The organism is Halorubrum sp. CGM4_25_10-8A (assembly GCF_005435025.1).
Taxonomy (GTDB): Archaea; Halobacteriota; Halobacteria; order Halobacteriales; family Haloferacaceae; genus Halorubrum; species Halorubrum ezzemoulense.
The window spans coordinates 79,450-136,283 of sequence record NZ_SGTX01000002.1; the positions used below are offsets into that span (position 1 = coordinate 79,450).

The 56,834-nt window shown below is 69.1% G+C and carries 52 protein-coding genes (2 of these 52 only partly in view); 27 read left to right on the forward strand and 25 right to left on the reverse strand.

Features of this window, described 5'->3' with window-relative positions:
- The 9 genes from pdhA to polC form a co-directional block, all read left to right on the forward strand.
- On the forward strand, positions 1-602 hold the 3' portion of the coding sequence (gene pdhA, locus EXE52_RS02785; protein ID WP_049932323.1) for a pyruvate dehydrogenase (acetyl-transferring) E1 component subunit alpha. The gene continues 502 nt to the left of window position 1, outside the view; 602 of the gene's 1,104 nt are visible here — the last part of the coding sequence; its start codon lies beyond the left edge, outside the window; its stop codon occupies positions 600-602.
- Positions 603-1,589: an alpha-ketoacid dehydrogenase subunit beta gene (locus tag EXE52_RS02790; protein ID WP_007345778.1), complete on the forward strand. Its 987-nt coding sequence runs from the start codon at positions 603-605 to the stop codon at positions 1,587-1,589.
- A gap of 87 nt (positions 1,590-1,676) precedes the next feature.
- Positions 1,677-3,332 (forward strand): dihydrolipoamide acetyltransferase family protein, encoded by a 1,656-nt coding sequence (locus EXE52_RS02795; protein ID WP_137703423.1) that lies wholly within the window; start codon positions 1,677-1,679, stop codon positions 3,330-3,332.
- The gene (lpdA, locus tag EXE52_RS02800; RefSeq protein ID WP_049932253.1) at positions 3,332-4,759 is read left to right on the forward strand and encodes a dihydrolipoyl dehydrogenase; all 1,428 of its coding nucleotides are present in this window, start codon (positions 3,332-3,334) and stop codon (positions 4,757-4,759) included. The genes EXE52_RS02795 and lpdA overlap by 1 nt, the downstream gene beginning before the upstream one ends.
- 333 nt (positions 4,760-5,092) lie before the next feature.
- Positions 5,093-7,228: a catalase/peroxidase HPI gene (gene katG / locus EXE52_RS02805; protein WP_137703424.1), complete on the forward strand. Its 2,136-nt coding sequence runs from the start codon at positions 5,093-5,095 to the stop codon at positions 7,226-7,228.
- A 293-nt stretch (positions 7,229-7,521) separates the two neighbouring features.
- Positions 7,522-7,851: a DUF5783 family protein gene (locus tag EXE52_RS02810; protein WP_094583397.1), complete on the forward strand. Its 330-nt coding sequence runs from the start codon at positions 7,522-7,524 to the stop codon at positions 7,849-7,851.
- 77 nt (positions 7,852-7,928) lie between these two features.
- Entirely contained in the window at positions 7,929-8,309 is a 381-nt protein-coding gene (locus EXE52_RS02815) for an iron-sulfur cluster biogenesis protein NfuA (RefSeq protein ID WP_049932256.1), read from the forward strand.
- A 246-nt stretch (positions 8,310-8,555) separates the two neighbouring features.
- Positions 8,556-8,975 (forward strand): PPC domain-containing DNA-binding protein, encoded by a 420-nt coding sequence (locus EXE52_RS02820; protein ID WP_049932257.1) that lies wholly within the window; start codon positions 8,556-8,558, stop codon positions 8,973-8,975.
- A 34-nt stretch (positions 8,976-9,009) separates the two neighbouring features.
- Positions 9,010-14,055 carry a DNA polymerase II large subunit gene (gene polC / locus EXE52_RS02825; protein WP_137703425.1) on the forward strand — a complete coding sequence of 1,682 codons (5,046 nt, stop codon included), beginning with the start codon at positions 9,010-9,012 and terminating at the stop codon, positions 14,053-14,055.
- A 55-nt stretch (positions 14,056-14,110) separates the two neighbouring features.
- On the opposite strand, the gene EXE52_RS02830 is transcribed toward polC, so the two are convergent.
- On the reverse strand, positions 14,111-14,752 hold the full coding sequence (locus EXE52_RS02830; protein ID WP_049932261.1) for a bifunctional 4-hydroxy-2-oxoglutarate aldolase/2-dehydro-3-deoxy-phosphogluconate aldolase: 642 nt from the start codon (positions 14,750-14,752) through the stop codon (positions 14,111-14,113).
- 194 nt (positions 14,753-14,946) lie between these two features.
- On the opposite strand from EXE52_RS02830, the gene EXE52_RS02835 reads away from it, so the two are divergent.
- From EXE52_RS02835 to rpsJ, 6 genes are all read left to right on the forward strand, one after another.
- Complete coding sequence (locus tag EXE52_RS02835) at positions 14,947-17,136, forward strand: elongation factor EF-2 (protein WP_049932262.1); 2,190 nt, start codon at positions 14,947-14,949, stop codon at positions 17,134-17,136.
- A gap of 182 nt (positions 17,137-17,318) precedes the next feature.
- Positions 17,319-17,474 (forward strand): hypothetical protein, encoded by a 156-nt coding sequence (locus EXE52_RS18200; protein WP_158228674.1) that lies wholly within the window; start codon positions 17,319-17,321, stop codon positions 17,472-17,474.
- A complete protein-coding gene (locus EXE52_RS02840) occupies positions 17,471-18,088 on the forward strand; it encodes an amino acid-binding protein (protein ID WP_049932264.1) in 618 nt (205 codons plus the stop codon). Before EXE52_RS18200 ends, EXE52_RS02840 begins: the two co-directional genes overlap by 4 nt.
- Positions 18,085-19,080: a homoserine dehydrogenase gene (locus EXE52_RS02845; protein ID WP_137703426.1), complete on the forward strand. Its 996-nt coding sequence runs from the start codon at positions 18,085-18,087 to the stop codon at positions 19,078-19,080. The genes EXE52_RS02840 and EXE52_RS02845 overlap by 4 nt, the downstream gene beginning before the upstream one ends.
- A 166-nt stretch (positions 19,081-19,246) precedes the next feature.
- Positions 19,247-20,512: a translation elongation factor EF-1 subunit alpha gene (gene tuf, locus EXE52_RS02850; protein WP_137703427.1), complete on the forward strand. Its 1,266-nt coding sequence runs from the start codon at positions 19,247-19,249 to the stop codon at positions 20,510-20,512.
- A gap of 3 nt (positions 20,513-20,515) precedes the next feature.
- Positions 20,516-20,824: a 30S ribosomal protein S10 gene (rpsJ, locus tag EXE52_RS02855; RefSeq protein WP_004048854.1), complete on the forward strand. Its 309-nt coding sequence runs from the start codon at positions 20,516-20,518 to the stop codon at positions 20,822-20,824.
- 98 nt (positions 20,825-20,922) lie between these two features.
- Here rpsJ and EXE52_RS02860 read toward each other — a convergent pair whose 3' ends face one another.
- Together EXE52_RS02860 and EXE52_RS02865 are read right to left on the reverse strand one after the other, a co-directional pair.
- Positions 20,923-21,483 (reverse strand): rhomboid family intramembrane serine protease, encoded by a 561-nt coding sequence (locus EXE52_RS02860; RefSeq protein ID WP_049932268.1) that lies wholly within the window; start codon positions 21,481-21,483, stop codon positions 20,923-20,925.
- Positions 21,484-21,555: 72 nt separating this feature from the next.
- A complete protein-coding gene (locus tag EXE52_RS02865) occupies positions 21,556-21,858 on the reverse strand; it encodes a hypothetical protein (protein WP_137703428.1) in 303 nt (100 codons plus the stop codon).
- Positions 21,859-21,977: 119 nt separating this feature from the next.
- Here EXE52_RS02865 and EXE52_RS02870 point away from each other — a divergent pair, with 119 nt between their 5' ends.
- The 4 genes from EXE52_RS02870 to EXE52_RS02885 all read left to right on the forward strand — a co-directional run bounded on the left by EXE52_RS02870 (position 21,978) and on the right by EXE52_RS02885 (position 27,879).
- Positions 21,978-23,111 (forward strand): lysylphosphatidylglycerol synthase transmembrane domain-containing protein, encoded by a 1,134-nt coding sequence (locus tag EXE52_RS02870; RefSeq protein WP_137703429.1) that lies wholly within the window; start codon positions 21,978-21,980, stop codon positions 23,109-23,111.
- Positions 23,112-23,141: 30 nt separating this feature from the next.
- Positions 23,142-24,323, forward strand: a complete 1,182-nt coding sequence (locus EXE52_RS02875; RefSeq protein WP_094593422.1) for an alpha-1 4-glucan-protein synthase — start codon at positions 23,142-23,144, stop codon at positions 24,321-24,323.
- A 39-nt stretch (positions 24,324-24,362) separates the two neighbouring features.
- Complete coding sequence (locus tag EXE52_RS02880) at positions 24,363-25,511, forward strand: extracellular solute-binding protein (protein ID WP_049932273.1); 1,149 nt, start codon at positions 24,363-24,365, stop codon at positions 25,509-25,511.
- A 64-nt stretch (positions 25,512-25,575) separates the two neighbouring features.
- Positions 25,576-27,879 (forward strand): glycosyltransferase family 39 protein, encoded by a 2,304-nt coding sequence (locus EXE52_RS02885; protein WP_137703430.1) that lies wholly within the window; start codon positions 25,576-25,578, stop codon positions 27,877-27,879.
- A 418-nt stretch (positions 27,880-28,297) separates the two neighbouring features.
- On the opposite strand, the gene EXE52_RS02890 is transcribed toward EXE52_RS02885, so the two are convergent.
- The 3 genes from EXE52_RS02890 to EXE52_RS02900 form a co-directional block, all read right to left on the reverse strand.
- On the reverse strand, positions 28,298-28,951 hold the full coding sequence (locus EXE52_RS02890; RefSeq protein WP_233125185.1) for a dolichyl-phosphate hexose transferase: 654 nt from the start codon (positions 28,949-28,951) through the stop codon (positions 28,298-28,300).
- A gap of 248 nt (positions 28,952-29,199) precedes the next feature.
- Positions 29,200-30,870, reverse strand: a complete 1,671-nt coding sequence (locus EXE52_RS02895; protein WP_094495588.1) for a GMC family oxidoreductase — start codon at positions 30,868-30,870, stop codon at positions 29,200-29,202.
- Positions 30,867-31,430, reverse strand: coding sequence for a gluconate 2-dehydrogenase subunit 3 family protein (locus EXE52_RS02900; protein WP_137703431.1), 564 nt, complete (start codon positions 31,428-31,430; stop codon positions 30,867-30,869). Before EXE52_RS02900 ends, EXE52_RS02895 begins: the two co-directional genes overlap by 4 nt.
- 113 nt (positions 31,431-31,543) lie before the next feature.
- Between EXE52_RS02900 and EXE52_RS02905 the strand changes: the two genes are divergently transcribed.
- Positions 31,544-33,154: an iron ABC transporter permease gene (locus EXE52_RS02905; RefSeq protein WP_137703432.1), complete on the forward strand. Its 1,611-nt coding sequence runs from the start codon at positions 31,544-31,546 to the stop codon at positions 33,152-33,154.
- A gap of 158 nt (positions 33,155-33,312) precedes the next feature.
- On the opposite strand, the gene EXE52_RS02910 is transcribed toward EXE52_RS02905, so the two are convergent.
- Together EXE52_RS02910 and EXE52_RS18405 are read right to left on the reverse strand one after the other, a co-directional pair.
- On the reverse strand, positions 33,313-34,371 hold the full coding sequence (locus EXE52_RS02910) for a sulfite exporter TauE/SafE family protein (RefSeq protein ID WP_394334817.1): 1,059 nt from the start codon (positions 34,369-34,371) through the stop codon (positions 33,313-33,315).
- Positions 34,361-34,525, reverse strand: coding sequence for a hypothetical protein (locus tag EXE52_RS18405; RefSeq protein ID WP_167373091.1), 165 nt, complete (start codon positions 34,523-34,525; stop codon positions 34,361-34,363). Before EXE52_RS18405 ends, EXE52_RS02910 begins: the two co-directional genes overlap by 11 nt.
- Before the next feature lie 259 nt (positions 34,526-34,784).
- Here EXE52_RS18405 and EXE52_RS02915 point away from each other — a divergent pair, with 259 nt between their 5' ends.
- A complete protein-coding gene (locus tag EXE52_RS02915) occupies positions 34,785-35,630 on the forward strand; it encodes a universal stress protein (protein WP_049932286.1) in 846 nt (281 codons plus the stop codon).
- A 28-nt stretch (positions 35,631-35,658) separates the two neighbouring features.
- Here EXE52_RS02915 and EXE52_RS02920 read toward each other — a convergent pair whose 3' ends face one another.
- The 4 genes from EXE52_RS02920 to EXE52_RS02935 are packed head-to-tail and all read right to left on the reverse strand — an operon-like array spanning position 35,659 to position 39,065.
- Complete coding sequence (locus tag EXE52_RS02920) at positions 35,659-36,834, reverse strand: inorganic phosphate transporter (protein ID WP_049932287.1); 1,176 nt, start codon at positions 36,832-36,834, stop codon at positions 35,659-35,661.
- A gap of 12 nt (positions 36,835-36,846) precedes the next feature.
- Positions 36,847-37,305: a YeeE/YedE family protein gene (locus EXE52_RS02925; RefSeq protein ID WP_049932289.1), complete on the reverse strand. Its 459-nt coding sequence runs from the start codon at positions 37,303-37,305 to the stop codon at positions 36,847-36,849.
- Positions 37,306-37,863 (reverse strand): YeeE/YedE family protein, encoded by a 558-nt coding sequence (locus EXE52_RS02930; RefSeq protein ID WP_049932290.1) that lies wholly within the window; start codon positions 37,861-37,863, stop codon positions 37,306-37,308.
- 8 nt (positions 37,864-37,871) lie between these two features.
- On the reverse strand, positions 37,872-39,065 hold the full coding sequence (locus tag EXE52_RS02935; protein WP_049932291.1) for an MBL fold metallo-hydrolase: 1,194 nt from the start codon (positions 39,063-39,065) through the stop codon (positions 37,872-37,874).
- Positions 39,066-39,311: 246 nt separating this feature from the next.
- On the opposite strand from EXE52_RS02935, the gene EXE52_RS02940 reads away from it, so the two are divergent.
- The gene (locus EXE52_RS02940; protein ID WP_049932293.1) at positions 39,312-39,557 is read left to right on the forward strand and encodes a sulfurtransferase TusA family protein; all 246 of its coding nucleotides are present in this window, start codon (positions 39,312-39,314) and stop codon (positions 39,555-39,557) included.
- A 2-nt stretch (positions 39,558-39,559) separates the two neighbouring features.
- Entirely contained in the window at positions 39,560-40,147 is a 588-nt protein-coding gene (locus EXE52_RS02945) for a DsrE/DsrF/DrsH-like family protein (RefSeq protein ID WP_086220080.1), read from the forward strand.
- A gap of 144 nt (positions 40,148-40,291) precedes the next feature.
- On the opposite strand, the gene EXE52_RS02950 is transcribed toward EXE52_RS02945, so the two are convergent.
- The 7 genes from EXE52_RS02950 to EXE52_RS02975 form a co-directional block, all read right to left on the reverse strand.
- Entirely contained in the window at positions 40,292-40,930 is a 639-nt protein-coding gene (locus EXE52_RS02950) for a DUF1641 domain-containing protein (RefSeq protein ID WP_049932297.1), read from the reverse strand.
- Between the two features lie 2 nt (positions 40,931-40,932).
- Complete coding sequence (locus EXE52_RS02955; RefSeq protein WP_086216165.1) at positions 40,933-42,078, reverse strand: NAD(P)/FAD-dependent oxidoreductase; 1,146 nt, start codon at positions 42,076-42,078, stop codon at positions 40,933-40,935.
- A complete protein-coding gene (locus EXE52_RS02960) occupies positions 42,075-42,311 on the reverse strand; it encodes a sulfurtransferase TusA family protein (protein ID WP_086216166.1) in 237 nt (78 codons plus the stop codon). The genes EXE52_RS02955 and EXE52_RS02960 overlap by 4 nt, the downstream gene beginning before the upstream one ends.
- 143 nt (positions 42,312-42,454) lie before the next feature.
- On the reverse strand, positions 42,455-43,048 hold the full coding sequence (locus EXE52_RS02965) for a class I SAM-dependent methyltransferase (protein WP_094583387.1): 594 nt from the start codon (positions 43,046-43,048) through the stop codon (positions 42,455-42,457).
- A gap of 2 nt (positions 43,049-43,050) precedes the next feature.
- On the reverse strand, positions 43,051-43,200 hold the full coding sequence (locus EXE52_RS18205) for a hypothetical protein (protein ID WP_158093825.1): 150 nt from the start codon (positions 43,198-43,200) through the stop codon (positions 43,051-43,053).
- 87 nt (positions 43,201-43,287) lie between these two features.
- Positions 43,288-44,571 carry a M20 family metallopeptidase gene (locus tag EXE52_RS02970; RefSeq protein WP_137703433.1) on the reverse strand — a complete coding sequence of 428 codons (1,284 nt, stop codon included), beginning with the start codon at positions 44,569-44,571 and terminating at the stop codon, positions 43,288-43,290.
- A gap of 84 nt (positions 44,572-44,655) precedes the next feature.
- Complete coding sequence (locus tag EXE52_RS02975; RefSeq protein WP_199239131.1) at positions 44,656-45,072, reverse strand: helix-turn-helix domain-containing protein; 417 nt, start codon at positions 45,070-45,072, stop codon at positions 44,656-44,658.
- A gap of 162 nt (positions 45,073-45,234) precedes the next feature.
- Here EXE52_RS02975 and EXE52_RS02980 point away from each other — a divergent pair, with 162 nt between their 5' ends.
- The 4 genes from EXE52_RS02980 to prf1 all read left to right on the forward strand — a co-directional run bounded on the left by EXE52_RS02980 (position 45,235) and on the right by prf1 (position 50,308).
- Entirely contained in the window at positions 45,235-45,675 is a 441-nt protein-coding gene (locus EXE52_RS02980; RefSeq protein ID WP_049932310.1) for a DUF302 domain-containing protein, read from the forward strand.
- A 217-nt stretch (positions 45,676-45,892) separates the two neighbouring features.
- Complete coding sequence (locus EXE52_RS02985; protein ID WP_086220086.1) at positions 45,893-46,828, forward strand: NAD-dependent epimerase/dehydratase family protein; 936 nt, start codon at positions 45,893-45,895, stop codon at positions 46,826-46,828.
- A gap of 285 nt (positions 46,829-47,113) precedes the next feature.
- A complete protein-coding gene (gene argS, locus EXE52_RS02990) occupies positions 47,114-48,922 on the forward strand; it encodes an arginine--tRNA ligase (RefSeq protein ID WP_089308650.1) in 1,809 nt (602 codons plus the stop codon).
- A 135-nt stretch (positions 48,923-49,057) separates the two neighbouring features.
- On the forward strand, positions 49,058-50,308 hold the full coding sequence (gene prf1, locus EXE52_RS02995; protein ID WP_137703434.1) for a peptide chain release factor aRF-1: 1,251 nt from the start codon (positions 49,058-49,060) through the stop codon (positions 50,306-50,308).
- A gap of 29 nt (positions 50,309-50,337) precedes the next feature.
- Here the strand turns inward: prf1 and EXE52_RS03000 are convergent, their stop codons facing one another.
- The 6 genes from EXE52_RS03000 to EXE52_RS03025 all read right to left on the reverse strand — a co-directional run.
- Positions 50,338-50,781: a metal-dependent transcriptional regulator gene (locus EXE52_RS03000; protein WP_049932320.1), complete on the reverse strand. Its 444-nt coding sequence runs from the start codon at positions 50,779-50,781 to the stop codon at positions 50,338-50,340.
- A gap of 43 nt (positions 50,782-50,824) precedes the next feature.
- Complete coding sequence (locus EXE52_RS03005) at positions 50,825-51,310, reverse strand: rubrerythrin (RefSeq protein ID WP_049932324.1); 486 nt, start codon at positions 51,308-51,310, stop codon at positions 50,825-50,827.
- Positions 51,311-51,449: 139 nt separating this feature from the next.
- The gene (gene sufD / locus EXE52_RS03010; protein ID WP_049932321.1) at positions 51,450-52,664 is read right to left on the reverse strand and encodes a Fe-S cluster assembly protein SufD; all 1,215 of its coding nucleotides are present in this window, start codon (positions 52,662-52,664) and stop codon (positions 51,450-51,452) included.
- A 1-nt stretch (position 52,665) separates the two neighbouring features.
- Positions 52,666-54,096 (reverse strand): Fe-S cluster assembly protein SufB, encoded by a 1,431-nt coding sequence (gene sufB, locus EXE52_RS03015; protein WP_129452286.1) that lies wholly within the window; start codon positions 54,094-54,096, stop codon positions 52,666-52,668.
- 52 nt (positions 54,097-54,148) lie between these two features.
- Complete coding sequence (locus EXE52_RS03020) at positions 54,149-55,075, reverse strand: ABC transporter ATP-binding protein (RefSeq protein WP_049931712.1); 927 nt, start codon at positions 55,073-55,075, stop codon at positions 54,149-54,151.
- 146 nt (positions 55,076-55,221) lie between these two features.
- A protein-coding gene (locus EXE52_RS03025) for a DNA-directed DNA polymerase (RefSeq protein WP_137703435.1) crosses the window boundary here: on the reverse strand, positions 55,222-56,834 show its 3' portion. Its footprint extends 1,186 nt past the window's final position; the window shows 1,613 of its 2,799 coding nt (coding positions 1,187-2,799); its start codon lies beyond the right edge, outside the window — the gene reads right to left on this strand; it ends in the stop codon at positions 55,222-55,224.

Sequence of the window (56,834 nt, forward strand, 5' to 3'; positions counted from 1 at the left end):
TCCACGAGGGAATCAACTTCGCCGGCGTGTTCGACACGCCGACCGTCTTCTTCTGTAACAACAACCAGTGGGCGATCTCCGTTCCGCGAGAGCGCCAGACCCGGAGCGCGACCCTGGCGCAGAAGGCGGAGGCGTACGGGATCGACGGCGTTCAGGTCGACGGCATGGACCCGCTGGCGGTGTACAGCGTCACGGAAGCGGCCTTAGAGAAGGCGCGCGACCCCGAGACCGACCGGCCGCGGCCGACGCTGATCGAGGCGGTCCAGTACCGGTTCGGCGCGCACACGACCGCCGACGACCCGACCGTCTACCGCGACGACGACGAGGTCGAGCGCTGGAAGCGGAAGGACCCCATCGACCGGCTGGAGTCGTACCTCCGGGACGAAGGGGTCCTCGACGACGAGCGCGTCGCGGAGATCGAGTCGACGGTCGAGGCCCGGGTCGCGGACGCGATAGACGAGGCTGAATCGATGGCGCGCCCCGACCCGCGCGAGCTGTTCGAACACGCGTACGCGGAGCTTCCGCCCGAGCTGGAGCGGCAGTACGAGGAGTTCGCCGCCCTGCGCGACGAGCGCGGCGACGCGGCGTTCCTGGAGGAGTAAATGACCGAGACACAGAACCTCACGCTGGTACAGGCGATACGAGACGGACTACACACCGAACTGCGCGAGGACGACGACGTCGTCGTGATGGGGCAAGACGTCGGGAAGAACGGCGGCGTCTTCCGCGCGACCGAGGGCCTGTTCGACGAGTTCGGCGGCGACCGGGTGATCGACACGCCGCTGGCCGAGTCGGGCATCGTCGGCACCGCGGTCGGGATGGCCGCCATGGGGATGCGACCGGTCCCGGAGATCCAGTTCTCCGGGTTCATGTACCCCGGCTTCGACCAGATCGTCTCGCACATGGCGCGGTTCCGGACCCGCAGCCGCGGGCGGTTCACGCTCCCCATGACGCTACGTGCCCCCTACGGCGGCGGGATCCGCGCGCCCGAACACCACTCCGAGTCGAAGGAGGCGTTCTACGCCCACGAGGCCGGGCTGAAGGTCGTCATCCCCTCCACGCCGTACGAGGCGAAGGGGCTGCTCGCGGCGTCGATCCGCGACCCCGACCCGGTGATATTCCTCGAACCGAAGCTGATCTACCGGGCGTTCCGCGAGGAGGTCCCCGAGGAGCCGTACACGGTCCCCATCGGCGAGGCGGCCACGCGCCGCGAGGGCGACGACGTGGCCGTCTTCACCTACGGCGCGATGACTCGCCCCACGCTGGAGGCCGCCGAGACGCTCGGGGAGGAGGGGATCGAGTGCGAGGTCGTCGACCTCCGCACGATTTCCCCGCTCGACCGCGAGGCGGTCGTCGAGGCGTTCGAGAAGACCGGTCGCGCGGTCGTCGTTCACGAGGCCCCCAAGACCGGCGGGCTCGCGGGCGAGATCACGGCGATCCTTCAGGAGGAGGCGCTGCTGTACCAGGAGGCGCCGATCGGCCGCGTCACCGGCTTCGACGTGCCGTACCCGCTGTACGCGCTGGAGGACTACTACCTCCCGTCTGCCGCCCGCATTGAGGACGGAATCTTGGAGGCGGTCGAATTTTAAGATGTCCGGCAGAGGTACACCCATGAACGCCGAGGACCGGCGCACGACGGCAGAGGGGAGACGCCCGACCGCCGAGGGGGGCGACGAATGACGGTCGAGGAGTTCAAACTGCCCGACGTCGGCGAGGGCGTCGCGGAGGGCGAACTCGTCAGCTGGCTGGTCGCGCCCGGCGACCGCGTCGAGGAGGACCAGCCCGTCGCCGAGGTCGAGACCGACAAGGCGCTCGTCGAGGTGCCGTCGAGCTACGACGGCGTCGTCGAGGAGCTGTTCGCCGAGGAGGGGGAGATGGTCCCCGTCGGCGACGTGATCATCTCGTTCCGCGTCGACGAGGACGGCGAGGCGGCCGCCGGCGACGACGCGGAGGCCGAACCGGAGCCGGAGCCCGACTCGCCCGACGAGTCGGCGTCGGAGCCGACCACCGAGGCGGCCGACGCCGAGCCCGACACGCCCGCCGGACGCACCTTCGCGCCGCCGTCGGCCCGCCGGCTCGCCCGCGAGCTCGGCGTCGACGTCGCGGCCGTCGACGGGAGCGGCCCCGGCGGCCGCGTCACCGAGGCCGACGTGCGCGCCCACGCCGAGGGCGACGCCGGGGCCGCCGACGCGGGCGCCCCGGACGACGGCCCCGAACCCCGTCCCGCGCCGACGCCGACCGATCCCGGCTCCGACGGGCGGAAGTCCGCGGTCAGCAAGCGCGGCGCCGACGACGGCTCCGCCGACGCCCCGGCGACGCCCGCCGGCGGGCCCGACCCCGCGGGCCGGGAGACGACGCTCGCGACGCCCGCCACGCGGAAGGCCGCGCGCGACCGCGACGTGGACATCGACGACGTGCCGACCGACCAGACCCGGGACGGCGAGGCGTTCGTCACGGCCGAGGCCGTGAACGCGTACGCTGACGCGCTGGAGTCGCCCGCGTCGACGCCCGAGCCGGAACCGGTCGAGACGGGCCCGGGCACGGAGCCCGCCGTGACCGCCGGCGACGCGTCCGAGACGAGCGCTCCCGCGTCGGGCGACGAGACCGTCCCGTACCGCGGCGTCAGGCGCACCATCGGCAAGCAGATGGAGCGCTCGAAGTTCACGGCGCCGCACGTCACCCACCACGACACCGCCGAGGTCGACGCGCTCGTGGAGGCCCGCGAGGAGCTGAAGCCGAAGGCCGAGGCCGAGGGGGTGAAGCTCACCTACATGCCGTTCGTGATGAAGGCCATCGTCGCCGGGCTGAAGGAGTACCCGTACCTCAACAGCGAGCTCCGGGAGGACGACGAGGAGATCGTGTTGAAAAGCGAGTACAACCTCGGCATCGCGGTCGCGACCGACGCGGGTCTCATGGTTCCCGTCGTCGAGAACGTCGACGAGAAGGGGCTCTTCGAGCTGGCCGACGCGGTGAACGACCTCGCCTCGCGCGCCCGAGAGCGGAAGCTCAAGCCCGCGGAGATGCAGGGCGGGACCTTCTCTATCACCAACTTCGGCGCGATCGGCGGCGAGTACGCCACGCCGATCATCAACTACCCCGAGACGGCGATCCTCGGGCTCGGGGCCATCGAGGAGCGCCCTGTCGTCCGCGACCACGCGGACGTCGAGTCCGAGTTCCTCGACGACTCGGACGACTCGACGGTCGTCCCGGCGCCGACGCTCCCGTTGTCCTTATCGATCGACCACCGCGTCGTCGACGGCGCGGTCGCGGCCGAGTTCGCGAACACCGTCATGGAACACTTGGAAAACCCCCTGCTGTTACTCAACGAATAATGGTCGTCGGAGATGTCACCACGGGAACGGAGGTACTGGTCATCGGCGCGGGGCCGGGCGGCTACGTCGCCGCCATCCGCGCCGCACAGGAGGGGCTCGACACGACCCTCGTCGAGAAGGACGCCTACGGCGGCGCCTGTCTCAACCGCGGCTGTATCCCCTCGAAGGCGCTGATCACGGGGAGCGGGCTCGCCCACGAGGCCGGCAACGCGGAGTTCATGGGCGTCCACGCGGACCCCGCCGTCGACATGGGGAAGATGATCGAGTGGAAAGACGGCGTCGTCGACCGGCTCACCGGCGGCGTCGAGAAGCTCTGTAAGGCGAACGGCGTGAACCTGATCGAGGGGACCGCCTCGTTCGTCGGCGAGGACACCGTCCGCGTCGCGCACGGCGGCGACGGGCAGGGCTCTGAGACGCTCTCGTTCGAACACGCGGTCGTCGCGACCGGCTCGCGTCCGATCCAGATCCCCGGCTTCGAGTTCGCCGAGGACCACGTTTGGAGCTCCGCCGACGCGCTCGACGCCGACACCGTCCCGGACCGGCTCGGGATCGTCGGCGGCGGCTACATCGGGATGGAGTTGGCGACGACGTACGCCAAGCTCGGGGCCGACGTGACGGTCGTCGAGATGCTCGACGACATCCTCGACCCCTACGAGGACGACGTGAAGCGGATCGTCCGGGAGCGCGCCGCGGAGCTCGGCGTCGAGTTCAACTTCGGCGAGGGCGCGAGCGAGTGGTCGGAGGCGCCCGACGGCGGGTACCTCCTCCACACCGAGACGGAGGACAGCGAGGAGTCGACGTACGGCGTCGACAAGATCCTCGTCGCGGTCGGCCGTCAGCCAGTCACCGACGGCCTCGACGTAGCGAACGCCGGTATCGAGACGGACGACCGCGGCTTCATCGAGACGGACGATCGCACGCGCACGGCGGTCGAGCACATCCACGCCGTCGGCGACGTCGCGGGCGACCCGATGCTCGCGCACGCGGCCTCGAACGAGGGGATCGTCGCCGCCGAGGTGATCGCCGGTGAACCCGCCGCGCTCGACCGACAGGCCGTCCCCGCCGCGGTGTTCACCGACCCCGAGATCGGGACGGTCGGGATGACCGAGGCCGAGGCCGAGGACGCCGGCTTCGATCCCGTCGTCGGCGAGATGCCGTTCAACGCCTCCGGCCGGGCGATGACGACCGGCCACACCGAGGGGTTCGCCCGGATCGTCGCCGACGAGGAGACCGGATTCGTCCTCGGCGGGCAGATCGTCGGACCCGAGGCGTCGGAGCTGATCGCGGAGGTCGCGCTCGCGGTCGAGATGGGCGCGACCCTCGAAGACGTGGCCGCCACCGTCCACACCCACCCGACGCTCGCGGAGGCGGTGATGGAGGCCGCGGAGAACGCTCGCGGGCAGGCGATCCACACGCTGAACCGCTGAGCGGCCCGTCTTCGAGACCCCGGGTCGGCGCCGTCGGCGACTCGACGCTCCCGCGCGGAGTCAGAAGTGGCCGCGAGGCGAACGGACGCGCCCGCCTCCCTCGGGTGGAACTCTCACACATGATTATCGAACTGTCGACTTCTCGATCCGTAGCGGGGTCGCCACTCGCTTCCCGGCGGAGCACGCCACGCGGAGCGCCGCTGCGGCCCACGACGCCGACTTCGCAGATCGGAAAACAGAACTTCAGTTTCTCGATAGAAACTCTCGGTTATATCGATTATTGTCTCCTCGTATTAGACAATATTATCCGTAAAGAAGGGCGACTATTTTTTGATGGCTAGTAACACCCAAGAGTGGTGGCCGGACCAGTTGGACCTGGAGTTGCTCGATCAGAACTCCGCCGACATCGGTCCCTACGGCGAGGAGTTCGACTACGCCGAGGCGTTCGAGGAGCTCGACCTCGAGGCGGTCAAGTCCGACCTCGAAGACGTGATGACCGACTCGAAGGAGTGGTGGCCCGCCGACTACGGCCACTACGGGCCGCTGTTCATCCGGATGGCGTGGCACAGCGCCGGCACGTACCGCTCGCTCGACGGCCGCGGCGGCGCCGCCGGCGGCCACCAGCGCCTCCCCCCGATCAGCAGCTGGCCGGACAACGTGAACCTCGACAAGGCCCGGCGGCTGCTGGAGCCAGTGAAGACGAAGTACGGCGAGAAGCTCTCGTGGGCGGACCTCATCGTCCTCGCCGGCAACGTCGCGCTCGAGTCGATGGGCTTCGAGACGTTCGGCTTCGCGGGCGGCCGCGAGGACGACTTCCGTGGCGACGACGCGGTCGACTGGGGCCCCGAGAGCGAGTTCGAGACGACCTCCGAGGAGCGCTTCGACGAGGAGGGCGACCTCAAGGCGCCGCTCGGCAACACCGTGATGGGCCTCATTTACGTGAACCCCGAGGGGCCGAACGGCGAGCCCGACCTCGAAGGGTCCGCGAAGAACATCCGCCAGTCGTTCAGCCGCATGGCGATGAACGACAAGGAGACCGTCGCCCTCATCGCCGGCGGCCACACCTTCGGCAAGGTCCACGGCGCCGACGACGGCGACAACCTCGGTCCGGAGCCCGAGGACGCCCCCATCGACCTCCAGGGACTCGGCTGGGACAACGAGTTCGGCGAGGGGATGGGCCCCGACGCGATCACCAGCGGCATCGAGGGGCCGTGGAACGCCACCCCGACCGTCTGGGACATGAGCTACGTCAACAACCTGCTCACCTACGACTGGGAGCCGGAGAAGGGTCCCGGCGGCGCGTGGCAGTGGACAACGGAGAACGACGAGCTCGACGACGCCGCGCCCGGCGTCGCGGACCCCGACGACAAGGAGGACGTGATGATGCTCACGACGGACGTCGCCCTGAAGCACGACGACGACTTCCGGGCCGTCTTAGAGGAGTTCCGCGACGACCCCGAAGAGTTCCAGGAGACGTTCGCGAAGGCGTGGTACAAGCTCATCCACCGCGACATGGGCCCGCCGGAGCGGTTCCTCGGCCCCGAGGTCCCGGAGGAGACGATGGTCTGGCAGGACCCCCTGCCCGAGGCCGACTACGAGGCCATCGGCGACGCGGAGGTCGCCGAGCTCACGGACGCGCTCCTCGAGTCCGGCCTGTCGACCGGCGAACTCGTCAAGACCGCGTGGGCGGCGGCGTCCACCTACCGCGACAGCGACAAGCGCGGCGGCGCCAACGGCGCCCGCATCCGCCTCGAACCGCAGCGAAGTTGGGAGGCCAACGAGCCCGAGGCGCTCGCTGACGTCCTCTCGACGCTCGAGGAGATCCAGACCGAGTTCAACGAGTCGCGCGACGACGACGTCCGCGTCTCGCTCGCCGACCTCATCGTGCTCGGTGGGACGGCGGCCGTCGAGCGGGCCGCGGCCGACGCGGGCTACGACGTCGAGGTGCCGTTCGAGCCCGGCCGCGTCGACGCGACGGCGGAGCAGACCGACGTCGACTCCTTCGAGGCGCTCGAGCCGGAGGCCGACGGCTTCCGTAACTACCTCGGCGACGCCGACGAGCCGGTCGAGGACCTCATGGTCGACAAGGCGGACCTGCTGAACCTGACCGCCAGCGAGATGACCGTTCTGGCCGGCGGTCTGCGCGCGCTCGGCGCGACGTACGGCGATTCCGACCGCGGGGTCTTCACCGACGAGCCCGGCGCGCTCACCAACGACTTCTTCGCGAATCTGCTCGACATGGAGTACGAGTGGGACGCGGTCACCGAAGACGAGGACGTCTACGAGATCCGCGACCGCGACACCGGTGAGGTCGCGTGGGAGGCGACGCGCGCCGACCTCATCTTCGGCTCGAACGCGCGACTCCGGACCATCGCGGACGTGTACGCCAGCGACGAGGAGAAGTTCGTCGAGGACTTCGCCGCGACGTGGAGCGAGATCATGAAGCTCGACCGCTTCGATCTCGAGTAACCCGATCGCCGCGCTCCCGGTTTTCTCTCTGACTCTGCCCCCGCCGAACGCGGGCCGGCGGTGCGTCGCTCCGCCGTCGCCCGCCGTTCGAGCCTCTCGCTGTCGGCCGCCGAGTCGTGACTCTCGCTTCGGACCCGGTGACCGGCGCCGATCAAATTCTATATCGCGACATATAATTTATCTTGTCGGCCACGTTCGAATCTCTCCCCGAGCCGCGAGTTCGAGGGGGCCCCCGTTTCGGCGTCTCGGGGGCGATCGACCGGCTTTTTTCCCGTCGAGCCCTCGCTGGCGACATGGCCGACGAGTTCGACCCGGAGAAGTTCGAGGACAAGTACGCGCACTACTTCAACGAGCTCCAGCGGGCGTACAAGAACGCGTTCAACCAGATGAACGACCGGTACGACTCGGAGCTGATCCACGGCATCGACCAGACCGTGCTCAACGAGTCGGAGCCGTTCTACGAGGACGGTGAGTTCCGCGTCGAGCTCCCGGAGAGCCCGCGCGAGCGCATCCGCGGCGCCGTCGCGGTCGACGACGAGACGTTCGAGGAGACGCTCGAGGAGTACGTCGAGCGGATCGAGTCCGAACTGTACCGGACCCTTGGGGTCGACCGACCGGAGTAGGGGTCCGACGCGGCCCGCGACGGGAGCGGATCCGGCCGAACCAAAGGCATAAGCCCGGTGCCCGCCAACTCGCGGGCATGAGCACGGACACGGCTGACGCGGACAACGAACTCCGCGAGCGGATCACGAACTTCCTGCGGCGCAACTTCCCGCAGATCCAGATGCACGGCGGCAGCGCCGCCATCGCCCACCTCGACCGCGAGAAGGGCGAGGTGACGGTCCAGCTCGGCGGGGCCTGTTCCGGCTGCGGTATCTCCCCGATGACGATCCAGGCGATCAAGTCCCGGATGGTCAAAGAGATCCCCGAGATCGAGACGGTCCACGCCGACACCGGCGCGTCGGCCGGCGCCGACGGCGACCTCGGCGGCACCAGCAGCGGCGGCGGGATGTCTCCCTCCTTCCCCGGGGAGACGACCGACGACGACGGCGACGACGAAGGCCCCCAGGCGCCGTTCTGAACCCCGCCGACCACGCCTTTCCTCTCTTTCCGCTCCGCGAGTCGCAACGCCGTCAGCTACTGAACCGCCTATCTCTGTAGATCCACCGTTTCTACGGTGTAGACGCGTTCTCTCGGCCTTATTGTCGTCTCTCTGACTCTCGCTGTCGTCGCTAGATGTATCACATAACGCTATATTGAATTGAGTTCGCCGTCCTCCTCGGTCCGACTGAAGCCTTTTTCTCCCCGGCCGCCGTGGGGAGTTGCTATGTACCACCGCGAGGTCGAACCAACGGCGGAGTACGTCGCGCGGTTCGAAACGGGGGCCGACTGGCGCGAGGAGATCGAGTCGCTCGCCCGCGAGGAAGACGTCGAGGCCGGCTGGTTCACGGCGCTCGGTGCGGTCCAGGACGCGGACGTCTGGTTCTACGACCAAGACGAGACCGAGTATCGCTCGGTGACGTTCGACGAACCGCTCGAGGTGGCCGCCTGCGTGGGCAACGTCTCGCTGTTGGAGGGCGACGTGTTCGCACACACCCACGCCGTCCTCTCGCGGCCGAGCGGACAGGCGCTCGCGGGGCACCTCGACTCGGCGACGGTCTGGGCCGGCGAGTGTCACCTGCGCGCGTTCGCCGAGCCGCTGGAGCGCTCGCACGACGAGGCGACGGACCTCGACCTGTGGCTGTGACCCGTCGACCGCGCCACCGGACCCCAGAGGCCCGATGAGACCGGACGACGAGCGCTACTTCGCGCGGATCGAAGAGCGGCTCGACGAGGCGTGGGATGTCGCGGAGACGGCCAAAGAGCAGGGCCGGGACCCGGAGCCGGAGATCGAGATCCCGATCGCCCGCGACATGGCCGACCGCGTCGAGAACATCCTCGGCATCGACGGCGTCGCCGAGCGCGTCCGCGAGCTGGAGGGCGAGATGTCTCGCGAGGAGGCGGCTCTGGAGCTGGTCACTGACTTCGTCGACGGCAACGTCGGTGACTACGACTCCCGCGAGGGGAAGATCGAGGGGGCGGTCCGGACCGCGGTCGCGCTGCTCACCGAGGGGGTCGTCGCCGCGCCGATCGAGGGGATCGACCGCGTCGAGCTGTTGGAGAACGACGACGGCACGGAGTTCGTCAACGTCTACTACGCCGGTCCGATCCGCTCGGCGGGCGGGACGGCGCAGGCGCTGTCCGTGCTCGTCGCCGACTACGCCCGGTCGCTGCTCGACGTCGACGAGTACAAGCCCCGCGACGTGGAGGTCGAGCGCTACGCCGAGGAGATCGCCCTCTACGACAAGGACACCGGGCTCCAGTACACGCCGAAGGACAAGGAGTCGAAGTTCATCGCCAAGCACATCCCCGTCATGCTCGACGGGGAGGCGACGAGCGACGAGGAGGTCTCGGGGTTCCGCGACCTCGAACGCGTCGACACCAACTCCGCGCGCGGCGGGATGTGCCTCGTCGCCGCCGAGGGGATCGCGCTGAAGGCCCCGAAGATCCAGCGGTACACCCGTGACCTCGAGGAGGTCGACTGGCCGTGGCTCCAGGACCTGATCGACGGGACGATCGGGAAAGACGGGGCGGGCGACGGGGGCGCCGCGGCCGACGAGGACACCGAGAGCGGCACGGGAGACGGTGACGGCGACGCCGAAGCCGACGACGTAGCGGACACCGAGGGAGACGAGAGCGCGGCCGACGACGCGGCCGGACCGCCGCGGGCCGACCCCTCACAGAAGTTCCTCCGCGACCTCATCGCGGGGCGGCCCGTGTTCACCCACCCGAGCGAGGCTGGCGGCTTCCGACTCCGGTACGGCCGGGCGCGCAACCACGGCTTCGCGACCGGCGGCGTCCACCCCGCCACGATGCACATCGTCGACGACTTCCTCGCGGCCGGCACGCAGATCAAGACCGAGCGGCCGGGGAAGGCGCACGGCGTCGTCCCGGTCGACTCCATCGAGGGCCCCACGGTCCGGCTCGCGAACGGCGAGGTCCGCCGGATCGACGACCCCGAGGAGGCGAAGGAGCTCCGCAACGGCGTCGAGAAGGTCCTCGACCTGGGCGAGTACCTCGTCAACTACGGGGAGTTCGTCGAGAACAACCACCCGCTCGCGCCCGCCTCGTACGCCCCCGAGTGGTGGGTCCAGGAGTTCGAGGCGGCCGGCGCCGACGTCCGCGCGCTCCGCGACGACCCGCACGTCGACCTCGAACACCCCGATGTCGACCGGGCGCTCTCGTGGGCGCGCGAGCACGACTGCCCGCTCCACCCCGAGTACACCTACCTCTGGCACGACGTGTCGGTCGACGCGTTCGCGGCGCTCGCCGACGCGATCGCGGCTGGCGAGGTCGTCGAGGGCGTCCTCGCGATCGAGCGCACGGATCAGGTCCAAGACACGCTGGAGTCGCTGCTGATCGAACACGCGGCGACCCCGGACGCCCTCCGGATCCCGACGTGGCGGCCGCTCGCGCGGTCGCTCGGGATCGACGACGGCCTCCGGAAGGAGTGGGACCCCGCGGACCTTTCCCCCGCGGCCCGGGAGTACGCCGACGGCGAGAACGCGATCCGCGCGGTCAACGAGGTCGCCCCTTTCGAAGTGCGCGAGCGGGCCCCCACCCGCATCGGTAACCGGATGGGACGCCCCGAGAAGTCGGAGAGCCGCGACCTCTCGCCGGCGGTCCACACCCTCTTCCCGATCAACGAGGCGGGCGGCCCCCAGCGCGACGTCGCCGAGGCCGCGAACGTGATGGACGACACCGGCCGGCGGGGGCGACACGAACTGGAGGTCTCCGACCGCGTCTGCCCGGACTGCGGCGAGCACACCTACGCCGCGCTGTGCCCCGACTGCGAGACGCACACCGAACCGCACTACGAGTGTAACGACTGCGGCACCGTCTGCGAGCCCGACGAGGCCGGCCGCGTCGAGTGCCCGAACTGCGAGTGGGAGGTGACGGCCGCGGGGTATCAGGTGGTCGACGTCAACGACGCGTACCGCACCGCCTTGGAGACGGTCGGCGAGCGCGAGTCCGCCTTCGAGATCCTGAAGGGGGTTCAGGGGCTCACCTCGCGGAACAAGACGCCGGAGCCGATCGAGAAGGGCGTCCTCCGCGCGAAGAACGGCGTCACGTCGTTCAAGGACGGAACGGTCCGGTACGACATGACCGACCTCCCGGTCACCGCGGTCCGGCCCGAGGAGCTCGACGTCACCGCCGACCACTTCCGCGAGCTCGGCTACGAGACCGATATTGACGGCGAGCCGCTGCGCCACGACGACCAGGTGGTCGAACTGCGCGTCCAGGACATCGTCCTCTCGGACGGCGCGGCCGAGCACATGCTCAAGACCGCCGACTTCGTCGACGACCTCCTCGAACAGTTCTACGGGCTCGACCGCTTCTACGAGGTGAACGAGCGCGACGACCTCGTCGGCGAGCTCGTCTTCGGGATGGCGCCCCACACGAGCGCCGCGACTGTTGGGAGAGTGGTAGGTTTCACGTCGGCCGCGGTCGGATACGCTCATCCGTACTTTCACGCCGCGAAACGGCGGAACTGCTTCCACCCGGAGACGAAAATCTGGTACGAGGACGAAGCCGGAAAGTGGCACTACGACCCCATCGAGACACTCGTTGAGGACCGACTTGACGCCGAAACGGCTGAAGAGGACGACTTCGGGACGCTTGTCCAGAAACTCGATGACGATGTGTATGTACCGTCCGTAACTGAGGATGGCGAGAAAACGCTCCAACGGGCTGAAGCACTCTCGAAGCATCCTTCGCCTGACCACCTCGTCCGCGTCGAAACAAAGAGTGGACAGGAGCTGACGGTGACGCCCGACCACTCGATGCGTCGGTGGACCGGCGATGGAATCGAGCGCGTGTCGGCCCGAGAGTTAACCACGGAAGATGCGCTCCCTGCGCCGAAACAGATCTCGGTTGACGGGGAAACAGCGACGTTCGACCTGCTCGCGGAATTCCTCGACGCGGACGCCGTTTCGAACGACGACCTGATGATCCGAGGGCTCGGCGAATCTAATCTCAAACAACTCCTCGATGATGCGACAGACGCCGAGAACTACCTGAAGCCTGTTGCGGAACTCCTCGACGTTAGTCAGTCGACGGTGTACAACTGGGTGTCTCGCGACAGCATCTCGGCCGGCGTTCTGATCGAACTGTACGACTGCGACACTGTCGTCGAACGCGTTCCCACCGACGTGACACTTGGAATCCGTCGAGACAGCGCTTCGATTTCGCGTCAGTTCGATGTCGACGAGACGGTCGGCACGATGCTCGGATACTACGCTGCAGAAGGGTTCACCCGGCAGGAGGCTGGGTCATTTTACCAGACGACAATCTGTACGCCGGACGACGTGCCACGCGACGAGATCATTGACGTCTTTGACGACGTATTTGACGTTGAGGCGTTCGAGGAGAACGAATGGAAGATTACTGTTTCCAGTCGCCTCGTCACGACGCTGTTCTCGGATGTTCTTGACGCCGGGAGTCGTGCGGAGACGAAACTAATCCCGGACTGCGTGCTCTCCGCACCGGACTCGATTCTCCGAACGTTCCTCGCGGCGTACTTCTCTGGCGACGGAAGCACGTCTAGCGAACGCGTCGAGGTTCGCGCACATACGGTGAGCGACGACCTACAGTCCGACCTAATCGCAGCCCTCAAGCGGTTCGGTATCGCTACGAAAGTGTATCGCGAGGAGCGTACCCCGAAGACGGGTGCGGTGGCCGAGTTCTACGACGGCGAGCAGTCGTTCGAATCCTGGGTCCTCAAGATCACATCACAGAACGCCGTGCGGTTCGCCGACCGAGTCGGCTTCCATCTCGGCCGCAAGGACGAGACGCTTACTGACGTGCTGGACCGCGTCGATACCCGAACACAGCGACTCTTCGGTGACGGAGGCGACGTTTGGGTTGATGAAGTCGTCTCTGTCGAGATGGTCCAGTCCGACATCGAATTCACATACTGTCTGACTGTTGAGGAGACAAACACGCTCGTCGCGAACGACGTGTACTCCGGTCAGTGTGACGGTGACGAGGACTGCGTGATGCTGCTTATGGACGGACTGCTCAACTTCTCGAAAGAATTTCTGCCCGATCAGCGCGGCGGGCGGATGGACGCGCCGCTGGTGATGTCCTCGCGAATCGACCCCTCCGAGATCGACGACGAGGCGCACAACGTCGACATCGTGCGGGAGTACCCCAAAGAGCTGTACGAGGCGTCCCGAGAGATGGCCGACCCGGAGGCGGTCGAGGAGCTGATCCAGATCGGCGAGGACACGCTCGGCACCGACGACGAGTACCACGGGTTCGACCACACCCACGACACCACCGACATCGCGATGGGACCGGACCTCTCGGCGTACAAGACGCTCGGCGACATGATGGAGAAGATGGACGCCCAGCTGGAGCTGGCCCGGAAGCTCCGCGCGGTCGACGAGACCGACGTGGCGGAGCGGGTGATCGAGTACCACTTCCTGCCGGACATCATCGGGAACCTCCGGGCGTTCTCGCGGCAGGAAACGCGCTGTCTCGACTGCGGCGAAAAGTACCGGCGGATGCCGCTGACGGGCGAGTGCCGCGAGTGCGGCGGCCGCGTGAACCTCACCGTCCACGAGGGGTCGGTGAGCAAGTACGTCGACACCGCCATCGAGGTGGCGGAGCGGTTCGACTGCCGGCCCTACACGAAACAGCGGCTGAAGGTGTTAGACCAGTCGTTAGAGTCGATCTTCGAGGACGACACGAACAAGCAGTCCGGCATCGCGGACTTCATGTGAGGTGGGGGGAGCGGCCGCGGGTCGAGCGGGCCTCACCGCGCCGGACCCTCGGGGTTCAGTCGCCGCGCGCTTCCTCGACCACCCGCGTGAACTCGCGGGCGGTCTCGGTGATGACCTCGTAGTCGCCGCGCTCGGCGGCGTCGTAGTCGACGAGCGCGCCGCCCGCGCCGACCGCGAACGCGCCCGCCTCGACGTACTCCGCGGCGTTGTCCGGGCTGACGCCGCCGGTCGGCATCATCGGAATCTGGCCGAGCGGCCCCTTCATCGCGCCGAGGTGGGCCGGCCCGACCGTCTTCGCGGGGAACACCTTCACGAAGTCGGCGCCCGCCTCGTAGCCGCGGACCGCCTCCGTCGGCGTCATCACGCCGGGTGCGCTGACCGCGCCGTAGCGGTTACACGTCTCGATGACGTCCTCGTGGAGGCTCGGCGAGACGACGAACTCGGCGCCCGCCATCAGCGTCGTCCGGGCGGTCTCGCTGTCGAGGACGGTACCGGTGCCGACGACGACCTCGTCGTCGAAGGAGGCGGTCACCTCGTCGATGAGGTCCGCGACGTTCGGCGTGTCGGCGGTGATCTCGACGGCGGTGACGCCGCCTTCGCGGAGCGCCTCCGCGATCTCGATGAGCTGGTCGGCGGGCACCCCGCGGAGCACCGCGACGACGCCGCTGTCGACGAGCCGTGAGAGCGTCTCGTTCATACTCACCGTTTCCCGAGTCGGCCCTTAAAACCGCGCCGATGCCCGCTCCGCCGGGGTCTCGACCCGGGCGCCCGCGGCGGTCGTTCCGTGACACTGTGCGACACGAAATCGCCGGGGATCGGGGGTGATCCCCGGCGAATCGGCCGCGACGAAACACTACCCTTTTGACCCTCCTTTCGGTAACACTCGGTATAATGGGCCGACGCAAGAAGATCGTTCAGGAATGTGAGCGGCTGATGGACAACCCGGAGCACATCCGGAACATCGCCATCGCCGCCCACGTCGACCACGGGAAGACGACGCTGTCTGACAACCTGCTGGCGGGCGCCGGGATGATCTCCGAGGACACCGCGGGCGAGCAGCTCGCGATGGACACGAAGGAGGACGAGCAGGAGCGCGGGATCACCATCGACGCGGCGAACGTCTCGATGACCCACGAGTACGAGGACACCAACCACCTCATCAACCTCATCGACACCCCGGGCCACGTGGACTTCGGGGGCGACGTCACTCGCGCGATGCGCGCGGTCGACGGCGCGCTGGTGGTCGTCGACGCCGTCGAGGGCGCGATGCCCCAGACGGAGACGGTGCTCCGACAGGCGCTCCGCGAGGGCGTGAAGCCGACGCTGTTCATCAACAAGGTCGACCGCCTCATCTCGGAGCTCCAGGAGGGGCCCCAGGAGATGCAAGAGCGGCTGATGTCGGTCATCGCCGACGTCAACGAGCTCATCCGCGGGATGGCCGAGAACATGGACGACATCCCCGAGGACTGGACCGTCTCCGTCGAGGACGGCACGGTCGGCTTCGGCTCCGCGCTGTACAAGTGGGGCGTCTCGATGCCCTCGATGCAGCGGACCGGCATGGACTTCGGCGACATCATGGAGCTCGAACAGAACGACAAGCGGCAGGAGCTCCACGAGCGGACGCCGCTGTCTGACGTCGTGCTCGACATGGTCTGCGAACACTTCCCGAACCCGGTCGACGCGCAGCCCCGCCGCGTCCCGCGCATCTGGCGCGGTGACCCGGACACCGAGCTGGCCGAGGGGATGCAGCTGGTCGACGAGGACGGCGACGTCGTCTTCATGGTCACCGACATCTCCATGGACCCGCACGCGGGCGAGATCGCGACTGGCCGCGTCTTCTCCGGCACGCTGGAGAAGGGCCAGGAGCTGTACGTCTCCGGCACGGCCGGGAAGAACCGCATCCAGAGCGTGGGGCTCTTCATGGGGTCCGAACGCGAGGAGGTGGACCGTGTCCCGGCGGGGAACATCGCGTCCGTCACCGGACTGCGTGACGCCATCGCCGGCTCCACCGTCTCCTCGGTCGAGATGACGCCGTTCGAGTCGATCGAACACATCTCCGAGCCGGTCATCACGAAGTCTGTCGAGGCGCAGAACATGGACGACCTGCCGAAGCTCATCGAGACGCTCCAGCAGGTCGCCAAGGAGGACCCGACGATCCAGATCGAGATCAACGAGGACACCGGCGAGCACCTGATCAGCGGGCAGGGTGAGCTCCACCTCGAAGTGATCACCCAGCGGATTCGCGACAACCAGGGCATCCCGGTCATCACCGGCGAACCGATCGTCGTGTTCCGCGAGCAGCCCCAGGAGTCCTCTCGCGAGGTCGAGGGGCAGTCGCCGAACCGCCACAACAAGTTCTACATCACCGTCGAGCCGATGGACCAGGAGATCGTCGACGCCATCCAGCTCGGCGAGGTCTCGATGGACATGCCCGAACTGGAGCGCCGCGAGGCGCTCCAGGAGGCCGGCATGGACAAGGACACCTCCCAGAACGTCGAGGACATCCACCGGACCAACATCCTCATCGACGACACGAAGGGGATCCAGCACCTCAACGAGACGATGGAGCTCGTCTTGGAGGGGCTTCAGGAGGCGCTCGACGACGGTCCGCTGGCCGCCGAGCCGGTCCAGGGGTCGCTGTTCCGACTCCACGACGCGAAGCTCCACGAGGACACCATCCACCGCGGTCCGGCGCAGGTCATCCCGGCGGTCCGCGACGCGGTCCACCGCTCGCTGATCGACGGCGAGGTCCGCCTGCTCGAACCGATCCAGGACGTCCGGATCGACGTGCCCAGCGAACACATGGGCGCGGCCTCCGGCGAGATCCAGGGTCGTCGCGGCCGCGTCGACGACATGTACCAGGAGGGCGACCTCATGGTCGTCGAGGGCATCGCGCCCGTCGAGGAGATGATCGGGTTCTCCTCCGACATCCGCTCGGCCACCGAGGGCCGCGCCTCGTGGAACACCGAGAACGCGGGCTTCCGCGTCCTCGTCGATAATCTCCAGCGCGAGAAGATCATGGAGATCCGCGAGCGCAAGGGGATGAAGCTCGAACTGCCGCAGTCGATCGACTACTTCTAAGTCGACGACGCGGTCTGCGGTCTCTGCGGTCAACTTCTCTCTCGCGTCTTCCGCCTGAGAGCCCCGACGCCGTCGATCGCGGCAGACCTCCCCGAACCGTGCGCCGCGTTGACAGGCACGGAAGCGAGGCAACGCCTGCCAGCGCCGAAGGCTTATACCGGATCGTCCGACTCCGTTCGGGTATGCAGACGGGCACGACTCCCCCCCGGCGCACCGCGACGGAGCCACCGAGCGACCGCTCCACGTCGGGGACAGGAGCGCGTCCGCGGACGAGCGATCCGGACTCGACCGGCCGCGATGAAGCCGGGCGCGGCGCGGCGCCGGAGGTGGCGCAGTGAGCGACCGTCGCGACGGGGCGCCGGAGGCCGCGCTCGACGCGGAGGCGGGCGTCGACGAGCCCGACTCGGGAGCGTCGCCCGACGGCGGCCACGCCTCGACGGCGGTCTCGACGCACACGGTCCGGCTGGAGCTGGTCGACGAGCCCGGGCAGCTGCTCGCCGCGCTCCACCCGATCGCCGACAACGGCGGGAACCTCCTGTCGATCTACCACGAGCGCGGGAACAAGACGCCCCGCGGCCGGATCCCGGTCGAGGTCGACTTCGAGGCGACGCCGGACCGGTTCGAGGAGATTGTCGACGCGCTCCGTAGCGAGGGCGTGAACGTGATGCAGGCCGGCACGGAGCGGTACGCCGAGGAGGTGACGCTGCTCCTCTTCGGCCACCTTATCGACACCGACCTCTCCGACACGCTCTCGAGCATCGAGGCCTGCGAGTCGGCGTCGGTCGCCGACGTGTCGCTCGCGGCCCCGCAGGGCACCGAGGAGGTGTCGAGCGCGCGGCTCCGGCTCGAAGCCCGGGCCGGCGAGACGGACGCGGCGCTCGCCGCGGTCCGCGACCTCGCCGCGGAGAAGGACCTCCGCGTCGTTGAGCCACTCACGGGGGTGGAGGCGTGAGACTCGCCGTGATCGGTGCGGGCGCCGTCGGGCGCTCCGTCGTCGAGTTGGCGGGCGAACACGGCCACGAGGTCGTCGCGGTCGCCGACTCGTCGACCGCGGTCGTCGCGGACGGGACGGGCGGTTCCGGCGGAGAGGCCGTCGGCGTCGACCCCGACGCGGTCGTGGCGCGGAAGGCGGAACGGGGGATCGTCGGCGACGACGACCCGGCAGACGCGCTGGCGGCCGACTACGACGTCCTCGTGGAGGCGACGCCGACGACGCTCGGCGACGCCGAGCCGGGCTTCTCGCACGTGACGACCGCCTTAGAGTGCGACCGCCACGCGGTCCTCGCGAACAAGGGCCCCGTCGCGGAGCGGTACGGCGACCTGCGGGCGGCCGTCGGCGACAGCGACGGCGAGATCCGGTTCGAGGCGACCGTGGGTGGCGCGATCCCCGCAGTGTCGACCGTCGAGGACATCGAGCCCGGCCACGTCACGGCGGTCCGGGGCGTGCTCAACGGGACGGCGAACTTCATCCTGACGCGGATGGCCGCCGAGGGGCTGGACTACGACCACGTGCTCGCGGAGGCGCAGGACCTCGGCGTCGCGGAGGCGGATCCCTCCTTCGACGTGGACGGCACCGACGCGGCGCTGAAGTGCGTCATCCTCGCGAACGTGCTCTCGTTCGGCGCGGTCGACGACCCCGCCGACGCCCGGGAGTTCACGCTCGAAGACGCCGACGTCTCGGGGATCCGCGACGTGCCCGGCTCCGCGCTCCGCCTCGCGGCCGAGGACGGGCGGACGGTCCGGCTGATCGGCGAGGCGACGGGCGAGACCGTCCGCGTCGCGCCGCGGCTCGTCCCCGAGAACGGCACGCTCGCGGTCTCGGGGACGCAGAACATCGTCCAGATCGAGACCTCCCACGCCGGCCGGCTCAACATCTCCGGCCGCGGCGCGGGCGGCCCCGAGACCGCGAGCGCGGTCCTCGGCGACGTGGGCCGGTTGGAGTAGCCGACGCCCGACTCGCCCACCGACGGTCTCCGTGCGGCCGTGTGGCGTGCCCCGGGTTGTCGAGAATCGCAAGACGGCGGCACGATACTCTGTGGGCCGTATCGAAACCGTTTTAGTGGAATCTACCGAAACTTACTCACAGAGCGCCTTAGCGCGTGATTACCCCATGAGTGACAAACCGCACCAGAACCTGGCCATCATCGGCCACGTCGACCACGGCAAGAGCACGCTCGTGGGTCGCCTCCTCTTCGAGACGGGGAGCGTCCCCGAGCACGTAATCGAGCAGCACCGCGAGGAAGCCGAAGAGAAGGGCAAGGGCGGCTTCGAGTTCGCCTACGTGATGGACAACCTCGCCGAGGAGCGCGAGCGCGGCGTCACGATCGACATCGCCCACCAGGAGTTCGACACGGACCAGTACTACTTCACCATCGTCGACTGCCCGGGCCACCGTGACTTCGTGAAGAACATGATCACGGGCGCCTCGCAGGCCGACAACGCGGTGCTCGTCGTCGCGGCCGACGACGGCGTCGCGCCCCAGACTCGCGAGCACGTGTTCCTGGCCCGCACGCTCGGGATCAACGAGCTCATCATCGGCGTCAACAAGATGGACCTCGTCGACTACAGCGAGGACTCCTACAAGGAGGTCATCGGCGAGGTCGAGGACCTGCTCAACCAGGTCCGCTTCGCGACCGACGACACCACGTTCGTGCCGATCTCGGCGTTCGAGGGCGACAACGTCGCCGAGCCGTCCCAGAACACCGACTGGTACGACGGCCCCACGCTGCTAGAGTCGCTCAACGACCTGCCGGAGGCCGAGCCGCCGACGGACGCGCCGCTCCGCCTGCCGATCCAGGACGTCTACACCATCTCCGGTATCGGGACCGTCCCCGTGGGACGCGTTGAGACCGGGATTCTCAACACCGGCGACAACGTCTCCTTCCAGCCGTCCGACGTGGGCGGCGAGGTGAAGACGGTCGAGATGCACCACGAGGAGGTGCCCAAGGCCGAGCCCGGCGACAACGTCGGATTCAACGTCCGCGGCATCGGCAAGGACGACATCCGCCGCGGCGACGTCTGTGGCCCGGCCGACGACCCGCCGAGCGTCGCCGAGACGTTCCAGGCGCAGGTCGTCGTCATGCAGCACCCGTCGGTCATTACGGCCGGCTACACCCCGGTCTTCCACGCCCACACGGCGCAGGTCGCCTGTACGATCGAGTCCATCGATCAGAAGATCGACCCCTCGTCCGGTGAGGTCGCCGAGGAGAACCCGGACTTCATCAAGTCCGGCGACGCGGCGGTCGTCACCGTGCGTCCCCAGAAGCCGCTCAGCATCGAGCCGTCCGGCGAGATTCCGGAACTCGGCAGCTTCGCCATCCGCGACATGGGTCAGACCATCGCGGCCGGCAAGGTGCTGGACGTCAACGAGCGATAATCGATGCAGCAGGCACGCGTCCGCCTCGCCGGCACGAGCCCCGAGGACCTCGACGACATCTGCGACGACGTCCGCGAGATCGCGGACTCGACGGGAGTCGCCCTGTCGGGCCCGATCCCGCTGCCGACGAAGACGCTCGAGATCCCGTCGCGCAAGTCCCCGGACGGTGAGGGGACGGCGACGTGGGAGCACTGGGAGATGCGCGTCCACAAGCGTCTGATCGACATCGACGCCGACGAACGCGCGCTCCGCCAGCTCATGCGCGTCCAAGTGCCGAACGACGTCAGCATCGAGATCGTTCTCGAAGACTGAGCGCTAGGGCGTTTCTCTTTCACCCCTTTCGTTTTTCACATCGCCTAGCCCCGGCGCCGTCGATCGCGGCCCGCGCCCACCGTCCGGTCCGGTTCCGGTCACCGCGCGTCGAGCAGGCCGACGCGTCCGGCGACGAGCCCGCAGAACGCCCCGGTCGCGTGCGCGATCAGCGCGACGCCCGGCGCGGCCGTCGTCGCGGTGAGGACGACGGCGACGAGCCCGAACAGGACCAGTTGGACTCGCGGCGAGAGGCGCAGGCGGTCGAACAGCGTCTCGCTCACGACGTTTCCCGCGAGGAGGTAGCCGCCGAGCGCGAACACCGCGCCGCTGATCCCCAACACAGCGACCGGCGGGCCGAGTAGGCTCCCGAGGGTCACCTGCGCGAGGCCCGCGAGCGCGCCCGTCGTGACCACGAACGCGTGGAAGCGGGCGCGGGTCGTCCGGCGCTCGACCAGGGGCCCGACGAGCAGCAGCGCGAGGGCGTTCGCCAGCAGGTGGCCGACGGAGCCGTGCGCGTACACGCTCGTGACGAGCGTCCAGGGAGCGACGGCGACGGGGGTCGACAGCGCGAACAGTCCGGCGAGGCCGACGACGCCGAGGAGGGCCTGCGCGGCGCCGACGAGGAGGGCGACGCCGAGCGTTTCGAGAGTGGCGCGCATCGGCCGGGCGTTGGGCCCGGGCGGTGAAAAGGCTGTGCGGCCCGGTCGCTCGCGGTCCGTCCGCGGTGCGGCTCAGATGACGTCGTCGGGGTCGTGGGCGCGGGCCATCCGCGTCGCCTCGGCGGCGTAGCGCTCGCGGCCGTCGGGGTCGTCGACAGCTCCGACGTTCGACGGCGCCGCGTCGACGGCGGCCGTGGTGTCGCGCACGTCCGTGAAGGAGGTGAGCGCGCGCTCCTTGCGGAAGTAGCGCTCGCCGTCCGGCGTCGCGTACGTGAGGATCACCATGTTCTGCTCGTCGTCGGAGTACGTGCGCTCGACGAGCCACATCCGCACGTCCTCGGTCGCAGCGCCGGCGTCTGCCTCGTTCGCGCTCATGCGTGGTTGTTCGATTCCCGCGAACAAACGTGTTGCGTCGCGCCGGGTCCGGCCCGCCCCGCCGGTTCGCCTCCGCGAACCGCCAGCGTTATGTTCTTTAGGGCGACCTAAATAATCGTATGAGACCGCGAACCGCCGCCGCTCGACTCCGCGAGCGCCTCTCCCGGCTCCGAGCGCGCGTCCCTCGGGGGTCGCTCTCGGTCGCGGGAACCGTCCTCGTCCTCGCGATCGGCGGCGCGGTGTTGACGCGGACCCTCGACCTCGCCGCCGTCGTCGACGCGGTCGCGACCGCGGACCCGGTCTACGTCGCCGCCGCGCTCGTCGCGTACCTGTCGTCGTGGCCCGTCCGCGGCCGGCGGTACGGCGACGTGCTCGGGCCGATGGGACACCGGTGTCGCACGGCGTTCCTCACGGCGACCGTGTTCGCGAGCCAGACCGCGAACCTGATCGTCCCCGCCCGGGCCGGCGACGGGGTGCGCGCGTACCTGCTGAACGACCGCCGTGAGGTCCCCTACGCTACCGGCGTCGCATCGCTGGCGGTCGAGCGCGCCTTCGACCTGATCGCGCTCGGCGCGCTCGGCGGCGCCGCGCTCGCCGTCCGCCTCGCCGGGGGGCGGGTCGTCGCGCCCGACGGCTCCGGTCGGGTGCTCGTCGTCGCCGGGGGCACTGCGATCGCGGCCGCGCTGCTCTCTGCGCTCACCGTCGTCGTCGCTCGGAGCGACCGGCAGTTCGGTCCGGCCCTCCGCGATCGCGCTGCGGGATCCCGGCTCGCCCGGGCCGTCGACGCGGCGGTCCGGTTCGGCGCCGCCGTCCGCGTCGTCGCCGCGGACGCGGGCGCGCTCGTTCGGGTGTCGCTCGCGAGCGGCGTCGTGTGGGCGCTCGACGTCGCGACCGCTGTTTTCGTCCTCGCGGCGCTCGTGGGCGGGTTCGGCGGGGCCGTCGATCCGGTCGCGCTCGCCGTCGTCGGGACGCTTGCCGTCTCGGCCGGGAACCTCGCGAAGGTGCTGCCGCTCTCGCAGGGCGGGATCGGGCTGTACGAGGCGGCGTTCACCGGGATCGTCGTCGCCGCGACGCCGATCTCCGCCGAGGTCGCGCTCGCCGCGGCGGCCCTCGACCACGCGCTGAAGAACGCCGTCACGCTCGCCGGCGGCGGCGCCGTCGCGGCCGCGTTCGACCTGTCGCCGACGCGCGCTCCCGACGAGTCGGAGCGGGAACCCGACGCGACCGCGACGCAGCCGACGACGGACCGCTAAACTTTTAGGCCAGCCTAAAAACTAACGCGTATGACGGCTACCGCCCCGAGCGGCGACGGCTCGGATATCTGCGTCATCGTTCCGACGATCAGAGAGTACGAGTGCCTCCGCGCGTACGTCGCCAACGCCCGCGAGCACGGGTTCGACGTCTCGCGGCTCCACTTCGTCCTCGTCACCGAGGACTTCTGCGAGACCGACGAGATGCGCGCGATGCTCGACGACCTCGACGTCTCCGGCGAGGTGTTCGACGGCAGCCGCCGCGAGGAGTGGTACGAGGCCAACGGCGTCGCGGAGTACGGCCACGTCGTCCCGGCGGCGAGCCACGCCGAGACGAGCTTCGGCCTGCTGTACATGTGGGCCGACGAGTCGTTCGACTACGGCGTCTTCATCGACGACGACACGCTCCCGCACGACGACGTCGACTACTTCGGTCGACACATGGCGAACCTCGCGTTCGGCGGCGAAATCGAGCGCGTGCGCTCCGACGAGGACTGGGTGAACGTCCTCTACGACAACGCCGACGAGCACGGCCTCTACCCGCGCGGCTACCCGTACTCGGCGATGGACGAGACCGTCGAGACCGACGCGGTCGACGTCGAGGCCGGTGAGGTCGTCGCCTCGCAGGGGCTGTGGACGAACGTCCCCGACCTCGACGCGGTCCGGATCCTGATGGACGGCGACCTGGAGGGCCAGGCGCAGACGCGGACGACCGCCGACGACTTCGGCGACGACTTCGTCGCCGCGCGCGGCAACTACCTCACCGTCTGCTCGATGAACCTCGCGTTCCGCCGCGAGGTGATCCCGGCGTTCTACCAGCTGCCGATGGACGACAACGAGTGGGACGTGGGGCGGTTCGACGACATCTGGTCGGGGCTGTTCTTAAAACGCGCCTGCGACGTGCTCGGCAAGCGCATCTACAACGGCGACCCGCTCTGTGAACACAACAAGGCCCCGCGCTCGACGTTCGACGACCTCGCGAACGAGGTGGCCGGGCTGGAGCTGAACGAGCACGTCTGGGAGGTCGTCGACGAGGCGGGCGCCGACGCCGACTCGTACGCGGCGGTCTTCGACGCGATGGCCGACGCGCTCGCCGAGGGCGACTTCGACGAGTGGAACAACGGCGCGTTCCTCAATCACTGCGGCGAGTACATGCGCGACTGGCTCGACTGCCTCGACGCGATCCGGCGGACGCCGGCGCCCGCGGACGACTGAACCGACACGACTAAAACCATTTAGGCAAGCCTAAAACACATGACGACCCACGAATCCGACGCACGAGACGGGCGCGACGTTCGACGGCGGAAGTTCCTCGCGGCGGCCGGCGCGGTCGGCGTCGCGGGGGTCGCCGGCTGTACGGGGAGCGACGATCAAGACGGCTCCGACGGCGGCGACGGCGGACCGGCGATCGGGCAGATCGGTTCCGGTCGCGCCGGGCGCGACGCCCCCGGCGGGACGCCGATGGCGGAGATGCCGGCGCTGGAGGGCGAACTCACCGTCTACTCCGGCCGCGGCGAGTTCCTCGTCGGCGACCTCGTCGGCTACATCGACGACCTGTACGACGACCTCGACCTGACCGTTCGGTACAACAGCTCGACCGACCACGTGAACGCGATCATCAACGAGGGCGAGGGGTCGCCGGCCGACGTGTTCTACTCGGTGAACGCTGGCTCGCTCGGCGCGCTCGCCGACGCGGGACGCACGCAGGCGCTCCCCGACGACGTGACCGGGAAGGTCCGGGGGGAGTTCCACACCGAGCAGTGGGTCGGCACCTCCGGGCGCGCCCGGACGGTCCCGTACAACACCGAGTCGGTCTCCGAAGACGGGCTCCCGGACGACATCATGGCGTACCCCGACGAGTTCGAGGGCGACCTCGGCTGGGCGCCGTCGTACGGCTCCGCGCAGGCGTTCGTCACCGCGATGCGGCTGCTGGAGGGCGAGGAGGCCACCCGCGAGTGGCTCGAAGCGATGGTCGAGCGCGGCGCCGCGACGTACCCGGACGAGTTCCGCGCGTGTCAGGAGATCGCCGACGGCGAGATCGACGCCGCGTTCACCAATCACTACTACATCCAGCGCGTGCTCGACGGGAACCCGGAGGCCCCGATCGCGACCTCCTTCACGCAGGGCGACGCGGGCGCGGTGTTCAACGTCGCGGGCGCCGCGGTCGTCGACACCGCGTCGAACGCTGACCTCGCCGCGAACTTTGTCCGCCACCTGCTGTCGGCGGAGGCGCAGGACTACTTCGCGCGCTCCACCTTCGAGTACCCGCTGATTCCGGAGGTCGAGCCGATCGGCGACCTCCCGACGATCGACGAGCTCGACGTCCCGGACATCGACCTCTCGGAGCTGTCCAACCTCGAACCGACGATCGACCTCATGCGCGACGCCGGCGTCCAGATCTGAGCCGCCGCCTCACCGCCGCGTCGCGCCGCGCGCCCGTCACGCTCACAGCCTCACTCCACCGACCGTGTCAGTTCTCCCACCGTCGCTCCGTCCCCGCCGGCTCCTCGTCCACCTCCGCCAGCGACTCGAACGCGCCGACCGGGTGAGCCTCGCCGCGGCGCTCGTCGCCGTCGCCGCCGGCGCCCTGACGTTCGCGGTCGCCGTCACCGTCTTCTCGCACCACTCGGCGAACCACGACGAGGGCGTCTACCTCACGCAGGCCGCTCTCCTCCTCGACGGTCAGTTGGCGTTCCACGCCGGCTCGCTCGCCGATGCCGTCCACCCGTGGTTCTTCATCGAGGACGGCGGGCGGCTCTACCCGAAGTACAACCCCGTTCCCGCGGCGACGTTCGCCGTCTCGATGGCCCTGTTCGGCGAGCCGCGCGTGACTCTCGCGGTCGTCGCCGCCGGGAACGCCGCTCTGGTGTACCTGCTCGGCTCCGCGGCCGTCGGTCGCCGGGCGGGCCTCGCCGCGGCCGTCCTCTTCGCCGCGTCGCCGATGGCGATCGCGACCTCCTCGGCGTTCCTTCCGTACGCGCCGACGACGCTCTTCAACCTGGTCTTCGCGGTCGCGTACCTCCGGAGCGTCCGGGACGAGTCCCTCAGGGCCGCGAGCGTCGCGGGCCTCGCGATCGGGGTCGCCTTCTTCGCGCGGCCGTACACGGCGGTGCTGTTCGCCGCCCCGTTCATCTGTCACGCGCTGTGGCGCGTCGCGTCGGCGACCCGGCGGTTCGGCGCCGAGTCCGCGGCGTCGACGCCGCGCGCGTTGGTCGACGCCGGCGTCCGCGGGCTCCCCGACCCGGTCCGCCGCCACGGGCTGACGGCGCTGTTCGGTACCCTGTTCGTCGGCGTCACGCTCGCGTACAACGCCCGGATGACGGGGTCCCCGCTCGTGTTCCCGTACCAGGTGTTCGCGCCGATGGACGGCCCCGGCTTCGGCGAGCGCCGGATCCTCGGCCACTCGGTCGACTACACGCTCGGGCTGGCGCTGGAGTCGAACGGGTACGCGCTCCGGGAGATCGCGACCCGCTGGTTCGCCGCCGGCCCGCTCGGAACGCTCGCGGCGCTCGTCGGCGGCGCGGTCGCGCTCCGCGGGTGGCGCGCGACCGGCGATCCGCGCGGACTCCTCTACGACCGGGCGGCCGACGACGCGTCCGGTACGCCCGGCTTCCGACGGACAGCGACGGCGCTGCTCGTCGGCGTCGCCGTCTCTGTCGTCGTCGGGAACCTCTACTTCTGGGGGACGCACAACACGCTCGCCGACCTCTCGGACCCGACCGACGGGCTCGCGTCGCTGTTCGGCCCGTTCTATCACTTCGACCTGCTCGTCCCGCTGTCGGTGTTCGGCGGGCTGGCCGTCGCCGCCGCCGCCCGGGCGCTGTCCGCGGCCCGCGACCGGCTCGTCTCCCGCGGCGCCTCGGGGACGGTCGCCCGCGTGGCGATCGCGGTCGTCGTCGCGAGCGCGGTCGTCGTCGCGGGCGTGGCCGCGGTCGACGCGGCCGCGGATCCGATCGAGCGGAACGCCGCGGTCGACGCGAAACACGAGGCCGCGTACGCGCCGTTCGACGAGACGACCTTCGAGGGCGGGCTCGTCTTCGTGCCGACGCCGTACGGCGAGTGGCAGAACCACCCGTTCCAGTACCTCCGGAACGGGCCGGGGCTCGACGGCGAGGTCGTGTACGCGCTCGACCGCGACCCGGTCGAGAACTTCGCGGTGCTGGACGCGTACCCGGACCGCACCCTGTACCGCTACGGCTATCAGGGGGTCTGGACCGCGGATCCGGAGACCCGCGTCACGCCGAAGCTGGAGCCGCTCGACCGGCGCACTGGCGCTCGGATCGACGCCGAGACGACCGTCGGCGTGCCGGACCGCGTCGCCCGCGCGCAGGTCCGCGTCGACCCGCGACGGGGCGCTCCGGGCGGTCCGGACCACGTCTCCTACACGGTGAGCGATCTCGGCGACTCGCTCGCGGTCGACTGGGCGGTGACGCCCGAGGGCGTCCGGTTGCCCGGCGCGGCGGCCGCGGGCGACCCCGAGGCGGGCGACCCCGTGCCGTTCGACCCCGAAGGCGACGCGGTCGCCGTGACCGTGACGCTCGTCGACCCCGCCGGCGCGACGTTCACATACCGGCAGGAGGTGACGGTTCGGGTGACGGAGGGCAGCGAGGCGGGAGCCAGCGGCGAGCGCGTCGAGGTCGTCTGGCCGCCCGAGCGCTCGACCTGTCGGCTCGTCACGGCGTGCGGGACTGAGGGGACGTACCTCCCCGACGAGCCTGACGCCCACCCCGAGTGGGTTGTCTTCGAGACGGCCGCCGAGGCGAGCGACTAATACGTCGATATCTCACACGCAGTTGCTGGTGGATCGGTGGTGACAACCTCCAAAGCCCCAGCCGCGAGGCCGCGGTACGCTCGTTGCGCTCCTGTGTCGCTCCGCTCGCTGCGGTGCTTACGTCGCCTACTGCGGCCTCGGGGCTATCCCTTTGAGTCCCGCCCCTCACAGCACCGCGCCTCACCCCTCCCCAGCCTCGTCGCTGGCACCCTCCGCTTCGCTCCGTGAGCCAGCGACTCCCTCGCGCGTGCGACTCACGCCCCGCCGGCGTTCGTCGGCACGCGCCGACCGCCGCGTCTGTTTATGTATAATCGGCGCTGTCGCTCAGGGTCGTAGAAACCGTCGCCGGCGGCGGTCCACTGTGCCCACAGCGTCCGTCCGGACCGCCGTACGGCGTCGCGTCGGGGGCGAAGCGCCCTCAGAAGCGCCGCAGTTGCTCTTCGAGGCAGACGGTGACGATCGACTTCGCGATGGCGGCGCCGCCGCCGATTGGGTCGAGCTTCGTGTCGCCGAGCCGCTCGGCGTAGGCGATCGGGCGCTCGCGCACGTCGTAGCCGCGCATCAGCGGGCGGATGAGGAGTTCCGCTGAGAGGCCGGTGTTCTCCGTCCAGCCGATCTCCTCGACCACCTCGCGACGGTACGCGCGCATCCCGGTCGTGGTGTCGTGGACGCGCTCACCCATGAGCAGGCTCGCGACCGCGGCGAACGCGTGGTTTCCGAAGCGGTTGAACGCCGGCATCGCCTCCGCGCCGTGGTAGAGCCGGTCGCCGCTTACCACGTCCGCGCCGTCGTTGACCTCGGCGAGGAACTCCGGCAGCGCCTCCATGGGGTAGGTGTCGTCGCAGTCGGTCGTGACGACCACCGGTCGGTCGGGGGTCAGGATCGCCTCGCGGACGGCGACGCCGTACCCCTGCGGCTCCTGTTCGATGACCCGAGCGCCGTGCTCGCGGGCGATCTCCGGAGTGCGGTCGTCGGATCCGTCGACGCAGACGACCTCCGCCCTCCCGTCCGTGACCTCGTCGATGTCATCGAGGACCGTCCCGATCGCCTCCGCCTCGTTGTACGTCCCCATCACGACGCTGAGGTCGTCGAAGGTGTATGCCCCGCCGTCCCCCCCGTTCGCCACGCTCTCGCCTTTCTCGTCCGCCGCGCTCTCGATCTCCTCGTCCGCCGAGCCTCCGCCCTCTTCCCCGACGGTCTCCGTCACGTCGACGGCGCTCGCAGATCCGTTCGTCGCGTGTGCTGAGTCGCTCATTACCCGGATCTCCGCTCGCACCTACTTGAGTTTTTAGGTTTACCTAAAATAATGTTCGACGGCAGTCAGGTCTGCGCCGAGAGGCGGGCTTCCACGTCGTCGGCGACGCGGAGCGCGAGCGCGGCGATGGTGAGCGTGGGGTTCATCGCGCCGCTCGTCGGGAAGACGGAGCTGGAGGCGATCCAGCAGTTGTCGAGGTCGTGGGTCCGGCAGTCGGCGTCGACGACTCCCCGGTCGGGGTCGTCGCTCATCCGCGTCGTGCCCATGTGGTGGTAGGCGGGCCCGGTCGCGTCCGGCCCGGCGACCCACTCCACGTCGGCGCCGAGCTCCTCCAAGATCGCGACCTGGATCTCGTTCGCCCGCTCGATCGTGTCGAGCGCGCGCTCGCCCACGCTCCACTCGACCCGCGGCGCCGGGTCCCCGTGATCGTCGGTGCGGTCGTCGGCGAGGGCGATCCGGCTGTCGGCCCGCGGGGCCTGCTCGACGAGCCCGCCCATGGCGACGTGATTCCCGTACCCCTCACGGAGCTGGTCGAGCAGCGGGTCGCCCCAGTCGTCGCCCGACAGGGCCGTCTCGACCGGCGAGGGGCCGGCGTAGTTGAAGAACTCCAGCTTGAACGGGGCCTGCGCCTCGTCGGCCTCGTCGTAGAACTGGTCGCAGGCGCTGGTGTAGAAGCCGACGTGGTTCTGTCTGGTCGGCTCGTCGAGGGTGCCGCCCGCCCCCGCGAACAGGTGGTCCATGAAGAACTCGCCGACGTGACCGCTCCCGTTCGCGAGCCCGTCGGGGTATCGGTCCGAGGCGGAGAGGAGCAGGAGCCGCGGCGTCTCCACGCCGCCCGCGGCGACGACGAAGGCGTCGGCCGTCTGCCTGTGTTCAGCCCCGTCAGGGGTCGCGTACACCGCCGCGGTCACCCTGTCGTCGCCGTCGTGCTCCAGCGACCGCACGGACGCCCGGTCGATGACGGTCGCGCCCCGCTCCTCGGCGCGCTCGACGTGGACCGTCGCGTCGTACTTCGCGCCGCTCGGACACACCGGCTGGCAGGTGCCGTAGCCGACGCAGGGGGACCGGTCGTCGTACGGCTCGGAGTTGCGCGCGTTCGGCACGGAGTGCATGGCGATCCCGAGCGACTCGCAGGCCTCGGCGAACAGCGAGTCGCTGTAGGAGGGCTCGAACGCCGGCATCGGGTGCGGCTCCTCGCGCGGCGGCGCGTAGGGGTTGTCCGACGCGCCCGCGACGCCCAGCTCGCGCTCGGCCTCGGCGTAGTAGGGGCGGAGGTCCTCGTAGTCGATCGGCCAGTCCGGCCCGACGCCCCGCGCCGTGCCGGAGTTGAAATCGTCCTCGTGGAGCCGCATCACCATCCCCTGCCAGTGGAGCGTCGACCCGCCGACGCCCTTCACGCGGGCGTGGTTGAGCGGGTACGGGCGGTCGCCGGCGGTCTCGTGGGCGTCGCGCTCGCCGCCCACGTCCCAGACGTCCGGCCGGTCGTAGAACGGGCGGATCGCGCGCTCCTGTCTCGCGAGCCGGTCGGCGGGGTCGAACCGCGGGCCCGCGTCGAGCACGACGACCTCCCGGTCGCCCGCCAGCCGGTCGGCGACGAGCGCTCCCGCGGGGCCGGCGCCGACGACGCAGACGTCCGTGTCCGGCACGGGCGTGCGGTCGACGTCGCCGCGGGCCCGGTCGCCGGTCTGCCGGTAACGAGCGTCCCGTCCGCCGCTCGCGTCCTCCGCGCCGCTCATCGGGGCCCCTGCCGGTAGCTCTCCGCGCCGCCCGCGTGCCCCTGCGGGTTCTCGATGCCGACGAGCTCCCCGCCCGTCGGCGAGGCGTACAGCGCGAGCAGCAGCTCGTTGACGACGTAGTACCGGACTCGCTCCGCGGTCGTTCCGTCCGGGTTCTCCTCGGCCACGTCCGCGCCCATCTCCCCGAGCAGATCGTCGCGGTCGGCGGGCGAGAGGTCGGCGACCGGCGCGCCGTACCACGACCGGGCGGCCGACTCGACCTCGGCGACCGCGGCTCGGATCCCCTCGGCGTGCGCCGACCCGTCGAGGCGGCCGTCGAGGAGGCCGTCGACGAACGCGTCGAGCCCGGAGACCGCCTCCGGGTAGACGGTCCGCGCGACCGCCGTCATCGCCTCGCGGACCGCCTCGTCGCCGGGGGTGCCGTCGCCGTCCCGCGCGGGCTCCGCCTCGGCGCCTCCCCGACCGCCGTCGCCGGTCGCCCGACGGACACCAAGCGCGACGCCGCCGGTCGCGCCGATCGCGGCCAGCGCGGCCGCCGCGTCGCGTCGCGTCAGTTCCATGGAATATTTTAGGCAGCCCTAAATTAATATATCCGTCGGAGCGCGCTCGACGCGCGATCGGAACCCCTAACGCCGGCCGCGACCACGCTCGGACAGAGACTCTGCCCCGTACAATGACCCTGCGAAACCGGCTCCGCGACCACTTGACCGACGGCGACGACAGGCTGCCGATCGGGCTCACGCTGCTGTGCGCGGCGATCGCCGCCACGCTCGTGTTCCCGCTGGCGTGGCTCGTCATCGAGGCGATCGCCGTCGACCGCGGGCGCGCGACGGACCTCCTCTTCAGCGCCGGCACCGCGGAGGTCCTCGTCAACAGCCTCCTCCTGATGGCGGGCGTCACCGGCCTCTCGGTCGCGATCGGCGTGCCGCTCGCGTACCTCACCGCCCGGACCGACCTCCCCTTCCGTCGCTTCTGGTCGGTCGCGGCCGCCCTTCCGCTCGTCGTCCCGAGCTACGTGGGAGCCTTCTCGTTCGTCTCCGCGTTCGGCCCGCAGGGCGAGTTCCACGAGGTCCTCGCGCCGCTCGGCGTCCAGCGCGTCCCCGAGATCGGCGGCCTCTCCGGGTCGATCCTCGTCATCACGCTGTACACCTACCCGTACGTCTACCTGACGACCCGGGCCGCGCTGCTGTCGTTCGACACGACGCTGCTGGAGGCCGCCCGGACGCTGAACCACGGGCGGCTCGCGGCGTTCCGCCGCGTGACCCTCCCGACTATTCGGCCGGCGATCGCCGCCGGGTCGCTGCTCGCCGCGCTGTACGCGGTCTCGGACTTCGGGACGCCGTCGATCATGCGGCTCCCGGTGTTCACCCGCCAGATCTACGTCGAGTACAACGCGTTCGGACGCGACTACGCGGCGCTGCTGTCGCTCCAGCTGCTCGTCGTGGTGGTCCTCGTGCTCGCGCTGGAGTGGGCCGTCCGCTCGGACCGCGACACGAGCGGCGACGACGCGGGCCGCACCGACGACCGGGTGTCGCTCGGGTGGCTGCGGTGGCCGGCGACGCTGCTCCCGGCCGGCGTGTCCGCGTTTGCGCTCTTGGTCCCGCTGTGGATCCTCGGGCTGTGGCTCGTTCGCTCGGAGGCCGGCCGCCGCCCCTCGCTCGCGTTCGAGCCGATACAGGTGCTCAACTCGGTGTCCGTCTCGGCGGCCGCGGCGGTCGTCGCCGCGCTGGCCGCCCTCCCGATCGCGTACTTCGCCGCGAACCACGACTCGCCGCTCGCGGTCGTCTTCGAGCGCGCGACGTACGTCGGGTTCGCGGTGCCGGGCATCGTGTTGGCGCTCGCGCTGGTGTACTTCGGCTCCGGCTACGTCCCGTGGCTCTACCAGACGCTCCCCCTGCTGGTGTTCGCCTACGTCGTCCGCTTCCTCCCCCAGGCGGTCGGCTCGGCCCGCACGTCGATCCTCCAGGTCGACCCGCGGCTCGTCGAGGCCGGGCGGACGCTCGGGGAGTCGCCGACCGGCGCGTTCAAGCGCGTCACGTTCCCGCTCACGCGCTCGGGGATCGTCGCCGGGGCCGCGCTCGTGTTCCTCACGACGATGAAGGAGCTACCGGTCACGCTGGTGCTCCGCCCCACGGGGTTCGACACGATCGTCACGCAGATCTGGCGCGCGCAGTCGACCGCGCTCTACCAGTACGCCGTGGTGCCGACGCTCATCCTCCTCCTCATCTCCGGGCTCTCGATGGTCGTCCTCCTCACGCAGGAGGGCGGCGAAGAAGGGCTGTGAGGGTCGCGGTCACCGTCCTCGGATGTGGCGGTCCGCGCCGGGTCGCCGCCACCAGATGCGGCGGTCGCCGCCGCTCCCGTCGGTCCGAGAGACCGGTCGCTCTCGATAGTGTTGAAAGAAACTAACAATACCGCGGCCGTGGACTGGAGAAAAACGGGTCAGTCCGCGGCAGACGTCTGCTGTTGACGCGTCACGCGGAGCGAGCTGATCGTCGTGTAGAGGACCGCGAAGGCGACGACGACCGCCGCGCCGATGGTAAGCACCAGTCCGAGCAGTTCGAGCGTCGAGCTGCCGATGTACGAGCCCACTTCGCCGATGCCCACGGCGAGGGCGCCGACGAGCAGCATCCCGCCGAAGTACACCTTGATCTCGTCGGAGTCGACGACGGCGGTCGCGGCGGAGCCGACGCGCGCGCCGAGCGCGCTCCCGAACAGCAGCGGGGCGACGATGCCGAGGCTCACGCCGCCGTCCTGTCCGTAGAGGTAGCTCCCGAGCCCGCCGGAGAAGACGATCTCGAAGAGGTCGGTCCCGACGGCGACGGGCACCGGGACGCCGATCGCGTAGATCATCGCGGGCATCCGGATGAAGCCGCCGCCTACGCCGAGGAACCCGGACAGGACGCCGGTCGAGAAGGCGACGGCCGTGATGACCCACACGGAGACGGTGACGTCGCCGCGGAGCGTCACCATCGGCGGGATCCGAACGGTCCGTTGGATCTTCTTGGCGACGTCGGGGATCTCGTACTCGTCGAGGTCCTTGTCGGCGGCCTCGTGGTCGACGCCGCCGTCGTCGTCGCCCTTGAGGGCGTCGCGCGTGACCATCGCGCCGACGCCGCCGAGCAGGACAACGTAGGCGACGCTGATGACGCCGCCGGCGAGCCCCATCGATTCGAGGTAGTAGACGCTGGCGCGCCCGGCCTCGATGCCGATGGTCGTCCCGGTGATCATGATCACCCCGAGCTTGTAGTCCACCTGCCCGAGGTCGTGGTGTTTCAGCGTCGCGATGACGGCCGTTCCGAAGACGAACGCCATCCCGCTCCCGACGGCGACGGAGGCCGGGTAGTCTAGCATTAGGAGGGCCGGGGTGACGAGGAACGACCCGCCCATGCCGAAGAACCCGAACAGCACCCCGACGACGAGGCCGAACCCGACGAACAGCGCCAACATCTCGGGGCTCGTCTCGAAGATGCCGAGGCCGCCGAGGAAGTTACCGAGCACTGGCGTCACCCCCGACCAAGAGCCGCATCAGATAGGGCCCGACGAGCCGTTCGAGGCCGCCGTACCCCACGTACAACACGAACGCTTCCAGGAGAATCGTGCCGATGAGTAGGACCGTCTCTGGGTCCCACGAGGGTATCTCTAGTCCAGCCATCTATTCGTCCTCCGGCTTCCGAACGCGGAAATTCGGTCTTGGCACATTTCTGCTCGGTGTCCACTATCCGCTTCGTGCCTATAACGGTTTTGGGCTTGATGTACAATACTATATCCCGGTAACCTCGGCGGGAGTACCGATAACTTACAGAGATAATACGGCGCCTCCGTCGGCCCGAGCGCCGGCTACGCGCTCGCGCTCGCTGAAGTATCAAACGACGAACAAAATCGTGTTGTCGCCGCCCGCCGAAGGGATCGACATGAGGGCCCTGTGCGCAACCGACCTGTCGGCCGCCAGCGAGGCGACGATCGAGAACGAGACCTGCCTCGGCTGCCTGGACCGAATCGGCGTCCGGACGGTCCACCTCGTCACGGTGGTCTCGGCGAACGTCCACCCCGGCATGCCCGGCGTCGACTTCGAGGAGCGCCGGCGGCGGGGGCTCGACAGGTACCGCGAGGTGATCGAGGCCGCGGGGTTCGACGTCGAGACGCACGTCGTTCGCGGGACCCCGTACCGCCGCCTCAACGGCATCGCGGAGACCGTTCACGCCGACCTGACGATCGTGGGTTCGCGCGGACAGAGCCCGCTGGAGAACCGGGTCGTCGGCTCGACCGCCCGCAACCTCGCCCGGACCACCGTCGTCCCGCTGCTGGTCAACCGCGTCGAGCGGGCGGCCGACGACCCCGATGTCCTCCGCGAACACCTCTTCCGGCACGTCCTCTTCGCGACAGACTTCTCTGAGCACGCCGACCGGGCGTTCGACGCCTTCTCGTACCTCCGTCGCGCGACCGAGGAGGCGACGCTCGTCCACGTCCGGTCGCCGAAGGACGACGGGCCGGACGCCGGCGGCGGTCCCGCGGAGCGGCTGGCAGAGCGGGCGAGCACGCTGGAGGGCTGGGGGATCGAGACGCGGACCGAGGTCCGCCGCGGCGACCCCGCCGAGGAGATCCTCGCCGTCGAGGCCGAGGTCACTCCGTCGACGGTCCTCGTCGGGTCGAAGGGGCGGAGCCGGATCCGGCGGCTCCTGCTGGGCAGCGTCTCGGAGGAGATCGTCACGCGGGCGACGGGCAACGTCTTCCTCGTCCCGCCGCCTCGGGCGGTTTAAGAGTAGGCGACGCCGCGGCGCGCGCCGATCACAAGACGAGCGCGGCGGCCGCGTACGCGAGCGCGAACGAGAGGCCGAACGAGCCGGCCCACGCCCCCACGGTCGTGAGGATCTTCTCCGCGTCGACGGCCTCCCGACCGCCGACGGCCGCGCCGCTCCCGATGATCGCGCTCACGACGATCTCGTTGAACGAGACCGGCACGCCGAGCAGCACGGCCAGCTGCGCGATCAGGAACGACGGGACGAGCGCCGAGATGGAGCGGCGCGGCCCGAGCGACGAGTAGTCCTGCGCCAGCGACTTTATCATCCGGGGCGCGCCGGTCCACGAGCCGACCAGCATCCCGAGCCCGCCGCCGACGAGGACGGCGGTGGCCGACACCATTCCCACCTCGTCGAGCAGTGGTAGGAGCGGTCCGACCGCGAGCCCGACCTGACTCCCGCCCGCGGAGAACGCGACGAGCGACCCGAGCGCGAGCAGCACGCGCCGCAGCCCGCCCTGCTCGTCGCGGCTCACGTCCCACCAGACGACGGCCGCGACGGCCAGCGCCGCGAGGCCGGTGATCGCGACCGCCGACGCGGTCCCGTCGAGCGACAGGGTCCGCTGTCCGAGACCGCGGACGGTCCCGGGCGCGGTCCCCTCGCCGAGGAAACTGAACCGGACGTTCACGAGGACGCTCCCGACCAGCCCGGCGAGGACCGGGACGCTGTACCGCTCGGGCGCCCCGGGTCGCGGGAGGACGCTGGCGATGGCGAACGCGATGCCGCCGCCGATGAACGGCGTCAGGAGCCAGACGGCGCCGATCTGTTGGTACTTTGCCCAGACCGGCGTCCCGCCGAGCGCGAGCCCGACGCCGATGACGGCGCCGGTCACGGTGAACGCGGTCGCGATCGGAATCCCGGTGGTGATGCCCACCGCCATCAGCCCCGCGCCCAGCACGAGCACGAGGATGACGCCGGCGACGGGCAGGCTGATCCCGCCAACGAGGCCGCTCCCGACGGCCTCAGAGACGTTCCCGCCCTGCGTGACGGCGCCGGCGAAGCCGAAGACGCCGACCAGCAGGGCCGCGCGCATCGTTCCGATGGCGTTCGCGCCGACGGCGGGCGCGAACGGGGTCGCGCCGCTCGACCCGGCGCCGATCACCCACGCCATGAACAGGCTCGCGAGCGCCGCGCCGACGGAGAGGGCGATGAGAGCGGGGTCCATGGAGCCGGTGCGTTAGTCCGCGCCCGCCGCGGCGGCGTCGCGGGCTCCGCTCCGGCTCCGCCAGTACCCCTGCGCGTACGCGCCGACGAACATTCCGCCGAGCGCCCAGAGGATGGTGACGTTACCGACCCCGAGGCTCGCGTACGCCGCGCCCGGACAGATGCCAGAGAGCCCCCAGCCGACGCCGAAGACGGCGCCGCCGACGAGGACGTTCCGGTCGAACGGCTTCAGCCGGCGCTCGTAGGGAGCCCCGGTGAGCGGCGCGGCGTCGCGGATGCGCGGCAGCAGCGCGAACGCGATCCCGGAGACGATCGCGGCCCCGAACATGACGAACGGGAGGCCGAGGTCCTCGAATGTGAGGAAGTTCAGCACGACCTCCGGCCGCGCCATGTGGCTGAACCCGAGTCCGAACCCGAAGATCAGGCCGCCGACGAAGATCAGCGGCTTGAACAGCGGATGTCGGTCCGCCATCTACGGACTCACCCCCAGCGCGGCGACGACCTGGGCGGTCCCGATCGCCACGGCGAGGAACGTCGCGACGCCGACCAGCGACGTCTTCGACGCCGATCCGACGCCGCAGACCCCGTGGCCGGACGTACACCCCTTCCCGATGCGGGTGCCGATCCCGACGAGGATCCCGCCGAAGAACAGCCGCCACGGCTGGACGTCGGTCGCCCAGAGCGTCACGCCGGCGACCTCGTACAGCGTGCCGGTCGTCCCGGGCTCGTAGAGCGGGCTCGTGACTAGCCCCGACTGGAACGTCGCGGCGAACGCGAGCCCGCCGAGGATGATGCCGGCGGTGAACACGAGCCGCCAGTCCCGCGATCCGACGTACCGCCGGAACCGGGACTGGCCGGAGACGTACGACAGCGTCGACTCCAGGAACGTGCTCGCCCCGGCCGGGATACCCGTTCCGACGTAGATGACGACGGTCCCGAGACCGACGAGCAGTCCGCCGACGGCGTACCGGCTGACCCCGTTCGGGAACAGCTCGGCGACCGCCTGCAGCAGTACTGGGTCAGCGACCATCGGCGTCGTCAGTCACCCGCGAGCGAGTCCTGACTGGCGGCGCAGTTGTTCGGCCCGAGCTCCAGGGTGAACGCCTCGTCGTCGTCGACGGCGTTCTGTCCGAGGTTCGTCGCGATGATGTCCTCGTAGTTGGCCGGGCGCGGCGGCATGTCCGAGAGGATCAGGTCGACGAACGCCTGCTCGTCCATCGTGAGCGCGTCCATCTCCTCGACGAGCTCGCCGATCGGCGCCGTGTAGGTGCCGTCGTCGGCCGCGACGGCCGCGTCGCTGAAGTGCGCGCCGCCGATGAGCGTGTCGTCGGGCAGCGTCAGCACCCGCTCCTGAAGTGACTCGTACAGCAGGCGCGCGGCGTCGGGGGCGCCCTCGTCGCCCTCCTCGAGGTCGGGGCGGGCGACGCTCTCGATGAACAGCCCGTCGCCGGTCGCGAGCAGGCTCTCGTCGACGAGGTATGAGGTCATCCCGGTCGTGTGGCCGGGAGTGTAGACGGTCTCGACGGTGGCGTCGCCGACCGCGAACGTGTCGCCGTCGGCGGCCGTGGTCAGCTCGTCGGCGTACGTGACGCCGCGGTCGACCGCGGCCTCGGGGATGACGCCTTCGACGCCCGCGGCGTCGAGGTCGCGCACGCCCGAGATGTGGTCGGCGTGGACGTGCGTGTCGAGGGCGTAGTTCAGTTCGACGCCGAGCTCGTCGGCGTCGTCGAGGTAGCGGTCGGTGAACGCCCGCAGCGGGTCGATGATCGCGGCCTCCCCGTCGTCGTAGAGGAGGTAGCCGAGACAGCCCGAGGAGGGGCGCTGGTACTGGAGGAGCGTGCCGGCGCCGTCGTAGCGGTCGACCTCGACGGCCTCGTAGATGCTCGCCCAGCCGTTCATCCCGTCTTCGAGGTGGTCGACGTCGTAGCCGCGCTCCGTGAGCGTGCCCGCGACGTACTCGCTGGCGCCGCCCTTCGCGCAGAGGACGGTCACCTCGCGGTCGTCGGGGATCCGGTCGAGAACGTCGTCGTCGATCTCGTCTTCGAGGAACTCGAAGTACGGGACGTTGATCGACGTGACGTTCTCGCCGTCGATGCGCCACTCCTCGTAGTCCGACTGCATGCGCGCGTCGAGGATCGTGACGTCTTCGCCGGCGTCGATTCGGTCTTTGAGCGATTCCGGGTCGACGGAGTCGACGTCGACGTCCGGAGTCGGGAAGTCGTCGGCATTCATGTTTCGCAGTCGTTCATACCGGGTCGACGCACAAAAGCATTTTCATAGTATTTCCTTTTCTAAGCAATACTATATTCAATAGAATCCGGTCCGTATCTCCTACTGTTGTACTCAGGGGCTTATGCGGCGGCTAAACAGGTTTCACTTTATACAGTAGTTGGGAGAATTCCCAAGAACCGACACAGTTTTACTTCACCGGGGGGTATTGTGCGCTAGCTCCAATACAGACACCGGAGCAGATACACAATGAGTGCTGAATTCGACATCGCGGAGACGCTCGACGTGAAAGGCGCATCGTGCCCCATGCCGGTAGTGAAGACGAAGTCCGCCGTCGACGGCCTCGACGCGGGCGAGGTCCTCGAAGTGCTGGCGACCGACCCCGGAAGCATGAGCGACCTCGACGGCTGGGCCGACGGCACCGAGGGCGTCGAGCTCCTCGACCAGACGGAAGGCGACGACGTGTACAAACACTACGTCCGCAAGACGGAGTAACGATGAGCACGGACACACCCGACGCGTCGGCCGACGACGCGCCGACCGACGACGCGCCCTCCCGCGCGGAATTGGCCGCGCGCGTCGACGAGCTCGAGGAGGCGCTCGCCGAGGCCACCGCCGACGACGGCGGCAAGAAGATGAGCATCATCGCCACCAAGGGGACGCTCGACATGGCGTACCCGCCGCTCATCCTCGCCAGCACCGCTGCCGCGTTCGGCTACGAGGTGACCGTCTTCCACACGTTCTGGGGGCTCGACATCCTCCACGAGGAGCGGTCGAAGAACCTCCAGCTCAGCTCCGTCGGCAACCCCAACATGCCCGTGCCGAACGCCGTCGCCGCGCTCCCCGGGATGGACCGCGTCACGACGAAGATGATGGAGCGCCGGATCTCGGACAACGACACCGCCACGATCGAGGAGCTCCTCGAAACGAGCCTCGACATGGGCGTGGAGTTCCAGGCCTGTCAGATGACCATCGACCTGATGGACTACGACGAGGACAACTTCTACGACGGCGTCACCACGGGCGTCGGCGCCGCCACCGCGCTTCAGGACATGGCCGAGGCGGACATCCAACTGCTCGTCTGACCGCCGCGGAACGAGCCCCCGGTTCTGTTTTGCCCGCGCCGTCGCCGGCGTCGTCGCTCCAGACACCCTCGATACAACGCAAAAACAACTAGTGACCACGACCGACTCCGCCCGCTCGCGCCGCGGAACGGCGCGTCGCCCCCGCTAGCGCGATCCCTCGCTCCGCTCGCGCCCGGCGCGCTCGCGGCCGATCGCGCCCGCCACCGCCAGCAGGTAGCCCAGCCCGTACTGGACGTCCGGGTCGCGCACCCCGCGGATCAGCCCGACGGCCCCGACCCGATCCGGCGGGTCGCGCTCCGCCTCGCCGACCCCCTTCAGCAGCGTCTCGACGCCCTCGCGGGTGTCGTCGTCGGCCGCGGTCTGCGCCACCTCGCCGAGCGCGGCGCCGGTCCCGGCCAGCGACGCGACCATCTCGTCGTCGAGGGCCGCGGTCGCCAGCGACCCGACCTCCGCGACCTCGGCCAGCTCGTCGAGCGTGCCGCTCCGCTGGAGCGTGAGCAGCGTGTCGAGCGCCTCCCGCAGCTCGTCGCCGTTCTCGCCGACCGCCTCGGCCAGCGCCACGGTCTCGTCGGTCGCCAGGCCGTCGGCGGACTCCGCGAGCGTCGACCCCGTGGCCGAGAGCTCGCGGACCATCTCGTCTGAGAGCGCGCCCTCGCCCAGCGAGAGCACGTCCAACAGCTCGTTGACCGCGTCGAGCCGCTCGACGAGCTCGGCGACCGCCTCCGGGTTCTCCGCGATGGCCGCTTCGAGGTCGTCCGGCTCGGGTTCGTGCGTCTCGGACATGGTCAGAGCAACCCTCGCGCGGTGAGCCAGTAGGACTCGTTGTACGCCAGCTTCGACCAGTGGAGCTTCTCCGAGGGCGGCGCGGGCGACGGCGGGCGCTCGTAGTCGAACTCGACGAACGAGGCGGCGTCCATCCCGGTCTCGATGAAGCACAGGGTCTTCCCGTCGTACGTCGCCGTCGCGGGGCGGCCTCGGACCTCGCTGGCGAGGCGCTGGCCGACGACGCCGGCCTGGTAGTGCGCGACGCTGCCCGCGTTCGGGACGCCCGTGTCGGCGGTGTCGCCGAGCGCGTAGACGTTGTTCGCGGCCGCCGCCTCTAGCGTGTGCTTGTCCACGTCGACCCAGCCGTCGTCGCCGAGGCCGGCCTCCTCGATCAGGTCGACGCCGCCGTGAGGCGGAATCGAGACGAGGAGGTCGTAGTCGAGCTCGGTCCCCTCCATCGACGTGACGGTCTCCGCGTCGGGGTCGACAGACTCGGCGTTGAAGAACGTCTCCACGTTGATGTCCCGGTCCTCCATGATGGGACGGGCCCACTCGGCGATGTGGGGATTCCCGTGAACGCGCTGGATCGGGTACGTGTAGGTGACCTCGACGTCCTCGCGCAGGCCGCGCTCGCGGAACCAGTCGTCGGTCATGAAGACGAACTCCAGCGGCGCCGCGGGACACATGTGGGGCGTCCCGATGACGCTCAAGACGAGCTCGCCCTCGGTGAACTCCAGCAGCTCCTCTCGAAGGGCCGTCGCGCCCGACTCGCTGTAGTAGTCGTGTCCGCCCTCGACGAGCCCGGGGATCTGCTCGGGCTCCAGCGTCGACCCGGTCGCCAGCACGAGGTGGTCGTACTCCATCGACGGCGCGGTACCGTCGAACCGGAGCGTCTGCGAATCCGTGTCGATCTCGGACACGCGGTCGATCCGGAGGTCGACCGCGTCGTCGACCAGCTCGTCGAGCGCGCGGCGACCGTCCGCCGGTTCGCGCTTGCCGAACGGCACGTACAGCCAGACCGGCTTGTACACGTGGTCGGGGCCGTCGTTGATCAGAGTGACCTCCACGTCGCCGGCGTCGAGCTCCGGACCGAGCCGGTCGGCGAGGTCGTTGGCGAGCACCGATCCGCCGGTCCCGCCGCCCACGATGACGATGCGTTCGGTCATGCTTTCTCCACGTAGAACGCGTTGTGCTCGTCGAGCTCTTCGACGGCGAGCAGTTCGTTGCCGGCCTCATCGGCCCACTCGGGAACGTCGGTGAGCGACCCGTCGCTGTCGCTCAGGAGCCGGACCACGTCGCCCGACTCCGCGCTCCGGATCGCTCCGATGAGGTCCATCAGGGGACCGGGGCACGCTGCGCCTCTGGCGTCGACGGTTTCTTCGGGTTCGATGTCGGTCATGGGGGTCTCACACCAGACAGTTACGCGCGTGGCGTATTAGTCTTGTGCGCTCATTCCACAATCTAAAAATCCTCGTGTTCGGCGCGGATCGGTCAGCGTCGGCGGCAGTCGGGGTGTCGCTGACGGTTGGGGCGTCGGCGGCGCTACCGGTCGAACACGACCGCGTAGTGGTACGGCGGCAGATCGACCCGCCGGTCGAGTTCGAACGGCGCCGCCCCCCGGACGGCCTCCGCCGTTTCCTCGGGGTCCATCCGGAGCCCCGTCGGCGGTCCCCGGGGCTCCCCCCCGACGGTCGTCGCTTCGCGCGGCCGGTCGTGCCAGTTGACGACGACCAGGCTGCCGCCGGGCGCGACCGCTCGGAACGTCTCCTCGACGAACTCGGTGCGGTCGTCGACGCCGTGGAAGGTGTTCGCCACGACGAGCACGTCGACCGGCTCCGGGAGGACACCGGTCAGGTCCCGGGCGTCGCCGTGGACCGGGACGACGTTCCCGATCGCCTGTCGCCCGGCGAGCGCGTCGAGCTCGTCGAGCAGCGCCTCGTCCAAGTCGACGGCGTACACGGGCGCGGGCTCGGTGATGCGGGCGGCCGGGAGCGCGAAGTAGCCGCTCCCGCAGCCGACCTCGGCCACCGACAGGCCGGGCTCGACCCCGAGCTGCCGGAGCGTCGCGCCCGGCGTCGGCCAGAGCTTCCCCCACCAGTCCCAGTCGGGCTGGCCGGTGTTCTGGAACCGCTCCATCGTCAGCGGGGGCCCGACGCGCCGGCTCCCGTTCCGTCCGCCGGAAGGCGGCGTCCGTCACTCCCGCCGCCCGCGAACCCGTGTCCGCCGCTCACGGACCCGTCGTCGGCCCCCCGAGGCGGCTCGCTCGTCGCATCGGTCTTGTCCTTCATACCCATATGTGAACCAGTCCGCTATCTAAGTCTTTCTCGACCGTCGCCGACCGGCGTGCCCGAGTCGCCCCGCTCGTCCGCGGGCAGCTAGTCGACCCGAGAGCGCCACGCGGCGGGGAGCCGGGCGTAGACCACCGCGTTGTCGACGAGCGCGTCGACCGGGACGTACTCGTCGGGGGCGTGGAGCGTGTCGGTCCCGAGGGCGAACTCGACGGTCGATATCCCGGCGTTCCGGAGCTTCTTGGCGTCGCCGCCGCCCGTGGCGCTCCGACGGAAGACGCGGTCCCCGGTGACCGCCGCCGCCGTCGACGCGACGGCGTCGACCAGCGGGCTGGCGGGGTCCTCTGTGGTGCCGACGCTCCAGGAAACGTCGGCGACCGTGATCCCCTCGCAGTCGGCGACGCAGTCGCGGATGGCCGCGAGCACGTCGGGCGTGTGGACGCCCGCCGTCAGCCGCACGTCGACCTCGGCGCGGGCGGACCCCGGGACGGCGTTCACCGCGTCGCCGCCCTCGAGGACGCCGAGGTTGATCGACGGGTACCGGAATAGGTCCTGAGCGGCCGCCTCGCCCATCGACGGGGCGTAGTACTCGACCGACTCCTCGACGATCGGCTCCATCTCGGCGTCGATCTCCAGCCGCTCGGCGCCGAACCGCTCGCGTATCGTCTCGACGGCGCCGTAGAGCCGGTCGACCGCGTTGACCCCGAGCATCGGTCGAGAGCCGTGCGCCGCCTCGCCGGCGGCTTCGAGCGTCAGCCAGATGCTCCCCCGGTCCGCGACCGTGACGGAGCGGCGACCCTCCTCGCAGGTCGGCTCGCCGATCACGCACGCGTTCGCGTCGAGCGCTCTGGCATCGAGCAGCGCCGGGAGCCCCGCGTCGCCGCCGACCTCCTCGTCGCTCACGAAGGCGAACAGGAGGTCGACGGGCGGCTCCGCGTCGGTCGTGACGACGGCCCGGAGCGCGAACAGCAGCGACGCCACGGCGCCCTTCATGTCGGTCGCGCCCCGGCCGTAGACGCGGCCGTCGGCGCGTTCGCCGAGCGGGTCGCGCGTCCACGCGCCGGCGTCGAACGGCACGGTGTCGAGGTGTCCGTTGTACAGCAGCGTTCGGTCGGACGCGCCGTCGACCCGGACGAGCAGGTTCGGCTTCGCCGGGTCGACGGCGAACCGCTCGACCTCGACCGGAAGCGGGTCGAGGAACCGCTCGATCGCCGCGACGATCTCGCGCGTATCGCCGGGCGGGTTCGACGTGTCGACCGCGAGCAGATCGAGGGCCAGCGAGACCAGCTCCTCCCGGTTGGCTCGCACGTACTCGGCGGGAGCGTCGTCCGGGTCCGTCGGCGGCCGGGTCGCTCCCGTGTCTTCGGCCATGCCATCCCCTTCGATCCCCAACGATTTATTTATTTTGTATGTTTCGCACAATACTAATCGGTGGGCGTCGCGGTCGCCCGCGCGTCACGGTCCGGGCTGGAGCGACCGATCCCCGCGCTCGTCCGCCTCGCCGCCGTACCGGTCCTCGAACTCTTGGATGAGCTGACCGACGGTCGCGTACCAGCTGTTGAGCAGCTGCTGCATCTCGCGAGCGGCCTCCTCGGGCGTTCGCGGCCGGTAGACGTAGTAGTACCCGCCCTGATCGTAGTTCTCCTGTCGCTGGACGACGACGCCGGCGTCCACGAGCCGCGAGATCGACCGGTACGCCGTCGACCGCTCACACTCCAGCCGGTCCGCCACGTCGTCGACGGTGAACCCTTCGTTCACTCCTTGGAGCGCCTGAAACACCGCCTGATCCCGCTCGTTGAGCCCGTGAATACACTCAAGGAGGTCGATACACCCCAAGTCCCGTTCGAGGTCGTCACGCACTGACGCGGTCATCGTATCGGACAATAGGGCGACAGAGTGGGTTAAAGTTGTTCCTAAATAGTACAATACTACTACAGTCGAGTCGGCGACAGTCCGGTTCAGTTCACGGCTGCTCCGCTCTCTCGGTAGGGCATCCGAAGAGCCTTTGTTACGTAGGCCCAAGACGATACACGAATGACGCTTCCGATCGACCCGACGCAGATCGACCCGGACGACATCGGCGAAGAGCAGGCCACCCTTGAGATGGGCCACGAGGAGGCGATCGAACACGTCCGCGAGGTGTTCACCGACGCCGGATTCGGCGTCCCGGTCGAGTTCTCGCCGTCCGAGATGCTCAACGAGAAGGTCGACGCGGGTCGCGACCCCTACTACGTGCTCGGCGCGTGTAACCCGGCTGTCGCCGACCGGGCGCTCGACGCGACCGACAACAAGCTCGGCGCGCTCATGCCGTGTAACGTCGTCGTCTGGGAGGAAGCGCCCGGGACGCAGCGCGTCTATCACGTCTCTATCATGCGCCTCGCTCGCCTCGCGGGCATGGCGCCCGACGACGACGAGATGGCCGGCATCATCGCCGACACCGGCGAGATGGTCGACGAGGCGTTCGAGAACCTCTGACCACGCTCTGACACAGCCGTCCCTACGGCGTCGCCGGCGCTCTGCTCGGCGGCACTCGCCGTCGGCGACGATCGGATCGGCGCGGTCTGCGCTCGGATCGGTGCGGCCGGCGCTTCGACCGACACGGACGTGACCCGGTTCCGTTCGCCTCGCCTCCGTGTCGATCCCGCTCGTCGCGATTCCACACCTACTTATCCGCGACCGCCGACGGGCCGATATGGACCTCGCCGATTCGCGCGTCCTCGTCACCGGCGGCGCCGGTCTCGTCGGAAGCCACCTCGCGGCCGACCTGCTCGACCGCGGCGCGACCGTCCGCGTCGCCGACGACCTCTCGAAGGGGACCCGCGACCGCGTCCCCGAGGGCGCGGCGTTCGTCGAAGCGGACATGACCGACCCCGACGACGTGGCGCGCGTCGTCACCGACGACCTCGATGTCGTCTTCCACTTCGCGGCGTACACCGACACGAACTACGACGACGACCGCGCGCTGTTCGAGGAGAACACCGAGATGACGTACAACGTCTTGGAGCGCATGCGCGAGGTCGGCGTCGACCGCTTCGCGTTCACCTCCTCCTCGACGGTGTACGGCGAGGCGCCGCGACCGACCCCCGAGGACTACGCCCCCCTCGAACCGATCTCGATGTACGGCTCCGCGAAGCTCGCGGACGAGGCGCTGATATCGACGTTCGCGCACTCCTACGGCGTCCGGTCGTGGGTGTTCCGGTTCGCGAACATCGTCGGCCCGCGCCAGCGCGGCAACGTGATCCCCGACTTCATCGAGAAGTTAGCCGAGGATCCGACCGAACTGGAGATCCTCGGCGACGGCCGGCAGGAGAAGTCGTACATGCACGTCTCGGAGTGTGTCGACGCCATCCGGCACGTGGTCGAGAACGCAGACGCCGCGTACAACGTCTACAACCTCGGGACGCGGACGACGACCTCCGTCACCGACATCGCAGACATCGTGAGCGAGGAGCTCGGCGTCGACCCGGAGTACGCCTACACCGGCGGCGACCGCGGCTGGACCGGCGACGTACCGAAGATGCGGCTGTCGATCGAGAAGCTCGCCGCCCTCGGGTGGGAGCCGTCGGTCGAGAGCGACGCGGCGGTTCGGCGCAGTGCGCGCGAGCTGATCGACGAGATCGTGGAGTAGCGCGATCCCCTCCGACGAACTCCGCCGATCGGGTGCGGACCGCGGAGGCGCTTCAGTCCCGCCGCAGGCGAACCGAAGGGGGTCCCGAACGCCGACCGGATCGCTCGACTGCCGAAGCTGTCCCGATAACCGACCGGAGGCGGCGGCGTCAACGGAGCGATACGGACGGCTGTTGCGCACACCCCGGTGGGTTTCCCGTGGCGGTGTCGCTCGCGGTTCGATCCGCGTCTCCGCCCGCCGCGCCGCTTCGGAAGGGCCTTTTAACCCGCCCGTCGAACGGACGGTATGTTCCGGCAGTTCCGGTCGGAGGTCGAGGCGGCGCTCGCGGACGCGCTCGACTCGCTCGCCCTCCCGACCGACGACCTCGGCATCGAACGCCCGCCCGACGACATGGACGCGACGCTCGCCTCCAGCGTCGCCTTCCGACTCGCGGGCGAGGTCGGCGACGCGCCGCCGAACGTCGCGGCGACTGTCGCCGAGGCGGTGTCGGTCGGGAACGCGGACTACGTCGCGAGCGTCGACACCGCGGGGCCGTACGTCAACTTCCACGCGAACGAGCGCTACCTCGCCGACACGCTCGACGCGGCCGCGGTCGACGCCGACTACGGCGCGCTCCCCGACCGCGACACGAGCGTCGTGGTCGAACACACCAGCGCGAACCCGACCGGCCCCGTCCACGTCGGCCGCGCGCGCAACCCCATCGTCGGCGACGCGGTCGCGAACCTCCTCGCGTACGCCGGCTACGACGTGGACCGCCACTACTACGTCAACGACGCGGGCCGGCAGATGGCGGTGTTCACCTGGGCGTACGAGCGGTTCGACGAGTCAGACCTCGACGCGGAGCCCGCCCGCGACCGCGCCGAGTACGACCTCGTGCGCTACTACCGGAAGGGGAACGCCTTCTTAGAGGAAGCGGACGACGACGCGGTCGAGGCCGCGGAGGCGGAGATCCAGTCGATCCTCCAGGGGCTCGAGGCGGGCGACGAGGAGACGTACGAGCGCGTCGGCGAGGTCGTCGACGCCGTCCTCGGTGGAATGAAGGCGTGCCTCGGCCGCCTCCCCGCGGAGTTCGACGAGTTCGTCAAGGAGACGCGGTTCATGCGCGACGGATCCACCGACGACATCGCGGGCCGGCTGAAAGAGACCGACCACGCCGTCTACGAGGAGGACGCCTGGCAGCTGGAGCTCGACGAGTGGGGGATCGACAAGAACCTCGTCTTCCTCCGCTCGGACGACACGAGCCTCTACACGACCCGCGACCTGGCGCACCACGAGTGGAAGTTCGCGAACTACGACCGCGCCGTCACCGTCCTCGGCGAGGACCACAAGCTCCAGGCCGACCAGCTCGACGCGACCCTCGAACTGCTCGGCAACGACACCGACCGCCTCGGCCACGTCATCTACTCGTACGTCAACCTGCCCGAGGGGAAGATGTCGACCCGGCGGGGGACCGGCGTGATGCTCGACGACCTGCTGGACGAGGCGATCGACCGCGCTCGCGACGCCGTCGAGTCGCGCATGGACGACCGCATCCGCGACGACGACCTCACCGACGAGGACGTCGAGCGCATCGCCCACCAGGTCGGGATCGGCGCGGTCCGGTACGACATCGTCTCCAAACAGCCCGCGAAGGCGATCACCTTCGAGTGGGAGGACGCGCTCGACTTCGAGGCGCAGTCGGCGCCGTTCGTCCAGTACGTCCACGCGCGCTGCGCCGGCATCCTCGGCGAGGCGGCCGCCGCCGGGATCGACGTGCCGGGCGTGACGGCGGACGCCGACGGCGAGGTCGACCCCGACGCCTTGGACGTCGACGCGGGCGCGCTCGAAACCGACGCGGCCCGCGAGCTCCTCCGCGAGGTCGCGCGCTTCCCCGCCGCAATCGAGGCCGCCGCGGACGACTTGGAGCCGCACACGATCGCGACGTTCACCCGCGAGTTCGCGGACGCGTACAACGCCTTCTACCGCGAGTGCCCCGTCGTGACCGCCGAGACCGAGGCCCTGCGGGACGCCCGGCTCGCGCTCGTCGCGGCCGCGAAGCACACGATGGCGAACGCGCTCGACGTGCTGGGCGTCGAGGCGCCGGAGTCGATGTAAATCGAGGGTATCCCGCCCTCCGTCGCCCGGAGCGGGGCTCCGAGCGATCCATCGCCAAACGCGGCCGAGACGGACGCTTCCGCCCGTATCGACAGGTCAAAGATTACTTACACGCACGCGACCGTATTCGGAGTAATGAGTAGCGACGCACAGGAGGCGAACGCGGACCGCCGGAAGTACGAGTTCCGCAAGGTCATCGAGGAACTCAAGGAGTACGAGGGCTCCGGCACCCAGCTCGTCACCATCTACATCCCCGAGGACAGGCAGATCTCCGACGTGGTGGCGCACGTCACCCAAGAGCACAGCGAGGCGTCCAACATCAAGTCCAAGCAGACGCGGACGGCCGTTCAGGACGCGTTGACGTCGATCAAGGACCGGCTGCGCTACTACGACACCTTCCCGCCGGACAACGGGATCGTGATATTCTCGGGCGCCATCGACAGCGGCGGCGGCCAGACCGACATGGTCACCCGGACGCTGGAGTCGCCCCCGCAGCCCGTCGAGTCGTTCCGCTACCACTGCGACTCGGAGTTCCTCACCGAGCCGCTCGAACACATGCTCGAGGACTCCGGGCTGTTCGGGCTCATCGTCTTGGACCGCCGCGAGGCGAACGTCGGCTGGCTGAAGGGGAAACGCGTCGAGGCGGTCAAGTCCGCCTCCTCGCTCGTCCCCGGCAAACAGCGGAAGGGGGGTCAGTCCGCACAGCGATTCGCCCGCCTGCGCCTCGAAGCGATCGACAACTTCTATCAGGAGGTCGCTGGGATGGCCAACGACCTGTTCGTCGACAAGCGCCACGAGCTCGACGGCATCCTCGTCGGCGGTCCCTCGCCGACCAAAGACGAGTTCCTTGACGGCGACTACCTCCACCACGAGCTTCAGGACAAGGTGCTCGGCAAGTTCGACGTGGCCTACACCGATGAGTCCGGCCTGAAAGACCTCGTCGACAACGCCAGCGAGGCGCTCGCCGACCAGGAGATCGTCGAGGACAAACGCAACATGGAAGAGTTCTTCGAGAAGCTCAACACCGGGCAGGAGGCGACCTACGGGTTCGAGCAGACCCGCCGCAACCTGATCATGGGATCGGTGGACCGCCTGCTCATCTCCGAGGACCTTCGCTCCGACGTCGTCGTCTACGAGTGCCCCGCCGGCCACGAGGAGTACGAGGTTGTCGACGCCCGCCACTCGACGCCGGACCACGAATGTAGCGAGTGCGGCGAGGCGGCCGAGGTCGAGGAGCGAGAGGACGTCATCGAACACCTGATGGCCATCGCCGAACAGCGCGGGACGGACACGAAGTTCATCTCCACGGACTTCGAGAAGGGCGAACAGCTGCTCGACGCGTTCGGCGGCATCGCCGGTATCCTGCGGTACTCGACCGGAGTCTAAGGACCTCTGAAGAAGTTTCTGCGGCCGTTTTACTGCTGTTCCGGCTCGACCGGCCCCGGCGCGATCTCCAAACACGCGCAGGCGTCGGACTCCGGGTCGAAGCAGTCCGGACACTCCGGCTGCCGGTCGATGATCGTGTCGAGCCGCTCGGCGACCGTGTCGTCGATGACGGCCTCGAGCTCCCGGGCCTCGGCCTGATAATCCTCGACCGCGAGGACGTTCGCGAGGAACCGCTCGATGATACAGTAGGTCTGGAGGGCGTCCCTGGCCCGGACGATGCCGTCGTCGGTCAGCTTGACGCCCTTGTACTTCTCGTGTTCGGCGAGCCCGCGCTCTTCGAGCTTGCCGATCATCTCGTTGGCGCTGGCCGGGCTGACGCCGAGCGCATCGGCGATCGACCCGGTCGAGGCGGGTCCGTCTTCGCTGTCCTGTACGACGTATATCGTCTTGAGGTACTGATCTGCGGTGTTCACGGCTGTCCTCCGTCGGCGCTCGTCGGCGACTCGTCTGTCCGGTTCATCGGCGCTCCATGACCTCCGTGACCTCGCGTACGCCCTCGGCCTCCTCGTCGCGGATCGCCGCCAGGGTCGCGATCAGCTCCTCGCGGTCGACCGAGAACGACCCGTCGGACCCCTCGATCGCCTCGATGAGGTCGTCGTAGAACTTGTACGCCGTCTCCTCGTTGCACAGCTGGTCGTACAGCACGTCGTCGAAGTCCTCCGGCCGCGTCCGCCCGTAGCGGGCGTCGACGAGCGACTCGATCTCGTCGAACGGGACGCTGTCGACGCCGAGCCCGTCGATGAGCGACTCCAGCCGCTCGCGGTGGTCCGCCGACTCCTCGGCCGCGTCCGCGAGGAGCGTCTCCACCTCCGCGTCGAGTTCGGCGTCCAACTGCTGGTAGTGGCGATGCGCTCGCGCTTCGACGACCTCCTCCAGCACGATTCCGATCTGGAGCAGCCGCGCGAGTTGGTCGTCGGAGGCGACCCGCTGGCTCACGCTCACCGCGACCACCCGAGACGGCACGATACGCGGGTTCGCATACGAACAACTCGGGCGTCGTCGGTCTTAAGCGGTTCCCCTCGCTCGCCGGTCGCTCCGGGACTCCGGGCGGGGCTGAAAAAATCCGTTCGGCGCCGGCGGCTTACTGGAGCCGCTCGAAGACGAGCTCCTCGACGTCGTCGCGGAACTCGTCGACCGCGATTTCCTCTAGGACGGGCACGAAGAAGCCCTCGACGAGCATGTTCCGGGCCGTCCGCGAGTCGATCGAGCGGCTCTCGAGGTAGAACAGGTCCTCGGCGTCGACCTGTCCGACCGTCGCGGAGTGGGACGCCTCGGTGTCGTGGTTGTGGATGATCAGCTTCGGCGACGCGTCGGCCTCGGCGTCGTCCGACAGCATCAGCGTGTTTTCGCGCTGGTAGCTGGAGGTGTTCCACGCGTCCTCGCCGACGTCCTGAACGCCCTCGTAGACGGAGCGCGCCACGTCGTCGAGCACGCCGCGGGTGACGAGGTCGGCGGTCGTCTGCTCCGCCTGGTGCCACACGCGGGCGTTGATGTCGAAGTGCTGGTCGTCCGTGCCGAAGAACGTCCCGACGATCTGGCTCTCGGAGCCGTCGCCCTCGAGCTCGGTTTCGATGTCGGAGCGGGTGAGCTTCGAGCCGAAGTTGCTCTCGATCCAGTCGACCGTCGCGTACGTGTCGGTCACGCCGCGCTTCAGCGAGTAGGTGTAGGCGTCGTCGTCGAGGTTCTGGAGCGAGCCGAACTGGACGTTCGAGTTCTCGCCCGCGACGACCTCGACGAGGTTCGAGAAGTACCGGTCGCCGCTCACGTCGGCGTCGCCCGACGTGATCGACTCGAGGATCGTCACCGACGACGACTCCTCGGCGACGACGAGCGTCTGGCTGAACAGCGAACGGGAGTTCATCTCCGCGCGCACCGTCACGTCCTCGACGTCGACGCCCTCGGGGACGTAGACGAACGTACCGGTGGTGAACAGCGCGACCGAAAGCGCCGTGAGATAGTTGTGTTCGGGGTCGAGGACGGAGCCGAAGTTCGCCTCGATGACGTCGCCGTACTCGGCGAGCGCCTCGGTGAACGGCAGCACGACGACCTCGTCGTCGCCCGCGGTCCGCTCGGTCTCGTCCGCCTGGTTCAGCGGGTCGACGAGCGACTCGAAGTCCAGCGCCTCGAGGTCGGTCCAGCGGCGGCCCGGCGTCTGGATGACGTCGGGCAGCTCCGCGGTCTCCAGCGCGGCCAGCGCGTTCAGACGGGTCTCCAAGAGCCACTCGGGCTCGTCGCGTTCGTCGGCGATGCGTCGTACCGTGTCCTCCGAGAGGCTCTCGATTGCTTGCGTGCTCATGTTATCCGAGCGAGCCCTCCATCTCGAGTTCGACGAGGCGGTTCAGCTCGACGGCGTACTCGATCGGCAGTTCCTCCGTGATCGGCTCGATGAACCCGGAGACGATCATCTGTTTGGCGTCGTCGTCGTCGAGCCCGCGCGACTGGAGGTAGAAGATGTCCTCGTCGCCGATCTTCCCGACGGTTGCTTCGTGAGCGACGTCGACCTTCGACTCGTTGATCTCCATGTACGGCATCGTGTCCGACGTCGACTCGTTGTCGAACATCAGCGCGTCGCACTCGACGGCCGTCGAGGAGTTTTCGGCGCCGTCCGCGATGTGGACGAGCCCGCGGTAGTTGGTGCGGCCGCCGTCCTTCGCGATCGACTTCGACTCGACGGTCGACTTGGTCTCGGGCGCGTTGTGGTACACCTTCGCGCCGGTGTCGATGTCCTGGCCCTCGCCCGCGAAGGCGATGGTGATGTGGTTGTCGGAGGCACCGCGGCCCTTCAGGATCGTCGAGGGGTACAGCATCGTCGCCTTCGAGCCCATCGAGCCGGAGATCCACTCCATGCGCCCGCCCTTCTCGGCGATGGCGCGCTTCGTGTTGAGGTTGTACGTGTTCTTCGACCAGTTCTGGACGGTCGAGTACTGGACGTGGGCGTCCTCGCCCACGAACACTTCGACGCCGCCCGAGTGGAGGTTGAACGCCGAGTACTTCGGCGCGGAACAGCCCTCGATGTAGTGGACCTCGGAGCCCTCCTCGGCGATGATGAGCGTGTGCTCGAACTGACCCATCCCCTCGGAGTTCATCCGGAAGTACGCCTGGACCGGCATCTCCACGGTGGTGTTTTCGGGGATGTAGACGAACGAGCCGCCCGACCAGATGGCGCCGTGAAGCGCCGCGAACTTGTTGTCGCTCGGGGGGACGCACTTCGTCATGAAGTGCTCGCGGACGAGTTCTTCGTGCTCCTGGACGGCCTTGTCCATGTCACAGAAGATGACGCCCTTCTCCTCCCACCGCTCCTGCATGTTCTGGTAGACGATCTCGGACTCGTACTGCGCGCCGACGCCCGAGAGCGCGTTCTTCTCCGCCTCCGGGATGCCCAGCTTGTCGAACGTGTCCTGGATCTCCTCGGGGAGGTCTTCCCAGCTCTCGGCGCCGCCGCGGGCCTCGATGTCCGGGCGGATGTACGGTACGATCTCGTCGATGTCGATCTCGGAGAGGTCCGGCTGGCCGGGCCAGTCGGTCGGCATCGGCATCTCCTGGAACTGCTCGAGCGCGCGCAGGCGTCGCTCCAGCATCCACTCCGGTTCGTCCTTGTCCTCCGAGATGACGCGGACCGTCTCCTCGGTGAGACCCTTCTCGGTCTGGAAGGCGGACTTCTCCTCCTTCTTGAACTCGAAGCGAGCCTCGGTGTCTGTCTCCTTGAGGTCGTCCTGTTGTGAACTCATAGTGTATTGTTACTGATTCCCGTGTTTACGTGTGTCGCGTGCCCACATTCGGTTACGCCGCCTCGTAGGCGTCTTCGCGGACCCAGTCGTACCCCTCGTCCTCGAGCTTCTCGGCGAGCTCCGCGCCGCCGCTCTTGACGACTTCCCCGTCGAGCATGACGTGGACGTGGTCGGGCTCGACGTAGTCGAGAATGCGCTGGTAGTGCGTGATCTGGAGGACGCCCGTGCCCTGCTCGTCGCGGAGCGCGTTGATCCCCTTCGAGACGTCTTTCAGGCGGTCGATGTCGAGCCCCGAGTCGATCTCGTCGAGCACGGCGACGCTCGGCTCCAGCATCGCGGCCTGGAGGACCTCGTTCTGCTTCTTCTCGCCGCCGGAGAACCCGGCGTTGAGGTAGCGCTGCATGAACTTCTCGTCCATGTCGAGGAGCTCCATCTTCTCGGAGAGAATCTCCTGGAACTCGGCGACGCCGATCTCGCCGTCGTCGGCGGGGCCCTCCATCGGGGAGGTCTCGTACCCCTCGTCGTCGTCCTCGGCCTCGGCCTCGGCGGCCTCCTCCTCCTCGTCTTCGAACAGCTCCTCGCGCTCGTCCGCCTTCGCGTTGAGCGCCTGTCGGAGGAAGTTCGTCATCGTGACGCCCTCGATCTCCGCGGGGTACTGGAAGCCGAGGAAGATGCCGAGCGCGGCGCGCTCGTTCGGCTCCAGCTCCAGGAGCTCCCAGTGATAGTCCTCGTCGTCGAGGTCGACGTCCACGTCGGCGACGTCGGCCTCGTCGAGGTGGAGCAGAATCTCACCGCCGGTGACCTCGTAGGCGGGGTGGCCGGCGATCACTTTCGCGAGCGTCGACTTCCCCGAGCCGTTCGGTCCCATCAGCGCGTGGATGTCGCCCGACTCGACGGTCAGATCGACGCCGAGAAGGATGCGTTCGCCGCCCTCTTCCGCCACTCGTGCGTGAAGATCGTTGATTTCGAGAGTAGCCATATGTATTCTCGTGCCTCGTACATCGATGGTGGGGGTTGAGGGGGTTAATGGTTACGCATCTCCCCGTCAAAAATCGCATATCGACCAAGAAATTTTCTAGCAATCGAAAACTGCTTTCCAGAGAGCGCGTTCGCGCTCGTCGGCAGTCACATGAACGAGCCGAGTCCGGTCTGTTCTTGCCCCGTCTTCACCTCCTCCCACGACATCCCGAGCGCCTCGATCACGCGCTCTATCGGCCCCTTGAGCGTCTTGTCCAGCATCTTCTCCCAGTCGACCTCGAACTCCTCGGGCACCTGATCGGCGTACTCGAAGCAGATCACGTCCGGGTCGCGCTTGAACTCCCCGTACAGGGGGTCGCGCTGGGGGTCGAGCCCTTCCTCCTCCTCCATTCGCCTCCAGAAGTCCGGGTGGACCTTCTCGATGTACAGCCGCTTCGGCTTCGACCCGCTCCCGAAGTTCGTCCCGAGCATGCGGTTGGCGTACTTCGCGCCGCGGACCTGCGCGGTCGGCGTGTCGTAGGCGTCGAGCTGCTTGCCGATCCCGCCGGGGATCCCGATCTCGTCGAGGTCCACGTCGCCGTCGAGCACCCGCGCGATGACGCCTTCGAGGTACGACTTCACCTCCTCCATGTCCTCGTCGATGTCGTCGCCGGTGACGATCGTCTCGATGACGTTCTGTTGGACCTCCTTCGTGATCCCGGCGATGTCCGAGCGCTTGTACTCGAAGCCGGTGATGTCGATGTCGTCGACCTCTTTCCCCTCCTTCCAGACGATGTGGCCCGCGTACCGCTTCTTCTTGCCCGCCTGGAAGAAGCGCCGGTAGAGCTTCTCGAACTCGATCTCGAAGCGGTGCTCGTCGGCGTTGAGCTCGTCGCGCGCGAAGTCGTCGTAGCGCTCGTTGATGTGGTCCTCTATCTCGAAGGAGGTCTCGATCGCCTCCCGCTCAGACATGTCAGAAAGGGATAACATAACTGAGTCGGTGTCACCATAAGCTACCTGATAATTAAGCTCTTCTGCCGCCTCCTCCGTGAAGTCGATGACCTCGCGGCCGGTCGCAGTAACGGCTGCCGCGCCCTCTTTGTCGTAGAGGCGGAACCGATCCCATCCCGTAACCCCATATAACGAGTTCATAATAACCTTGACAGCTCCCTGCTGCCGGTCGTACTGCTCGTACGGCTCGGTGCCCGGGTCGTGGTCGTTCCGGAGCGCCTTCTTCTCCTCGCGCTCGGAGAGCAGCTCGTCGACCATCTCGCGCATGATCCCGTCCGGCTCCTTCCGGAAGTGGGTCCCGTTGGGCGCGACGTACGTCTCGCCGCCGTACTCGTCGGGGTCGACCTTCGTCTCCGGGCCGGCGTTGATCGTCACCATACACATCGGGTAGAGGCTCTTCAGGTCCTGGACCGTCACCATCTCCTTGACGCCCGTGATCGGGTCGAAGACGGCCCCGCCCTCGAACTCCTCCGACTCCTGTTGGCCCTTCGTCGGGAGCGCGAACTTCCCGAACGCCTTGTGGAGGACGTACATGTCGACGGTGTCGCCCGGCGTCGGCGCGTCCTCGATCTTACAGCCGACGAAGGTACGCACCTCGTCCCAGAACGCGATCACGTCCTGCTTGCGGTCGATCTCCACGCACAACTCCACGTCGCGGATGCTGTACTCCAGTAAGCGCTCGGGGTCCTGCTCCCAGAGGTCGCCGATGTCGCCCGTGTAGCGCTCCTTACCGACGCCGAGCTCGCGCTCGCCGACCGCGTCGAGGCGGT

Excerpts from the sequence above, each read along its gene's own strand:
- EXE52_RS02790 (WP_007345778.1), top strand. The coding sequence starts at position 603 with ATGACCGAGACACAGAACCTCACGCTGGTACAGGCGATACGAGACGGA.
- EXE52_RS02795 (WP_137703423.1), top strand. The coding sequence starts at position 1,677 with ATGACGGTCGAGGAGTTCAAACTGCCCGACGTCGGCGAGGGCGTCGCG.
- lpdA (WP_049932253.1), top strand. The coding sequence starts at position 3,332 with ATGGTCGTCGGAGATGTCACCACGGGAACGGAGGTACTGGTCATCGGC.
- katG (WP_137703424.1), top strand. The coding sequence starts at position 5,093 with ATGGCTAGTAACACCCAAGAGTGGTGGCCGGACCAGTTGGACCTGGAG.
- EXE52_RS02810 (WP_094583397.1), top strand. The coding sequence starts at position 7,522 with ATGGCCGACGAGTTCGACCCGGAGAAGTTCGAGGACAAGTACGCGCAC.
- EXE52_RS02815 (WP_049932256.1), top strand. The coding sequence starts at position 7,929 with ATGAGCACGGACACGGCTGACGCGGACAACGAACTCCGCGAGCGGATC.
- EXE52_RS02820 (WP_049932257.1), top strand. The coding sequence starts at position 8,556 with ATGTACCACCGCGAGGTCGAACCAACGGCGGAGTACGTCGCGCGGTTC.
- polC (WP_137703425.1), top strand. The coding sequence starts at position 9,010 with ATGAGACCGGACGACGAGCGCTACTTCGCGCGGATCGAAGAGCGGCTC.
- EXE52_RS02830 (WP_049932261.1), bottom strand. The coding sequence starts at position 14,752 with ATGAACGAGACGCTCTCACGGCTCGTCGACAGCGGCGTCGTCGCGGTG.
- EXE52_RS02835 (WP_049932262.1), top strand. The coding sequence starts at position 14,947 with ATGGGCCGACGCAAGAAGATCGTTCAGGAATGTGAGCGGCTGATGGAC.
- EXE52_RS18200 (WP_158228674.1), top strand. The coding sequence starts at position 17,319 with ATGCAGACGGGCACGACTCCCCCCCGGCGCACCGCGACGGAGCCACCG.
- tuf (WP_137703427.1), top strand. The coding sequence starts at position 19,247 with ATGAGTGACAAACCGCACCAGAACCTGGCCATCATCGGCCACGTCGAC.
- rpsJ (WP_004048854.1), top strand. The coding sequence starts at position 20,516 with ATGCAGCAGGCACGCGTCCGCCTCGCCGGCACGAGCCCCGAGGACCTC.
- EXE52_RS02860 (WP_049932268.1), bottom strand. The coding sequence starts at position 21,483 with ATGCGCGCCACTCTCGAAACGCTCGGCGTCGCCCTCCTCGTCGGCGCC.
- EXE52_RS02865 (WP_137703428.1), bottom strand. The coding sequence starts at position 21,858 with ATGAGCGCGAACGAGGCAGACGCCGGCGCTGCGACCGAGGACGTGCGG.
- EXE52_RS02870 (WP_137703429.1), top strand. The coding sequence starts at position 21,978 with ATGAGACCGCGAACCGCCGCCGCTCGACTCCGCGAGCGCCTCTCCCGG.
- EXE52_RS02875 (WP_094593422.1), top strand. The coding sequence starts at position 23,142 with ATGACGGCTACCGCCCCGAGCGGCGACGGCTCGGATATCTGCGTCATC.
- EXE52_RS02880 (WP_049932273.1), top strand. The coding sequence starts at position 24,363 with ATGACGACCCACGAATCCGACGCACGAGACGGGCGCGACGTTCGACGG.
- EXE52_RS02890 (WP_233125185.1), bottom strand. The coding sequence starts at position 28,951 with ATGGGGACGTACAACGAGGCGGAGGCGATCGGGACGGTCCTCGATGAC.
- EXE52_RS02895 (WP_094495588.1), bottom strand. The coding sequence starts at position 30,870 with ATGAGCGGCGCGGAGGACGCGAGCGGCGGACGGGACGCTCGTTACCGG.
- EXE52_RS02900 (WP_137703431.1), bottom strand. The coding sequence starts at position 31,430 with ATGGAACTGACGCGACGCGACGCGGCGGCCGCGCTGGCCGCGATCGGC.
- EXE52_RS02905 (WP_137703432.1), top strand. The coding sequence starts at position 31,544 with ATGACCCTGCGAAACCGGCTCCGCGACCACTTGACCGACGGCGACGAC.
- EXE52_RS18405 (WP_167373091.1), bottom strand. The coding sequence starts at position 34,525 with ATGGCTGGACTAGAGATACCCTCGTGGGACCCAGAGACGGTCCTACTC.
- EXE52_RS02915 (WP_049932286.1), top strand. The coding sequence starts at position 34,785 with ATGAGGGCCCTGTGCGCAACCGACCTGTCGGCCGCCAGCGAGGCGACG.
- EXE52_RS02920 (WP_049932287.1), bottom strand. The coding sequence starts at position 36,834 with ATGGACCCCGCTCTCATCGCCCTCTCCGTCGGCGCGGCGCTCGCGAGC.
- EXE52_RS02925 (WP_049932289.1), bottom strand. The coding sequence starts at position 37,305 with ATGGCGGACCGACATCCGCTGTTCAAGCCGCTGATCTTCGTCGGCGGC.
- EXE52_RS02930 (WP_049932290.1), bottom strand. The coding sequence starts at position 37,863 with ATGGTCGCTGACCCAGTACTGCTGCAGGCGGTCGCCGAGCTGTTCCCG.
- EXE52_RS02935 (WP_049932291.1), bottom strand. The coding sequence starts at position 39,065 with ATGAATGCCGACGACTTCCCGACTCCGGACGTCGACGTCGACTCCGTC.
- EXE52_RS02940 (WP_049932293.1), top strand. The coding sequence starts at position 39,312 with ATGAGTGCTGAATTCGACATCGCGGAGACGCTCGACGTGAAAGGCGCA.
- EXE52_RS02945 (WP_086220080.1), top strand. The coding sequence starts at position 39,560 with ATGAGCACGGACACACCCGACGCGTCGGCCGACGACGCGCCGACCGAC.
- EXE52_RS02950 (WP_049932297.1), bottom strand. The coding sequence starts at position 40,930 with ATGTCCGAGACGCACGAACCCGAGCCGGACGACCTCGAAGCGGCCATC.
- EXE52_RS02955 (WP_086216165.1), bottom strand. The coding sequence starts at position 42,078 with ATGACCGAACGCATCGTCATCGTGGGCGGCGGGACCGGCGGATCGGTG.
- EXE52_RS02960 (WP_086216166.1), bottom strand. The coding sequence starts at position 42,311 with ATGACCGACATCGAACCCGAAGAAACCGTCGACGCCAGAGGCGCAGCG.
- EXE52_RS02965 (WP_094583387.1), bottom strand. The coding sequence starts at position 43,048 with ATGGAGCGGTTCCAGAACACCGGCCAGCCCGACTGGGACTGGTGGGGG.
- EXE52_RS18205 (WP_158093825.1), bottom strand. The coding sequence starts at position 43,200 with ATGAAGGACAAGACCGATGCGACGAGCGAGCCGCCTCGGGGGGCCGAC.
- EXE52_RS02970 (WP_137703433.1), bottom strand. The coding sequence starts at position 44,571 with ATGGCCGAAGACACGGGAGCGACCCGGCCGCCGACGGACCCGGACGAC.
- EXE52_RS02975 (WP_199239131.1), bottom strand. The coding sequence starts at position 45,072 with ATGACCGCGTCAGTGCGTGACGACCTCGAACGGGACTTGGGGTGTATC.
- EXE52_RS02980 (WP_049932310.1), top strand. The coding sequence starts at position 45,235 with ATGACGCTTCCGATCGACCCGACGCAGATCGACCCGGACGACATCGGC.
- EXE52_RS02985 (WP_086220086.1), top strand. The coding sequence starts at position 45,893 with ATGGACCTCGCCGATTCGCGCGTCCTCGTCACCGGCGGCGCCGGTCTC.
- argS (WP_089308650.1), top strand. The coding sequence starts at position 47,114 with ATGTTCCGGCAGTTCCGGTCGGAGGTCGAGGCGGCGCTCGCGGACGCG.
- prf1 (WP_137703434.1), top strand. The coding sequence starts at position 49,058 with ATGAGTAGCGACGCACAGGAGGCGAACGCGGACCGCCGGAAGTACGAG.
- sufD (WP_049932321.1), bottom strand. The coding sequence starts at position 52,664 with ATGAGCACGCAAGCAATCGAGAGCCTCTCGGAGGACACGGTACGACGC.
- sufB (WP_129452286.1), bottom strand. The coding sequence starts at position 54,096 with ATGAGTTCACAACAGGACGACCTCAAGGAGACAGACACCGAGGCTCGC.
- EXE52_RS03020 (WP_049931712.1), bottom strand. The coding sequence starts at position 55,075 with ATGGCTACTCTCGAAATCAACGATCTTCACGCACGAGTGGCGGAAGAG.